Source organism: Sinorhizobium psoraleae, assembly GCF_013283645.1.
Classification (GTDB): Bacteria; Pseudomonadota; Alphaproteobacteria; order Rhizobiales; family Rhizobiaceae; genus Sinorhizobium; species Sinorhizobium psoraleae.
The window spans coordinates 1-43,743 of record NZ_JABEKV010000015.1 but is presented as its reverse complement, the minus strand read 5'-3'; the positions used below and the strand labels follow the sequence as shown (position 1 = coordinate 43,743).

39 protein-coding genes and 1 pseudogene are annotated in these 43,743 nt (G+C 59.8%); 23 read left to right on the top strand and 17 right to left on the bottom strand.

The window, feature by feature from the left end:
• The first annotated feature begins 126 nt into the window (after positions 1–126).
• The 5 genes and pseudogenes from ILFOPFJJ_RS32800 (at position 127) to ILFOPFJJ_RS32780 (ending at position 5,375) form a co-directional block, all read left to right on the top strand.
• Complete coding sequence (locus ILFOPFJJ_RS32800) at positions 127–1,155, top strand: IS110 family RNA-guided transposase (protein ID WP_173514614.1); 1,029 nt, start codon at positions 127–129, stop codon at positions 1,153–1,155.
• Between the two features lie 404 nt (positions 1,156–1,559).
• Complete coding sequence (locus tag ILFOPFJJ_RS32795) at positions 1,560–1,772, top strand: cold-shock protein (protein ID WP_173514613.1); 213 nt, start codon at positions 1,560–1,562, stop codon at positions 1,770–1,772.
• Between the two features lie 320 nt (positions 1,773–2,092).
• Positions 2,093–2,833, top strand: coding sequence for an SDR family NAD(P)-dependent oxidoreductase (locus ILFOPFJJ_RS32790; RefSeq protein WP_173514612.1), 741 nt, complete (start codon positions 2,093–2,095; stop codon positions 2,831–2,833).
• A 119-nt stretch (positions 2,834–2,952) separates the two neighbouring features.
• A pseudogene (locus ILFOPFJJ_RS36680) lies at positions 2,953–3,625 on the top strand (site-specific integrase).
• 604 nt (positions 3,626–4,229) lie between these two features.
• Entirely contained in the window at positions 4,230–5,375 is a 1,146-nt protein-coding gene (locus ILFOPFJJ_RS32780) for an RHE_PE00001 family protein (protein WP_173514611.1), read from the top strand.
• A 105-nt stretch (positions 5,376–5,480) separates the two neighbouring features.
• Here the strand turns inward: ILFOPFJJ_RS32780 and ILFOPFJJ_RS32775 are convergent, their stop codons facing one another.
• Both ILFOPFJJ_RS32775 and ILFOPFJJ_RS32770 read right to left on the bottom strand, forming a co-directional pair.
• On the bottom strand, positions 5,481–6,362 hold the full coding sequence (locus tag ILFOPFJJ_RS32775) for an ImmA/IrrE family metallo-endopeptidase (protein WP_173514610.1): 882 nt from the start codon (positions 6,360–6,362) through the stop codon (positions 5,481–5,483).
• A complete protein-coding gene (locus tag ILFOPFJJ_RS32770; RefSeq protein ID WP_173514609.1) occupies positions 6,359–6,718 on the bottom strand; it encodes a helix-turn-helix domain-containing protein in 360 nt (119 codons plus the stop codon). The genes ILFOPFJJ_RS32775 and ILFOPFJJ_RS32770 overlap by 4 nt, the downstream gene beginning before the upstream one ends.
• A gap of 100 nt (positions 6,719–6,818) precedes the next feature.
• Here ILFOPFJJ_RS32770 and ILFOPFJJ_RS32765 point away from each other — a divergent pair, with 100 nt between their 5' ends.
• The 7 genes from ILFOPFJJ_RS32765 to ILFOPFJJ_RS32735 all read left to right on the top strand — a co-directional run bounded on the left by ILFOPFJJ_RS32765 (position 6,819) and on the right by ILFOPFJJ_RS32735 (position 16,994).
• On the top strand, positions 6,819–7,991 hold the full coding sequence (locus ILFOPFJJ_RS32765; protein WP_173514608.1) for a patatin-like phospholipase family protein: 1,173 nt from the start codon (positions 6,819–6,821) through the stop codon (positions 7,989–7,991).
• A gap of 3 nt (positions 7,992–7,994) precedes the next feature.
• Complete coding sequence (locus ILFOPFJJ_RS32760; RefSeq protein WP_173514607.1) at positions 7,995–9,041, top strand: cyclic GMP-AMP synthase DncV-like nucleotidyltransferase; 1,047 nt, start codon at positions 7,995–7,997, stop codon at positions 9,039–9,041.
• Positions 9,034–10,887 carry a ThiF family adenylyltransferase gene (locus ILFOPFJJ_RS32755; RefSeq protein ID WP_173514606.1) on the top strand — a complete coding sequence of 618 codons (1,854 nt, stop codon included), beginning with the start codon at positions 9,034–9,036 and terminating at the stop codon, positions 10,885–10,887. Before ILFOPFJJ_RS32760 ends, ILFOPFJJ_RS32755 begins: the two co-directional genes overlap by 8 nt.
• Before the next feature lie 123 nt (positions 10,888–11,010).
• The gene (locus tag ILFOPFJJ_RS32750) at positions 11,011–11,856 is read left to right on the top strand and encodes a hypothetical protein (RefSeq protein WP_173514605.1); all 846 of its coding nucleotides are present in this window, start codon (positions 11,011–11,013) and stop codon (positions 11,854–11,856) included.
• 9 nt (positions 11,857–11,865) lie between these two features.
• A complete protein-coding gene (locus ILFOPFJJ_RS32745) occupies positions 11,866–14,085 on the top strand; it encodes a UvrD-helicase domain-containing protein (RefSeq protein ID WP_173514604.1) in 2,220 nt (739 codons plus the stop codon).
• A 34-nt stretch (positions 14,086–14,119) separates the two neighbouring features.
• Positions 14,120–15,187 carry an AlbA family DNA-binding domain-containing protein gene (locus tag ILFOPFJJ_RS32740; RefSeq protein WP_173514603.1) on the top strand — a complete coding sequence of 356 codons (1,068 nt, stop codon included), beginning with the start codon at positions 14,120–14,122 and terminating at the stop codon, positions 15,185–15,187.
• Between the two features lie 64 nt (positions 15,188–15,251).
• Positions 15,252–16,994 (top strand): hypothetical protein, encoded by a 1,743-nt coding sequence (locus ILFOPFJJ_RS32735; protein ID WP_173514602.1) that lies wholly within the window; start codon positions 15,252–15,254, stop codon positions 16,992–16,994.
• 218 nt (positions 16,995–17,212) lie between these two features.
• Here the strand turns inward: ILFOPFJJ_RS32735 and ILFOPFJJ_RS36105 are convergent, their stop codons facing one another.
• Complete coding sequence (locus tag ILFOPFJJ_RS36105) at positions 17,213–17,347, bottom strand: hypothetical protein (RefSeq protein ID WP_282438719.1); 135 nt, start codon at positions 17,345–17,347, stop codon at positions 17,213–17,215.
• 66 nt (positions 17,348–17,413) lie between these two features.
• Here ILFOPFJJ_RS36105 and ILFOPFJJ_RS32730 point away from each other — a divergent pair, with 66 nt between their 5' ends.
• The 3 genes from ILFOPFJJ_RS32730 to ILFOPFJJ_RS32720 are packed head-to-tail and all read left to right on the top strand — an operon-like array spanning position 17,414 to position 19,236.
• Positions 17,414–18,142, top strand: coding sequence for an RNA-dependent RNA polymerase family protein (locus tag ILFOPFJJ_RS32730; RefSeq protein ID WP_173514601.1), 729 nt, complete (start codon positions 17,414–17,416; stop codon positions 18,140–18,142).
• Positions 18,139–18,777 (top strand): reverse transcriptase domain-containing protein, encoded by a 639-nt coding sequence (locus ILFOPFJJ_RS32725; protein WP_173514600.1) that lies wholly within the window; start codon positions 18,139–18,141, stop codon positions 18,775–18,777. Before ILFOPFJJ_RS32730 ends, ILFOPFJJ_RS32725 begins: the two co-directional genes overlap by 4 nt.
• A 24-nt stretch (positions 18,778–18,801) precedes the next feature.
• A complete protein-coding gene (locus ILFOPFJJ_RS32720; protein WP_173514599.1) occupies positions 18,802–19,236 on the top strand; it encodes a competence protein CoiA in 435 nt (144 codons plus the stop codon).
• Between the two features lie 226 nt (positions 19,237–19,462).
• Here ILFOPFJJ_RS32720 and ILFOPFJJ_RS32715 read toward each other — a convergent pair whose 3' ends face one another.
• Together ILFOPFJJ_RS32715 and ILFOPFJJ_RS32710 are read right to left on the bottom strand one after the other, a co-directional pair.
• Positions 19,463–20,260 carry a hypothetical protein gene (locus ILFOPFJJ_RS32715; protein ID WP_173514598.1) on the bottom strand — a complete coding sequence of 266 codons (798 nt, stop codon included), beginning with the start codon at positions 20,258–20,260 and terminating at the stop codon, positions 19,463–19,465.
• 310 nt (positions 20,261–20,570) lie between these two features.
• Positions 20,571–21,341 carry a pyrroline-5-carboxylate reductase gene (locus ILFOPFJJ_RS32710; RefSeq protein ID WP_173514597.1) on the bottom strand — a complete coding sequence of 257 codons (771 nt, stop codon included), beginning with the start codon at positions 21,339–21,341 and terminating at the stop codon, positions 20,571–20,573.
• Positions 21,342–21,524: 183 nt separating this feature from the next.
• On the opposite strand from ILFOPFJJ_RS32710, the gene ILFOPFJJ_RS32705 reads away from it, so the two are divergent.
• Positions 21,525–21,992: a group III truncated hemoglobin gene (locus ILFOPFJJ_RS32705; RefSeq protein WP_173514596.1), complete on the top strand. Its 468-nt coding sequence runs from the start codon at positions 21,525–21,527 to the stop codon at positions 21,990–21,992.
• Between the two features lie 219 nt (positions 21,993–22,211).
• On the opposite strand, the gene ILFOPFJJ_RS32700 is transcribed toward ILFOPFJJ_RS32705, so the two are convergent.
• The 4 genes from ILFOPFJJ_RS32700 to ILFOPFJJ_RS32685 all read right to left on the bottom strand — a co-directional run bounded on the left by ILFOPFJJ_RS32700 (position 22,212) and on the right by ILFOPFJJ_RS32685 (position 27,945).
• Entirely contained in the window at positions 22,212–22,592 is a 381-nt protein-coding gene (locus ILFOPFJJ_RS32700) for a YybH family protein (protein WP_173514595.1), read from the bottom strand.
• Between the two features lie 21 nt (positions 22,593–22,613).
• Positions 22,614–25,961 (bottom strand): ATP-binding protein, encoded by a 3,348-nt coding sequence (locus ILFOPFJJ_RS32695; protein WP_173514594.1) that lies wholly within the window; start codon positions 25,959–25,961, stop codon positions 22,614–22,616.
• A 595-nt stretch (positions 25,962–26,556) separates the two neighbouring features.
• Positions 26,557–27,030 carry a methyltransferase family protein gene (locus ILFOPFJJ_RS32690; protein ID WP_173514593.1) on the bottom strand — a complete coding sequence of 158 codons (474 nt, stop codon included), beginning with the start codon at positions 27,028–27,030 and terminating at the stop codon, positions 26,557–26,559.
• A gap of 21 nt (positions 27,031–27,051) precedes the next feature.
• Positions 27,052–27,945 (bottom strand): NAD(P)/FAD-dependent oxidoreductase, encoded by an 894-nt coding sequence (locus tag ILFOPFJJ_RS32685; RefSeq protein ID WP_173514592.1) that lies wholly within the window; start codon positions 27,943–27,945, stop codon positions 27,052–27,054.
• Between the two features lie 200 nt (positions 27,946–28,145).
• Between ILFOPFJJ_RS32685 and ILFOPFJJ_RS32680 the strand changes: the two genes are divergently transcribed.
• The 5 genes from ILFOPFJJ_RS32680 (at position 28,146) to ILFOPFJJ_RS32660 (ending at position 32,003) form a co-directional block, all read left to right on the top strand.
• Positions 28,146–28,793 (top strand): TetR/AcrR family transcriptional regulator, encoded by a 648-nt coding sequence (locus ILFOPFJJ_RS32680; RefSeq protein WP_173514591.1) that lies wholly within the window; start codon positions 28,146–28,148, stop codon positions 28,791–28,793.
• 389 nt (positions 28,794–29,182) lie between these two features.
• On the top strand, positions 29,183–30,292 hold the full coding sequence (locus ILFOPFJJ_RS32675) for a sulfite oxidase (protein WP_210267693.1): 1,110 nt from the start codon (positions 29,183–29,185) through the stop codon (positions 30,290–30,292).
• 220 nt (positions 30,293–30,512) lie between these two features.
• Entirely contained in the window at positions 30,513–31,094 is a 582-nt protein-coding gene (locus ILFOPFJJ_RS32670) for a TetR/AcrR family transcriptional regulator (protein WP_173514589.1), read from the top strand.
• Positions 31,095–31,107: 13 nt separating this feature from the next.
• The gene (locus tag ILFOPFJJ_RS32665) at positions 31,108–31,401 is read left to right on the top strand and encodes a YciI family protein (RefSeq protein WP_173514588.1); all 294 of its coding nucleotides are present in this window, start codon (positions 31,108–31,110) and stop codon (positions 31,399–31,401) included.
• Complete coding sequence (locus ILFOPFJJ_RS32660; protein ID WP_173514587.1) at positions 31,398–32,003, top strand: DNA-3-methyladenine glycosylase I; 606 nt, start codon at positions 31,398–31,400, stop codon at positions 32,001–32,003. The genes ILFOPFJJ_RS32665 and ILFOPFJJ_RS32660 overlap by 4 nt, the downstream gene beginning before the upstream one ends.
• Positions 32,004–32,319: 316 nt before the next feature.
• Here ILFOPFJJ_RS32660 and ILFOPFJJ_RS32655 read toward each other — a convergent pair whose 3' ends face one another.
• The 4 genes from ILFOPFJJ_RS32655 to ILFOPFJJ_RS32640 all read right to left on the bottom strand — a co-directional run bounded on the left by ILFOPFJJ_RS32655 (position 32,320) and on the right by ILFOPFJJ_RS32640 (position 36,802).
• Complete coding sequence (locus ILFOPFJJ_RS32655) at positions 32,320–33,951, bottom strand: ankyrin repeat domain-containing protein (RefSeq protein WP_173514586.1); 1,632 nt, start codon at positions 33,949–33,951, stop codon at positions 32,320–32,322.
• A 613-nt stretch (positions 33,952–34,564) separates the two neighbouring features.
• Positions 34,565–35,656 carry a DUF4268 domain-containing protein gene (locus tag ILFOPFJJ_RS32650; RefSeq protein ID WP_246299982.1) on the bottom strand — a complete coding sequence of 364 codons (1,092 nt, stop codon included), beginning with the start codon at positions 35,654–35,656 and terminating at the stop codon, positions 34,565–34,567.
• A complete protein-coding gene (locus ILFOPFJJ_RS32645; protein WP_173514585.1) occupies positions 35,646–35,999 on the bottom strand; it encodes a hypothetical protein in 354 nt (117 codons plus the stop codon). The genes ILFOPFJJ_RS32650 and ILFOPFJJ_RS32645 overlap by 11 nt, the downstream gene beginning before the upstream one ends.
• A gap of 32 nt (positions 36,000–36,031) precedes the next feature.
• The gene (locus ILFOPFJJ_RS32640) at positions 36,032–36,802 is read right to left on the bottom strand and encodes a DUF1194 domain-containing protein (RefSeq protein ID WP_173514584.1); all 771 of its coding nucleotides are present in this window, start codon (positions 36,800–36,802) and stop codon (positions 36,032–36,034) included.
• A 158-nt stretch (positions 36,803–36,960) separates the two neighbouring features.
• On the opposite strand from ILFOPFJJ_RS32640, the gene ILFOPFJJ_RS32635 reads away from it, so the two are divergent.
• Positions 36,961–38,988 carry a BTAD domain-containing putative transcriptional regulator gene (locus ILFOPFJJ_RS32635; protein ID WP_173514583.1) on the top strand — a complete coding sequence of 676 codons (2,028 nt, stop codon included), beginning with the start codon at positions 36,961–36,963 and terminating at the stop codon, positions 38,986–38,988.
• A gap of 180 nt (positions 38,989–39,168) precedes the next feature.
• On the opposite strand, the gene ILFOPFJJ_RS32630 is transcribed toward ILFOPFJJ_RS32635, so the two are convergent.
• Genes ILFOPFJJ_RS32630 through ILFOPFJJ_RS32620 form a run of 3 tightly spaced genes read right to left on the bottom strand, consistent with a single transcriptional unit; the run spans position 39,169 to position 41,186 of the window.
• Complete coding sequence (locus ILFOPFJJ_RS32630; protein WP_173514582.1) at positions 39,169–40,164, bottom strand: MBL fold metallo-hydrolase; 996 nt, start codon at positions 40,162–40,164, stop codon at positions 39,169–39,171.
• A 42-nt stretch (positions 40,165–40,206) separates the two neighbouring features.
• Complete coding sequence (locus ILFOPFJJ_RS32625; protein ID WP_157019946.1) at positions 40,207–40,419, bottom strand: tautomerase family protein; 213 nt, start codon at positions 40,417–40,419, stop codon at positions 40,207–40,209.
• A 29-nt stretch (positions 40,420–40,448) separates the two neighbouring features.
• Entirely contained in the window at positions 40,449–41,186 is a 738-nt protein-coding gene (locus ILFOPFJJ_RS32620) for an SDR family oxidoreductase (protein ID WP_173514581.1), read from the bottom strand.
• 97 nt (positions 41,187–41,283) lie between these two features.
• Between ILFOPFJJ_RS32620 and ILFOPFJJ_RS32615 the strand changes: the two genes are divergently transcribed.
• Positions 41,284–42,177 carry a LysR family transcriptional regulator gene (locus ILFOPFJJ_RS32615; protein WP_173514580.1) on the top strand — a complete coding sequence of 298 codons (894 nt, stop codon included), beginning with the start codon at positions 41,284–41,286 and terminating at the stop codon, positions 42,175–42,177.
• Between the two features lie 492 nt (positions 42,178–42,669).
• Here ILFOPFJJ_RS32615 and ILFOPFJJ_RS34805 read toward each other — a convergent pair.
• Positions 42,670–43,743, bottom strand: a 1,074-nt coding sequence (locus ILFOPFJJ_RS34805; protein ID WP_210267692.1) for a hypothetical protein, incomplete at its 5' end; no start/stop codon positions are given.

Below are 43,743 nucleotides of genomic sequence, written 5' to 3'. Positions count from 1 at the left end.
TGTCGGGACTGCATCAGGGGCGACTCGCTCCCGCGATTACCCCATGTGGTTGCCGTCCTCCCCTAACGGCATCGCAATGTGCCAAAGTTGTGGTTTGTAAGAGCCACAGAGCGGAGAGGACGGCAGATGAAGACGACGATGATCGGGGTGGATCTGGCAAAGAATGTTTTCCAGCTACACGGGGCGTCGATGACAGGCGATGTGAAGTATCGCAAGAAACTGTCTCGCGGGCAGTTCTTCCGGTTCATGTCAGAGCAGCCACCGGCACTTGTTGTTATGGAAGCCTGCGGCAGCGCCCATTACTGGGCGCGCGAGTTGGTGAAGCTGGGCCATGCAGTCAAGCTGATCGCGCCGCAATATGTGCGCCCGTTCGTGAAGCGGCAGAAAAACGACGCGGCCGATGCCGAGGCAATCGTCATTGCGGCCCGTCAGCCTGAAATGCGCTTTGTCGAGCCGAAGACCGCTGATCAGCAAGCGCGGGCGGTTCTGTTTCGGGCGCGCGAGCGTATTGTTTATCAGCGAACGGAATTGGTGAACACTCTGCGCGCCGTTCTCTACGAATATGGGCAGGTCATTCCGCAGGGGATTGGTCACATCAAGCGCATTGAGGCGATTGTCGAGAAAGCTGAGATCGGCCTGCCCGAGCTTGTGCGGGAGGAATGCCGCGACCTTCTGGCTCAGATCGGCGAGAAGACGGCCCGGATCGCAGAAAAGGCCAAGAAGCTCGCGGAACTGTCTCGGCAGAGCGGAGTCGCGCGCCGGCTTCAGACCATGCCGGGTGTGGGGCCGCTGATCGCACTGGCCGTCGAAGCTTTCGCGCCAGCGATGCAGAGCTTCCGATGCGGTCGGGACTTTGCCGCTTGGCTCGGCCTGGTTCCACGACAGTTCTCTTCTGGCGGTAAGGAACGGCTCGGCCGGGTGTCGAAGGCCGGTCAGGCCGACATCAGAAGGCTCCTGATCATCGGGGCAATGACCCGCGTTAGGTGGGCGAGCCGCAAACCGCTTGTGCAAGGATCATGGCTTTCGCGGATGCTCGCTAAGAAGCCGCGCATGCTGGTGGCGATCGCACTGGCGAACAAGATGGCTCGGAAAATATGGGCCATGCTGACGAAGCAGGAAGATTATCGAGACCCGGCTCTGGCTGTGGCGGCGTGACAAGAAACCACCGCGGATAACCAGGACTGGCAAGGAGGTGTGAGAAGTCGATGACCTGAATGGGCGCATGATCGAACAGATCTGGACCGGGAAAACCAGGAATTAACTGAGGGCGTAGAGCTCGTTTGGCAGATTTGGACCCGATCCGCAGATCACCATACCGGCCAGCGGTCTCTCGAAAGTGCCGCAAATAAAGGCCTGACAGAAGACCGCACTCGATCACACGTCAAAAAAGGGTCAGACACTACTTGCGCAACGGACGGCAACCACAGAAGTTGTTTCAACGCTCGGGCGGATTTTTTCAGCTTTGTCCAGAGCGCAGAAGTGTCTATTTTTGCTCACGTTGAGGTGAGTGCCTCGTCCGCCCTAGGGCACGGCACGGGAAAGGATCAAAGGAAGACGTTATGGCGAGCGGTACGGTAAAGTGGTTCAACGCAACGAAGGGCTTCGGCTTCATCCAGCCAGACGACGGCAGCGCCGATGTTTTTGTTCACATTTCCGCGGTGGAGCGGGCAGGAATGCGTGGTCTGAACGATGGCCAGAAGATCACCTATGAACTGGTAAAGGATCGCAAGTCCGGCAAGATGTCGGCGGACAACCTCCAGGCTGGAGGCTGATTGCAATGCGTTCGGGGTGAGCCGGGTTTCACCCGGCTTTTTTTGCAGCTCGAGATATGCGATCCACCGCAGCCGCGCGGCTTGCTTTCGCTGCACCGCAACATTATCTCCCGAGTACCGAAGCGGTTCACCTCCTCCCGCGCCGGGCTTTTTGATGCGAAAGCCGAGTTGGAGAGTTTGAAAGAACAATTGGAGGCACGACAGGCAGCCGGCGCGGCGATCGGCGTTCTACGATCCCCGTCAGAACACCAAGCACGCCGCCGATAAAAGCGCCACCCCACCACAGATAACGATGTATCATGCACCAAGGGAGTGCTCGCATGACCGAAGAACGCCGGTACATGTTGCTGACGGGCGCGAGCCGCGGCATCGGCCATGCGACGGTGAAGCTCTTCCAATCGAAGGGCTGGCGTATCCTGACTGTCTCCCGTCAAGCCTTCTCGGAAGAATGCGCCTGGCCGTCTGCCCGCGAGAGCCATATCCAGGCCGATCTTGCCGACCTCTCGCAAATCGACCGCCTTGCCGCAACCGTGTGCGAGCGCCTACCGAACGGCAAGCTGCACGCGCTCGTCAACAACGCAGGAATTTCGCCTAAAGGGCCGGGCGAAAGCCGCCTGGGCGTCCAGGGCACGGATGCGGATGTCTGGACTCAGGTACTCAACGTCAATCTCGTCTCGACTGCTCTCATCGCCCGCTCGCTGATGCCGGAGCTCGTGGCGGCAAAGGGCTCGATCGTCAACGTGACCTCCATTGCCGGCTCGCGCGTGCACCCCTTTGCAGGTGTTGCCTATGCGGCCTCCAAGGCAGCGCTTGCCGCCTTGACCCGAGAGATGGCGCATGAATTCGGTCGGCGCGGTGTGCGCGCCAACGCCATTGCGCCTGGCGAAATAGAGACCTCGATCCTCTCGCCCGGTACCGATGAGTTGGTGGCGGCGGAAGTGCCCATGGGACGGCTTGGCGAACCGCGCGAAGTCGCGGAAACCATCCATTTCCTTTGCACGGAGCAATCCTCATACATCAATGGCGCGGAAATCCACATCAACGGAGGGCAGCACGTCTGACAAGTGTGATGTCAAGTTGTTGGTAGCTTAATGGGGGGCTATCCGACCGACCATCGCGGCGAGATCGAAAGCTTCATCAAACGCTGGCGACCGGAGACCGTCTGAGAAAGGACGCTGTCATGCCACCTTTATTCGGTGCGGGCGGTGGGCGTGTGCCGCTGCGCCCGGGCGAGCTCGACGAAGCGCTCCTAGATCGTGCTTCCGAAAGCAATCGTTTCGACAAACATAGAACGGCGGAATCGGACAGCCAAGCGGTCCACCGACGCGCCGAAGAGCTCGAGGCTTCTCGACGCCATCCTGCCGTCCGACCGGCGCGGCCAGCTCGCAGCGCTGCTGACCGACGACGAGCGCCTGCTGAAGGCGCAGGCCCGCACGCGCCGGGGACGGTGCGGCGAGGCTGACCACCTGGTCGATCCTCACCCGCTGGCGCGGCCTGACCGGGACTTTTGGCGCGCTGCCGCTGAAATCCACCTGCCGCTTGCGGTTCGCGCCAGTGTCCGGCCGCGGCAACGCAAGAGCAGGAAGGCAGTTACTGGCGACGTACTCGCGAACTTCTCGAAACATGCGCGACCGTCCGTCAACCTGATCCTGAAACGCCGCTGCCAGAAGGCGGGGCTCGATCCGGTGCTGTTCTCGGCGCTAAGATCCGGCTATCTGACCGAAGCGGCAAATCGCGGCATTCAGCTCACGGAACCGATGCAGCAGTCGCTGCACAAGTCGGGGACCCAGGCGGCGAGCTATTACAACAACGCTGAACGGAAGAATGGACGAGCGGCCCGGCTGATCGTCTAAGCGTCACTATGGCCCGCATCTGCTCGCTGCTCGAACGACTGCCATTCTTCCGGCTCTGCTTCCGCCTCCGAAATATCGTTCCGATCAGCGGCCAGCGCTGATCTGCCCCAGGCTTCGGCACGCTGCATCAGCGACATGTTCAGGTAAGGAATGCGTTATTCAGTTGCAAGCGTGTTTTAGATATCGAATAACGGCTCGCCAGACTCAAATCGCCACCGAAGACGAGCAACGGAGCGTCCGCATAGGGCAAATGCGCGCCAGCGGCTTCTGTGGCGGAGATGCTGGAAAAGCAGCGGTTATGGGAGCGGCAAAGCGCGTTGGGCTCGCCTGCGACGCTCGAGGGTTTCTCGGGCGAGGAGATAATCGCCCTGTCCCGTCGGCCCGCTACTGCATTCGGCTGCCGACGGTCCGGCGAACCTCGTCAAAATTGGCCGGGAAGCCGGGCTTTTCCGCTCATCCAGGACGACCGACGTAGGTGCTTCGCGCCACCGAATCCATCACTATCGATACTGGATACCTATCGATAGTGATAGACGCTCCCAGCGATCATGCCAAGTGAGGAACTCTAATTTTAAGATAGAGTTCGTTTAAGAAATCGTTTACCATGATTTCAATGCCTTACGATCTCGCAAAATTACCCATCCAGAGCCTGCTGCGGCCCATCTCGGACGCCGGCATCGCGCTCGCCCGTCTCGACGAGCGCATCAGCCGCTCGCCAGTTGGTGAGGGCTGGATCGAACGCTCGCATTTTGCCGATGCCTGCGCCTCGCTATGGATCGACGGCGAGCTCGTCCACCTCGAGGACCTGGTGCTGCATGACGCCGGCTACGACATTCGCACACCCACGCATGAACTGACCATCGCTCGCGACGTGCTGCGCAGCCGCCGGCGCCTCGCATCCCAGCCGCCCGGCTGGGCGCTCAGCCCCGACGGTCTCCGCAGCCTGCGCGGCCAGGCGTGGCCTGGAGCATTAGGTGGCGCCGACGGCGCCGGGGGGAATGTCGGGACCACGGCGGATCTTGCTGCCGTCGAAGCAGGGGAGGGGGCGGACGCATCCGAGCAAAAATCCAGTCCGTTTGACGACGAGCTCGCCGAGATCGATGCGGTGCTGGCGCGATCCGAGGCTGCCATCGAAGCAGCGAAGTCGCCTAGCCGTACCAGTGTGCGGGAAAAGGATCCGCTGGTCTATGATCTCGATTGGGACGAAGACGAGGGCCTCGAGGAGTGGGGCGGCGTGCTCCATCAGATCGGTCATCTGCCGCCGGTACTGCAGTCGATCGTTGCCCTCGACGCCTGGAACGAACTGGCAGTGCTGCAGCACGCGCCCTGGCTTGGTCGACTGCTGGCGGCGGCGATCCTGCGGGAAGCCGGCGTCACTACCGCGGCCCATCTCGCCGCTTTCAACCTAGGCCTGAGATCCATTCCCGTCGGCCGTCGCCGCCATCGCGATCGCGAGACCCGGATGCTGGCCATCGCCCACTGTTTGATCGCGACCGCAGAGCTCGGGCTGAAGGAACACGACCGGCTGGCCCTGGCGCGGCAGATGATGGAGCGCAAATTGGCCGGTCGGCGAACGTCGTCAAAGCTGCCGGAGCTGATCGAGCTGGTCATGGCAAGACCCCTTGTCTCGGCTGGCATGGTCACGAAGACGCTTGAGGTCACGCCGCAGGCGGCGCGGCGGATTGTCGGTGAACTCGGTCTGCGGGAGATGACGGGGAGGGGGAGGTTTCGAGCGTGGGGTGTAGTTTGACGGCCGTTCTCAATAAGAAAGCTCGAAAGCGCAGTCATCGGCAACAAGCATCTCGGCTTTACCGTGTGGACTTTGGATTGAGCGCCGCCTCTGCGTATGTGTTCTTTAGCGCTTGAAGCGTGGCGTCCAGCTCTCGATCAACTCCTGCTCCTCGTCCTCTTCGTCAGGCTCCAATTCCTGCCCAATCTTGGTAGAGGTTAGAATGGTCAGGACCCTTCCATAGGAACCAAGGCCAAGGGATTCTTCAATGACAGTCTCCCGTGTGGGGCCCGCCAGCCACTCTCGGACATCAATCTCATCCTTGACCCTTTCGCCGGCGGCGACCCGCCTCGGATTAGCAGCGAGCGTGGCAGTTACCGTACCTAAGGGCAACTTGATACCTTTGCGAAGCCAATCAAGTTTTGGGAGAGATTTCATGGCCTCGGACATGAAGCAGTAATCAATGACACCGCCGGTGCTCATGATGACGGCGGTAGCGGCATCGCCGACTTCTGCATACCGGATCGCGGCGGCTGTCATTGATACGACACAGAGATCGGCGACGGCTTCTATAGCTGGCAGGCCGGGCTCCCGGCGGTCGATTGCCTTGCGGAACGGCTGTTCCGGCATCAACAACCCAGCCGCGAAGTGATCGGCTTCAAGCTCGTAGGGATCATTCGTGACAAATCCGCCACGAGAAACGTGAATGCCGTTCTGAATGACCTGATCAACGTGACCCGGAAGAAAGTAATGGCCAAGCTCGTGGGCCACGCTGAATCGTTGAAAGCCTTCGCTGCGGATATGGGTCGCGTAGACAATGCCGAAATCATTACCGTGCCGCAGCAACATCCCTGATACACCATCAACTTTCTCTGACTTACCCTCCACCATGATGTCGCGGCTGGCGGCGATTGCGAAGGGATCGACCGGAAGGGACAGGAGTTCCTCCTCCTTGAGCAGAGCCTCAGCAGCTTGCCTTGCCATTTTGAGGCTGAATACCTTGCTCATTCTCGAGAGCCCTTTTTCTCCGCCGCGCGCCGCGCGAGCATCTGCAAAAAGTCTTTCGCAATTTCCCGGTCATTTCCAGTCAGCTTGCCCATGTCGCGGAACAGCGGATCGCCATCCTTTGCAAGCTCGGGTTCTTCGACTCGCCCCAGCAGGTAGTCAGTCGTAATCTCGAGTGCGTTTGCCAACCGACGCAGTGAGTCGAATGATGGCTTGCGCGTTCCCGTCTCAAAATGGGCGATCGAACTTGCCGGCATCCCCGCTTTTTTTGCGAGTTCGTCCTGATTGTAACCCCTTAGAATCCGGGCACTTTTCAACCGTTCCTGAAAAACTTGCGACGGGTTCTTTTCTTCCGACATGTCTACTCCGGCATGTAAATCTTGACGTTTTGTAAACCAAATCATATATGGTTAGACAGTTATCTCATGTCGAACACGACAAGCGCAAGAGAAAGAACCGATGGTGGCTGGTAGTCCAGATGATGTTGCAGGTACCGCGTCGCCGGACGTTCCGTCGCTTAAGCGCCCGTTTCGTGTGCTCAGCCTCGACGGCGGCGGGATGCGTGGGATTTACACCGCAGCGTTTCTCGCCAGGCTTACTGATCAGTTTGCCCGTATTCGCGGGACGAGCGCTCTGGATCTCGGCGCCGGCTTCGATCTCATCACTGGTACCAGCACCGGTTCGATCGTCGGATGCGCGCTCGCCGTCGGACGTCCGATGCAAGAGGTTGTCAGCCTCTATCGCGATCATGGGCCAAAAATCTTTCCCCATCGCATCTCCGGGAAGCGAAGCGCCCTCTTTCGTGCGGCACGCGGCAGCACCTACGTGCGCCAGGGTGATCAGGCGCTGCGCGACGCGCTGACGAGTGTCCTCGGCACCAGGACGATGCTCGATGTTTTCCAGATGCGCAATATTTCCCTATCCATCCCTGCGGTTTTGATGAGCACGCATCGGGCATGGGTTTTCAAGAAGACGCCGCGTAGCGGTGTGCGGGACGACCTTTATCCGCTCGTTGACGTCTGCATGGCGACAAGTGCCGCCCCAATCTACCGTTCGCTCGCTGCGATCGATGATCCCAATTCCGTTGGTGGGCCGAAGCAGGTTTTCGCAGACGGCGGCCTCTGGGCCAACAACCCGATCATGGTCGGTCTCGTTGATGCCTTGACTATCGCCGGGCCTGATCAGCCGATCGAAATCTACTCGCTCGGCACCTGCCCGCGTCCTGAGGGCGACCACCTCGACGAGGAAACAGCTCATCGTTCGATGTTGGATTGGTCGCTTGGTGCCGACGTCGCCCCGCTGAGCATTTCCGCTCAGGAATTTGCGTTCGACAACATGGCCCGCCTTCTCGCCAATGCGATGAGCGATTGTGGGCGTTCGATTCGGCGCGTCAGATTTCCGAACAAGGCGGTGCCCGCCAGCATGATGCCTTATCTCGCTCTGGACGATACCCGCCCCGAGGCGATGGATCGGCTCATTCATCAGGCTCACACGGATGCGGATTTGACGAAAAGTGCCTGCGACGATCGCAATAACTCCGATGGGGCAATGATCTCGCGTCTAATGAATAATCTGCCGGCCATGCCGGTATCGGGTGTGGTGTGGCCGACTGATGATGGCCAGAAAGGATAAGGCATGTTCGACTGTTCAAAAGATGTCCGGGCCTACCATGACCAGGATGTGACCCTGCCGCAGACCGAGCAGGACAAGATGCGCAACCGGCGTGATGCCAACCGGACGCGTTTGCGCAATGGCCTGCAGAAGGCAGGCAAGCCCGGCCCTCTGGAATTCGTCAAGCAGGGCAGTTACGCGATGAAGACGATGGTTCGTGACCCGGACAATGATTACGACATCGATGATGGCGTTTATTTCGCCAAGGAGGATCTTGTCGGAGAGCGTGGCGCCGAGATGACTTCTCTGCAAACTCGTTGGATGGTGCGTGATGCCGTTGACGACGGCAAATTTAACCGGGCTCCGGAAGTGCGCTCGAACTGCGTCCGCGTCTTCTATGAGGCGGGTTATCACGTCGATCTGCCCGTCTATCGTCGTGTGAAGACCCCTTCATTCTTTGGCGATGTCTACCACTACGAATTGGCTGCAAGCAGTGGCTGGAAGCGATCCGATGCTCGCGACGTTTCGGCCTGGTACAAAGACGAGCGTTCGAAATCCTCGGACGGCCGTCAGCTCCGTCGCATCAATCGCGACCTTAAAAAATTCGCGCGTAGCCGGTTCAGCTGGCGTTCATCAATCTTGAGTGGCTTCGGCATCACAGTGGTTTTGACCGAGCGCTACCAATATTCGACCCGGGAAGACAAAGCGCTCTACGATACGATGGTGTCGATCCGTAACAGGCTCGATTGGAACCTGCAGATCGGACATCCGGTGACGCCGGACAGCTACATTACCAACGGCAAAGATGACGCGCGCGCGCGTTTCTTCCGTGACAAGTTGACGGAAGCGATCGACAACCTCGCGCCGCTATTCGACTCCGACTGTACCCGTGAAAAGGCGCTCAAGTGCTGGGACAAGGTCTTTGCGACGACATTCTTCAGCGAGCGCCTGGAAGAGGAAAAGAGGGCCAGCGTCTTTGCGTCGGCCGTCGTCGGCTCCGCTGCTCTTCTCGGACAGGCAGGTTCTGTCGCCGCTGCGGTGAGCAGCGCAGGCGGCGGACGCCATGCTTGACTTTACCCCTTCTCTTCTCTGGCGGCAGGCAGCGCTTCGGCTCGAAGCACGTGTGCGGGAGCTGACTGGGCAAGCACCGGAGCGGCTGAACAGCCAAGAGATCTCGGCCTGCTATCCTAGGCGCAACTGGGCTGCCGTCTGGCGGATCAGGGTCGAATTCAGCGACCAGATGACGCGCCGGCTGGATATTGTCGCGACCGCGGATTTTCCGCGGATCCCGGTTCGAACTGCCCTGGTCGATCACCCGGTAGCGCTGACCTGGCCTCATGTCGAGGGCGACGGGATCTTATGCCTGTTGCCAAACATGTCAGAGGTTGATCCGGACGATCCGACGGCTGTTGCCGAAAATCTTTTGTTTCGATCAGTCCGATTGATCGAGGAGTTGCTGCAGGGGGACATCGTCGAGCGCGATTTCAAAGAAGAATTCCTGACTTACTGGGCTTACAAGACCCAGTTCGACGGTAGCCGCCTCCATAGCCTCGTTCGTCCAGGCCCGCCGTCGAGGACCATCTACGTCTGGAAGGGGCTGGGGACTACCGTGCTCGGTGAAAGTCGGGAAGAACTCCTGACTTGGGTCGCGCGCCGATATGGAAAGCTCGCTACGGCGACGACGGAGAAGGGAGCATTGCTATGGATGAGCGAGCCGCCGCTACCTGCGCAATACCCGGAAACGGCCGCAGACCTTTATTCCTTGGCGTCAAGGCTTGGTCCGGAAGCGCCGAAGGCGTTGGAAGAGGCCGCTAGCAGGACGCCTGACGAGATTATCGCCGTCATCGGTGCCCCAGGCCGTGGTGGCACTGGGATCGTTGCCGTTCGCGTATCGAACCCGAAACTAGTCCGTAACTGGCTTGTGCCTGTTGAAGAGCCTATCTCGATGGGGTTTCGTCCCAGCAGTACGCCCGCGAAACTAATTACTCAGCGCTTTTTTGGGAGGACACCAGTGGTCAGATCATCAGTCCAGCGCGCAGATGCTGCCTGGATTCATGGGCGGGGGCAGGACCCCCGCGCAGAACAGCTGCTTGCCTCCACCGTTGTTGTCATCGGTTGCGGTTCGGTCGGAGCGCCTGTCGCCTGCACACTGGCGCAAGCTGGTGTCGGTCGCCTCGTCCTCGTCGATCTTGAGGAGCTTAGCTGGCCGAACGTCGGGCGCCACCCCCTGGGAGCAACCGCCGTCGGCGAAAACAAGGCGACAGCGTTGGCTGAACGCCTGCAGAAGGACTATCCGCATCTGCAACTCGAGAGCCGTTCGTATGATATGGATGCCCTTCTTCGGGTGGATGGCTCCGTGCTCGCTGCGGCTGATCTTATCGTCTCGGCGACCGGCAGCTGGGCAGCCGAGCATGCGCTGAACAGCTGGCATGTCGATCAGGGAAGAAAGAAGCCCGTGCTTTATTGTTGGACCGAAGCACATGCATGCGCCGGCCATGCAGTTGCCGTTGCCAAGCATGGCGGATGTTTGCAATGCCACCTGGATCGCACAGGTACTCCGGATTTTAAGGTTGTCGACTGGCCGGACGGGCTTGATCAAAGCCGTGAAGAACCGGCCTGTGGCGCCCACTATCAACCCTATGGGCCGGTTGAACTCTCCTTTGTCACCGCGACCGCCAGCGATATGGCGCTGGACTGCCTGTTGGACGCGCCGGAAGTTTCCCTCCATCGAGTCTTTGCCGCTTCGCATTCGCGAATCCAGATGCTCGGGGGCCGCTATAGCACTCGATGGACATCGGAGTTCGGCTTGGAGGAGAGGGGTGCAAGGGTGGTCAACCGCCAGTGGGAAGATCACGGATGTGGGAAATGTCGCCGTCCGCCCGGTGACGATATGGCATCTGTCCCGAGCGTCCTATAGCGGCGATACACAGGCAAATCAACTCCTCATTTACTGCATGGTTTCTATTGTTTACAACGCAAACCTGTATTTGCAATTGAGAGAATGCTCCTCCATGTTCCTGCGCTAAGGGGGTAGCTATGAATGAGTGATCATTGTGTTTTCGTCGCCGACGACGCCGATATTCGACAAGGCGACGTCATTCGTCGCATTGAGACGGCGAATGTGGACTGGCAAACTTGGGGTTTTATCATCACAGCTGACTGCGACATCGCGCAGAGTAAAGCGGGCGACCGCTTTACATGGCTCGAAATCGTACGATCAGACCAATTCCTCGACGCCTACTGGGCGCCAGAGCAGCTACGCCGTTTGGTCGACAAACAGACAAGGCCGGCTTGTGACGGTCTCAACGGGTTGATTAAGCGCACTGGGCTGCAGCTTTCTGAAGTCGATGGGCCCGCTTTGCACGCCTGGCTTAGCGAGGCGACAGCTGATGAAATTGTCGGCGCGATCAAACCACCAAAGTCAGCGGACGCAAAGTTGCTCGCAACCTTATCAGCGTTGCGGTTGGCGCTTGGACATGACGGCGAGCGCGCCGGCATGACGTGCCTGCGCAAAGCGTGGACGTTGCTCGGCCGCGACGAGAAGGCACAACGAGCGGCTATCAGGGAAGCTTTCGATGCTGACCGCGGATTTCCGGATTTCGTATTGATCCCTGAGATCCCGGGCACCGAAGGATACGGTTTTGTCATCTTACTTCGAGCGATCTCCTCGGTATACGGCAAGGACCTGTTTAAAACTGAAGCCGACGCAAGAATAAACGGTCAACCTCACGCATTCCACCGGATCGGACGGTTCAGTGATGGGTTGCGTTTCTCCGTCGCTCAAAAACTAGCCTTCCTGTTTTCCCGCATCGGCATGTCGACTCAATTTGAGGACGCATGCGACGCGGCCACAGAACTGCTGGTCGATACAATCTACCAGAAGTAGGGGGATATAATGACATTGAGTGTACTCGTCATCGACGAAGACGCCGTCGGCATTCTGGATGCGGCCTTGATCGAGGACGCATGGTTTTCAGATTTCAACGTTCCCGCCAACGCCGTTGGCTTGCGAAGGGTAGAGATCGGCAGCGTCGTCTATCTACTATCGAAGAAGGCTGACCTCGAGAGCGGCTTGCTCGTCGTCCAAATTGGCGAGTCCGGCGTTTTCGCCAGCGTCACAAAACCTCGATCCGCGTTCGAGCGAATTGTTCGCGTTGCCCTGCGGCAGTTCAATCGAAGCATATCGTTGCCCATCCAGTGGCAACCGTATCATGAAGGGTCGCTTCTCTCAGTTTACGCAGAACCAATCAGCAGAAAAAATCAACATCGCATTTACTTCGATCAGGCGCCGGCAGGAAGTGGAAACGTATTCGCCTTCGGAGTGACCGACGGGCCGCAGGTTTTGCGGCAAGTTCCGATGGACATCGCCTCGTATGAAGCTGCGGTGGCAGGTCTGCTTGATGCGCTGACGATAGATCAGCCAACACAAGATCCGGTGGGAAATTTTGGGATTTTGCTGAGTGCGCCGCTGGGCGCCCAACTCTCCGGCTCCGGCTCGCTTGAGGAATGGTACGAACGAAAACTGAGTGAGGAGCAGCTAAAATTCGTCGATCAACCCAACGATCGACCGATACGCCTTCGAGGCGCTGCCGGTACCGGAAAAACGCAGGCCATGGCGATTAAGTGCCTGAAGGATCTTTACGCAGATGCCGATGCAGGCGGCGATAAGACTGTCGCTTTCCTAACGCATAGCTCTGCACTGGCACACGAGGTCGTGCGGGGGATGTTCTATGCTTTGGACCCGTCGGCGCGTTGGGCCCAACTGCAAACAGCAACCGGACGTCCGAAGCTGTGGATCGGTACACTTTATGAATTGGCTCAGGAGCAACTCAGCTATGAAAAGAAAGGCCTTCAGCCGCTCTCGCTCGATGGCCGAGACGGGAGAGAGTTGCAGCGGATGTTGATCCAGGACGCCGTTGAGGTGGTCAGGAAGTCGCCTCGCACGGCTCTCGGCATGTTGAGCGAATGCCAGGATATGGCCACACGTATCCAGGATGGGAATGCGCGGGCCAATCTGATCGAGGACCTGATGAACGAGTTTGCTTGTGTCCTTGATGCGGAAAATGTCCGCAAGGGGACCGCGGAAGCGGATCGATATGTCAGAGGCGCTCGCGAAGCGTGGCAGATGGCCTTACCGACGGAGCTACATCGAAAAATCGTTCTTGAAATTCACGATTCCTATCGCGATGCCCTGCGGAAAGAACGATTACTCAGCATGGATCAAATGATAGCTGATTTTGGCCGATATCTCTCCACACATGAGTGGAACCAACTGCGCGACAGAGACGGCTTCGACCTGATCTTCGTAGACGAGTACCATTATTTTACGCGTGTCGAAGCTATGACATTGCAGAACCTGTTTGCTTCTCGGGCGGAACATTCCGGCCGGTGGCCGCTTTTCATGGCTTATGACCTTAAGCAAAGCACGAATGATGCTGCGTTGGGAGGAAGACTGGAGAGGTTCCGCAACCCCGGTGTGGGTGAATCCGTTCCGGTCGAGCTAAAGCAAGTCTTCCGTTCGACGCCCCAAATAGCATCATTCCTCCGGGACCTTGATGCATCGTTTCCTGCGATGGACTTGGAAGGCGAATTTGACACCTATGCCGGTCAGTCAAGCAAAACAGACGGTGACGTTCCCTCACTCATCACCTTCGATACTGGCGTTGAGCTGATCGACGCAATCCTTGACCAAGCCGGCATTATTGCTCGCTCGATACCGGGCGGGGGCAGCCAAGTGGCCGTGTTGTGCATGAACGAAGAACTATTTGACCTTTATCGGTCCGCTGGTCGCACTCAAGGCAAATTCGTATCCGTGACCTCGCGTGAGGACTTGCGGGAACTTCGCTATGCCCGCTCTCGTTGCGTATTTAGCATGCCAGAGTATGTCGCTGGGCTGCAATTCGACACGGTGTTCCTCGTTCATGTGGATCAAACAGATCTTTCTGACGAGTATCTGAGCCAAGGCGCCCGGCGACGGTATGTTTCGAGAGCATATCTCGGAGCGAGCCGAGCAGCGCGGAAACTCGTGATAGCATGTTGTGTGGAGCGGGGTGGTCGAAGCGTTATCCTTGAATCGCCCTTGCGCAACGAAAGTCTCATAGAGACAACCGCTTGATTGTTCGATTTTTGAACTTACGGAGTACGTTCAGATGCCCGCTATGCCTGATTTGAACGCGCTCCTGAGCGGAGCGATTGGCGAAGGGCAGCGGCCGGATTTCAAGAGCGAAATCAACCTAGATGATAAGGAAAGCAAGGCCTCCATCGTCGATGATGTTGTCGCATTTCTGAATGCCGACGGAGGTCAAATCCTTGTCGGCGTACATGAAGATCGCAAAAGTGAAACGGTGCGGTTGAACCCTTTAACTGGCAATGTCGACAGCTTTTGCCTGCGATTGCAGGACACGCTCAAATCCAACATCGCACCTGGCCCAGCCCAGTTGACGGTGGATGCGCTGCCGGTCGACGGCGGCTTCATCCTTTGCATAGATCTCGGCGTCAATACCAATAAACCCTATTGCAACAAGATCACTGGCCGATACCTTCAGCGTCGCGGTCGCAAGAACGAGCCCCTGTTGCCCGGTGAACTACGGGCATTGCAGGAAACGAGATCTACGCTGTTGGATCGGCTTGGTGTTCTCTCCAAGGAACATCGTGAAAACCTTAAGACAGACGGCCTGCTGACCCTCGACTGCCCGGAGCTTCATATCTCGTTGCTGCCACTCGAGCACTTCAATCCGCAGTTTCCGGGATTTGAAAGCAGACAGGGACGATATGGGCGGAAAGGGTTTGTTGCTCCGCACGGACCCTTCAAGGCTTTCGAACGTGTTGCAGGCGGCCACGAAGTTTTCTCAGTCGATATGCATGGCAACCCTATCTCTCGCTTCTTCGTCGGCGACGATTGGCTAATTCACTCCGTGATCTGCCATCCGATCCCGTTCGAAAAAGGGGAGGGGAGAGTCAATTTCAAAAAGATGGAGGCTGAGATCGGTACACATCTGCTGAATGTGCGCGACTTCCTCAACAATGAAAGCCTTCATGGCCCATTTGCCGTCGAGGCAAGCGTCGTCAACCTACATAGCCGCGATCATTTTATGACGTTGTTTCCGCGGACGAAAACAATAACGATGGGACGTCCCACCTTCGCAGAGACGTTCGAGCCTGACCGTATGACGCAATCGCTTCTCGACCGTATTCTACAGTCGTCAACCTACGCCTGAAGGCGCCGCGCATGAAGCTTTTCCACGTGTTCCAACGGATGATTATCAATGCTAGCTTCGTGGGATGAAGCACCCGAGTCTTCTGGCGATCCCCGCTAACGCCGCGATCCTCCTGCTAAGGGCGGGCGGTGTCCATCTTTGCCGGCCGCTTCGTTCGGGCGAGTTCGTTAAATTCGCCAAAGAGCGTGGTATCACCATCGACGCGGCGCGACTTTTGCGATTAGAGAGGCTCGGGATATTTTCGCCTCTGTTTCGGGTGTACAATTCTAACGCTCGAACACCATTGCGATTGCCGCTGATAACCAACAACTGGTTTAGGAAAGGCTATGCCGTAGACACGTCAAACGGCCAGCCCCATGAAGTTCCGGAGAATTTTGGGGCCGAGAGCGAGGCATATTATTCAAAATTCCAGATCGCATCGCTGCTTTGGGCGCTTGCAGATTTTACCGTTCCGATCCACCTCGAAAACCTTCTGGATGGGAGTGAACTAAATGAAACGGCCTGGTTAGAGCGTGGTGCAGAGATGCGGCGTATTGCTGATATGCACGCTGAGCGCTACAGCACCGGCAACCAGTTTCGGCCGGCAATTGATCTGCTATGCCAGTTCATTTCGGACCGCTATTACCCATACACCCGCAGCAATCAACGCTCGCGCATCGTTTCCGAGGGTGGTTTCGCGTCCGACAAGTGGATGACTATCAACGGAACCCATTGGAAATGGGAGCCGTACGCCCGCTCGTGGGATCCGAAATACGTCGCGAAAGTGTTTAACCTTACTTCTGACAAGTTGAAACATGCGTTTGAGGCTCTCTCTACCCAGCAGTCATGGGATGATCCACTGGATCATTGGCATCAGCTAGTGCAGTTCGTTTCACCACGCGAGCGTGATCGCCTGAAGGGTAAAGCCTTAGCCGCAGAGACGATGCGCGGAGGCGCGCTAATGTTGGGAATGCTATACCGTGATCTATATGGCGCAGAGCCAGGGCATCCTAACGAGGTAAGGACGACGATAATCACTCACGTTCCGGAGCTAGCAGCCCGCGCTGACGTGCGTCGACATATGGAGTTTGTCGTCAATCGATTCGACTTGAACCCTGCGCCGAAGCTAACGCTATTCGTTGAGGGGGCCAGCGAAGAAGTGGCTGCGAAGATGGTCTTTGAGCGCTTTTTTGGCGCGCCCGCCGGCACACACCAGATTGAAATCATTGACCTAGGTGGGGTGGACAATGCCACCGGGGGCAAAAAGGCAGATCGGTTTCGCGCAATTTTGCGTCTCGTTGATTACCTCCATCATCATCAAACCTTCACGTTTCTAATCTTGGACAACGAGAACTATGCACAGAAACTGAAGGACGCGGCCAAAGACTTGGCGTCAACACTTCACTCAAACCGCCACGCGACGCGCCCCGAATACATCAAGGTGTGGCGGACTTCGTTCGAGTTTGACAATTTCTCAGCAACGGAGATCGCGAAAGCTATGACAGCGCTCGCGAATGGCGTGGTCTTCAAGTCGGCTGACGTAGCGGCGTGCAAGAAGGGAAATAATCCGGGAGCAGAGCTTTCTGCTCTATACCGTGCGCGAACGAATAGCGGTATCAACAAGGTCAATCTTGCCTCGAAGCTCGTTGAAATGATCTTCGATCCGTCCTCCCGCAAGGCCCTACACCCGGCCCCTTATCAAAACACTGGAGCGCGTCGTTCGGCTTGCCGCGCTCAATCCTTTTCCGACCATGGAAGAAAGCTGGGAACGCAATCAGCTCTCGAATTACTTCGGCAAAGTGCGTATAAAACCTGGGAAAAAGCCTAAGATTAAACCTCGCGGAACAAGTGAACGGTGATAAAGCCGAGCGCGTGGGCCGAAGTGTATAGCAAGGGGCATTTGGCTCCTTATCACGAGGCCGGCGGTTTGATTCCCATTAAGGCGAGTGGTTCGTTCGTCAGCTTTCGGCCCATTGCGGACCCCTTGGATTTTTGTCGCCTTGTGGAAATCGAGTGAAGTCCGGTTGTAGAATCAGGTGATCACACCTAACTTTGGCCTGCCCCTGGAATTTGCCAGCGGGTCGGACCGTTGAGACTGTCAAGTTCGAAGTTGCTTCCCGGCAAGACGAGATCGATGATCTTCTGCACCAGGCAAGGAATGATGAACGAGATATCGAGCATGGCTCGGACCTCATTGGTTAAACAATACCGCCTCGCGTTAACAGACCCGTGTCGGGATCGCATTCGATGCAATCGATTGAGGTGCAGACAGATGGCGGCGTGCGTTCGGGAAGTGTCCAGCTCTATGAGCTGGGATCCAGGGTCAGGATCAACTCCCCGAACTCTGCGGAGCCGAAACATTTGAGCGGTTTTCGCTGGTTCGCGCATCGAGGATACAGGCATTTCGATCGTCAGGTCGGCCTGTCGTTTGCGAAGAAAGTACTTAAATCGGACTTCGTCATGCGGCATTCGTTCTCGCCGCTCATCCACTACGTCAAGTCCGAGAAGCGCTACAAGCCCGAGGATCATAAGACCAAGGCCAAGGATCGCTCAATTATGTTCGCGTCCCACCGTGACGCCTGCATCCTCTCCTATTATTCTTGGCTGCTGAACAAGCGTCTCGAAGAAACCTACGCTTCACGAGATATCGGTGAAAACGTCATCGCCTACCGAGCTCTCGGCAAGGGCAATTACCATTTTGCTTCGGACGTCTATCGCTACGCGCATTCCAATGCGCCTGTTGCCATTCTGGCTTACGACGTAACCAAGTTCTTCGACACGCTCGATCACAGACTGCTCAAGGCCCGGCTTCGCGGCCTGCTCGGCGTTGAGGGCCTCTCGGAGGATTGGTTTAAGGTATTTCGTTTCATGACGAAGTTCCGCTTTGTCCGCCTCGATGACCTTCGCGCGACGCCGATTTTGTTCGAAGCCTACAGAGAAAAACGCGGGACCCAATCGCCACCATCGCCGAGGTGAAGGAGGCCGGCGTTCCCATTAACGAAAATCCGAACGCCTACGGGATACCGCAGGGGACGCCGATCAGCGCAGCGTTCTCCAATCTCTACATGTTGGATTTTGACATCGAGATGAGTGCGTATTGCAGCTCCATCGGAGCTCTCTATCGTCGTTACTCGGACGATATTCTTGTCGTCTGCAAGCTCGAACATGCGCGGGCTGTCGAGGTTAAAATTGAGACCCTCCTGACCGCTGACGTTTTGCAGATCAGCAGGGACAAAACCGAGGTGTCCGAATTCGACCCCTCCAATGCTGCGCTGGCTTCGAAGCGAGCGGCGCAATACCTCGGCTTCACCTTTCACGGAGACGGGGCCGCCATCCGCCCGAGTTCGCTGTCGCGGCAATGGCGCAAGATGCGCAGAGGGTTTCGGAGAACCCGCGATGTAGCCACAAAAGCGATTGCTCAAGGTAGGGCAAGCAAAGTCTATACTAAGAAGCTGCGCAAACGGTTCACTTCGGTCGCGGCCCGCAATTTCTCATCCTATGCTCGCCGTAGCGCCAAGCTCTTTGACAACGAAGACCTGATTTTGCGCCAACTGAGGCGGTTCGAACGGGAGGTCGAGCGCGAACTTCTTCGGTTGAAGGAGCTGTCATAGGAGCTCCAAAAGAGGACTAGCCCAATGCTTACAGCCAACTGCAACGGTTTGAGGGTCGACGCCGCGATCTCCGCCAAGGGCGCTGCCTATCACTGCCCGTCCTGCGGCCAGCCGGTTACGCTGCGCAAGGGACAGATCAAGATCGCTCACTTCGCGCACAAGCCTCCCACTGATTGCTCGTGGGCAAAAGGCGAAACGGCGGAACATCGTGAGGCCAAGATCGCGTTGCGAGATGCATTTCGAAAAATGGGCTACATCGCGGATTACGAAGTGGAAGTGCTCTCCATTCAGGGCGATCGCCGTGCGGACGTGGTAGTTACGTCGCCCGATGGGCAACGGCGGTGGGCACTGGAGGTTCAACACACTCCGATACTCTTTCCTGCCATTGAGGCGCGAACAAAGGCCTACATCGCCGCGCAAGTCCCAGTCTTGTGGATGGGCATACTTAGTCGGCGCTGAAAAACCTCCCAACGCCTGGAATTAGGGGATTCCCATCTGTTTTGAAGTATTGGAAACTGCCGGAAATCGTCCCCCTCGGCCTCGGCCACGTCGGTGCACGCTCGGACGAGTTTCTTCCCTGGGCCTGGGGGATCAATGGCTGCGCGTCGGTGCTGAGCGCAATCCTCGCCGCACTGCTTGCGATGCATGTCGGCTTCACCGGCGTCGTGACGATCGCCGCGATCCTCTATCTCGCCGCCCCGGCCCTGCTTGCCGGGTCGCAAGGCTTTGTTCCAGATCGGAAGCGCTCGCGAGCTAAACCAAGCGCCTGAAAGTCCCGAGCATTTTGATCACGGCTGAGGAAGGAGCCCGGAGGCGGGTGTGCGACCACCTTGCTTCCCCTTTCGCGCCGAAATGCGATAATCGCAAGGATCAATACGCCGCTGGCGCCGAACTCGAGGACCTCTTCCAGGATTCCTGCCTTGTATGATGGTACGAGATCGAGCGTTACGGCACTCGCGAGCATAGCGACAGCCAGCGCCAAGCGGCATTCAAACGCCCTCGCGAGAATTCGATGCAGCATCGCGTAGATCTTTTGTCGGAACATATGAAGAAGCACGGTCGCCAAGGTCAGGAGAAGCAATGCCCCGATTGCCGCCGCAAGGTAGCCGATGGGGCCGGAGTCTCTCACTAGGCGGAAGGCCACGATGACGATGTCGTGGCCGCCGTCGAACTCGCCCCCGCCGCGCATTTCCGGCATCTGCAGATTAAACATGCGGGCGCCGAAACTGATCTCGCTGAGGAACAGTATCGAACACAATCCGCTCGTGCCTGCAAGGATGCTCTTCTCAGTTGAGGACAAGCATGCGCGCCTTCGAATGGCCGTTCCTAATGCGAGCAGAGCTGCTGTGGCAAAACCCAAGGCGCCCAGACTTTCCACGAGGTGGTCCTCGACCAGCAAGTCAGGCCGGGAAAGACCGATGATGAAGAGCAAGGCTACGCCGGCGGCTACCGAACAGACAAACGCAACATTCTCGCGGCTCATCGCTTCTGCTCCCTGTCATGAAACTGTCATACAACCAGACGGGGAAGAATTTGACGAACGTGCGGCGGGAGAAGACAACGTGCTTCTTCGGAATCGAGGAAAGGTTGAAAGTGTGACCGTTCGGCACCACTCCACGACAAGGAGCGGTTAAGCCTCTTCCTACAGCGCCGCGCGTCTTATCAGACGCGCAAAGGACGCTGTAGCACTTCGAATTGCTGCATGTTTTTATCCTTAAATCGGCTACGATTTAAGGAAACATGCAGTAGAAGGCGTCCACCTTTCGCGTGAGTTAGGCGACTTCGCGCACCGCTCAAGATTTTGTAATGCGCCGATGCACGCCGTCCAGGCTTTGCGCGAAAGCATCGAATAGCTTGCGGTCCGTCAGTTCGCGCAGGACCTGTTCGTTGAGCCCGCCGCGCGTTGCATATTCTTCCGCCAGATGCATGAAGCCGGCCTCGGGCGCCGCTTCCGGTGCGTGCGCGAGAGCCTTGAACAGGGTGGCGATGTAGTCGCGCCCCCTCGTCTCCCCAACGCCGTGGTCTTTCAGCCAGCCATGGATCGTATCGAGGTATTTGAAATAGGTGGCATAGGTCGCGGTGACGACGCTCAGCGCGTCGAATTCGCTTTCATCCTCTACCTCGATCGCCTTTCCGAGCTTGCCGAACAATGTGGCCATGCTCGGATCTCGCGGGCATATGATTGTCGCGCCCTGCCCGTAAGCGATCATCGGCATCGGAAGCGCTTTCGTCACCTTTTCCGCGGGCGCGGTCAAAGCCGCGATTTCATCGCGCGACAGCGTGGCGATCAGGCTGACGACGTGATGGTCAGGCCGGAACCGCAATTTAGAAAGCACGTCATGCGCAACCTGCGGCCGAATGGCGAGCATGATCGTCTCGCAATTGTCGAGAACCGCCTGATTGTCGGTTGCCACGCGCACGTCCGGAAAGCGGGAAGCGAGACCTGCCGCGATTTCCGCATTCCGAGGCGACAGGAGAACGGATACGGAATTATCCGCAAGCGATTTTAGCCCGGCAACAATCGCGGATGTGAGCGCGCCGGTGCCGATAAAGCCGAGTTTCATTGGGTGTCCTTTACCATCTGGTCGTCGTCGGCCGACAAAGCAGCAAGACGACTGCATCTTCCTTAGATCCTACAGCGCCGCGCGTCCAATCGGACGCGCAAAGGGCGCTGCAGCACTTTGAATTTCGGCATGTGCTCCCTAAATCGAGTACGATTTACGGGAACGCATGCATCAGGTGATGGAATGAACGACGAACTGCAGGCTCGAGCTGCGCAACCCGCAGCGATCCGCGAAAGCGCGGAAGCGGAAATGAAAGCCCTCGGGATCGATGACGCGTTCATCGGTCGGTTGGTCGACACGTTTTATGGCCGGGTGCTCGCGCATCCGGAGCTCGGTCCCGTGTTCGACGCAAGGCTTTCGGGGCGCTGGCCGGAGCACATGGAGAAGATGAAAAGCTTCTGGTCCTCAGTCGCCTTCCGCAGTGGCGCTTACGGCGGAAAGCCGGTTCAGGCGCATCTCGGCATCCCAAACATGTCGCCGGAGCTTTTCCCGAAATGGCTGGCGCTCTTTGCCGCGACGCTTGACGACATTGCACCGAACAACGACGCGAAGGCCTGGTTCATGGCCACCGCAGAGCGCATCGCGCGAAGCCTGACGCTCTCGCTCTTCTACAATCCGGCGCTCGACGACCCCGCACTCAAGCGGTCGTGAATTGGCACTTTTGGCGGACGAACGCCGACTACCGCTCCTGGCCCAAGTGGACCTTGCACGTCAGGATGCTGAGGTCCGCATGGGGTGGAAGACCGTCTTTCGTCGTGCCCATCGGGAACGAGCAGGTTGCGCCATTGCCGACACTCACGGCGCTTCTCAAGGGCGGACTTTCGCGCGATGGCCTGTTAACCCAGAGGCGAGCGCCAGTTGCCTGGCCAATCAGTTCCAAGTGTGAAGGCACAATTTCCAGGACCCATCATTTTGTTTTCGCAAAATGGTGACGATTGTCCCTTCAAATTGGGCCGGCTTTCCATCTTCTCCGCTACCGGTCGCCCACCATTTGCCGCTGGAGTATGCGAGATCCCCCGCCGCTTGGGCGTCGAGCAACTCGATGCCGTGTTCCTTGATCCCTGCCGATATCAACCCGGCCCAGAAATCAGCGATCGCCGCCTGCCCTTTAACTACGGCATGCGTATGCGGCAGGACGGTTGCGTCCGGCGTGTAAAGCGCCGCGACCGCTGCAGCATCTCGCCGATTGAACGCTGCGTTCCAACGATCGTTCGCTTGGCTTACGATCGCACGGATATCCATCTCCGACATCACATCCTCCCTGGACGTTGACTACCCCAACGCTGCCACGAGCTTTTGAGCGGTTTGCAGATCCGGTAACTCTGCTCCTTCGGTGAAGCTCGAGAGAATCTCAGCAAGGTCTTCCCGTGCACCCGCTTCAGGGTCGGCGCGAGCCAGTCCTACCGCTGCACGAAGCTCCCAAAACCGTGCGCCCTGTGCACGCGCTGTTGCCAGCGCGTGCCGGAAGCGCTCGGTAGCCACCTTTCCCTTCTCGGATCCAACTAAAAGAATCGCCTCCCCTTGGAGACGGAACACTTCGGCCGCGAACCAACGCTCGTTGGTTCGCTCGATCATTTCCTCGGCTTCCTCGAGCGATCGGAGAGCCGCTTCTGGTTTTTCGGCTTTCATTTCGATCTGAGCACGAAGAGCCGCGAAGTATGGGCACATGTACCGCGCCCCGGTGGCCAGCCAGCCGCCGATGCCCCTCTCCAACTCCGTCCGGGCACGATCCACGTCGCCATCCTCGGCGGCCGCCCACGCCTGGAGGATTGTCGCGCCCGCCTGCCAAAACCGGAATCCTGCCTCTCCTGATATTTGGAATAGTTCGGCGGCACGGAGCTTCACAGTTTCCCGGTCGCCGATGATCTGGCGGATCACACCGCCGAAGAACAGCGGTAAGGCGAGACTGTTGCGGTGCCCCATGCTTCTTGCTTCGGCCACCGCCTCATCATTGGTGGCAAGCGCCTGATCGGGCGAGCCGAGTGCCAACAGCGTGCGCGCCAAATAATCCAGGCATACGACACGCGGGTCGAAGGCATACACGAATGCGGGCGACCGATGCTCCTGCGGGTCATAGAGTGCCAGCGCTTCCTTCAAGTGAGCACGGGCACGCACAAATTCGCCGGCTGGAACGGCGCTCACCCCGGCGGCCCTGTGCGCGAAGAAGGAAAGACCCCGGTCGTTACTGCTGCTAGCGAGCTCCAGCAGCCTGTCGGTGGCGCGACGGGCCTCAGTCAGTTCGGCGGCGTATAGATGGTACAAACAAAGGCCGTAGAGGACCGGAAACGCCTCCCGCACTTCACCCAACTCCTCGCACAGATCGTTTGCCCTTCCGTAGGTAGCCCCCGTTTCCGGCGCTGCAAACCCATGCGCCGCCACTTGTGCGCTGCCCAGGGCCAGTTGCAGGGAAAGCTCGCGGCGCGAGCGCTGCCGAGAAGGCGGAAGTGAAGCCAGTCCATTCAATGCATTCTCAAACCGCAGGAGGGCCTCCGACAAGGCCGAACGCGACAGTGCCCGCCGTCCGGCCTGCTCGTGGTACTCAACGGCCTTCTCGATGAGGGAAGCCTGACTGAAATGATAGGCGAGCAACTCCGGTTCAGCGGCGACCGTCTCCGGGAACCGGTCTTCCAGGATGTGGGCAATGCGGGCATGCAGCTGCTGCCGCCTGCTTAAGAGCAGGCTCCCGTAAGCCGCGTCCCGCACCAGAGCATGCTTAAATGCATACGTGACTTGGCCTTCGCCTCCACGGCGGAACACGAGGCCTGCATTGACAAGTTGTTCCGTCGCCCGCTCCAATTCGGCTTCCGCCATGCCGGCGGCCAATGCCAACAGCTCGTGACTGAATTCCCGCCCGATGACCGCGCCAACCTGGGCAACCTCCCTGACGGAGGCGAGCCGGTCGAGGCGTGCCATCAAGGAGTCGTGCAGTGTCGCCGGGACGGCAAGTGGGGGCAACGGCCCGGACAACACGTAATCCTGGCCGCTCTCCTTGAGCAGCCCGGATTCCACTACGACCTTCGTTAACTCCTCTATAAAAAGCGGCACGCCTTCTGTCTTGGAGAGGACCTGGTCAAGCATGGATATCGGCAGCTGCTTTCCTCCAGTCATCGCGGTGACGATTGCGGCCGCTTGGGAGCGGCTCAAGCGGTTCAATGTCAGCAGCGTGGCGTGGGGGAAACCATTCCAGCAAGGAGATCTTTCCGGACGTGACGTGGTGATCAGCATGACGGGCAGCTGTTGAATACGATCGACAATGATATCGAACAGTTCGGCCGAAACCGGATCAAGATAGTGGGCGTCCTCAAGCAGCATGAGAACCGGCTTGGTCCTCGCCAGTGCTTCAAGTTGTTCGATCAACACCTCGAAAGTGCGTCGTTTTTGCATCTGCGGCATCAGGTCAAGCTTCGGGTATCGGTCACCGGTGGGGATTGATAGCAAAGACGCAATCAAGGGGATTGCCTCCTGCGGGTCTCGCGTCGCCGCAAGCACCTCCTCCAGGAATGCCAGCTGCTTGTCCGGCGGGTCGGTTCGGTCGATGCGTGCGGCCCTGAGCAGCTGGTCGGCGACGGGATGAAGCGCGCTCTGCGCGTGGTAAGGCGAGCAGAAGTAGCGCAAATAGGTGACGGCTTCCTGTTTCAGCCGCTCGCGCAGCTCCTGAAGAATTCGCGACTTGCCTATTCCTGCCTCCCCGAACAGTTCGACGACTTGCCCTTCACCGGAAGCAGAAAGGGTCCATCGGTCAATCAGTAGTGCAATATCAAGATCGCGGCCCACCAACGGCGCTGTGCCGCCGGAGTGGAGAGCCTCGAAGCGGCCTTCAGCCCGGCCCTCCCCAAGGACGACGTACGAACTGGTGGGGGTCTCGAAACCCGGCAGCTTCTGAGGCCGGATTCGCTTCACCTCAAAAAGCTTCCCGATCAGCCGACACGTGAGCTCCGAAATCACCACCGTGTTCGGCTCGGCCAGTTTCTGCAGGCGGGCAGCGAGATTGGGTGTTTCGCCGACCACAGCGTTCTCCTGCGCGGCTCCCGCGCCGACCAGATCCCCGACGACTACCAGGCCAGTCGCTATACCGATGCGGACAGAAAGCTGTTGACCGTCCTTCTCAGACAGCGCCTTGATGGAATCGACGACTGCCAGCCCTGCTCGGACGGCGCGTTCGGCATCTTCCTCATGCGCCTGCGGCCAGCCGAAATATGCTAAGACGCCGTCTCCCATCAGTTTGGCGACATATCCGTCGAAACGCACCACTTCGCCGGCTATGGTGTTTTGGAACTGGCGCAGTAATGCACCCATTTCCTCCGGGTCGAGCTGGGTGGACAGACCTGTCGACCCGACGAGATCGGCGAACATTACCGTGAGTTGGCGTCTCTCGGCTTCGCGCGGGCGGGTCGGCGTCAGTCGGTGGGGAGGATTGATGACGGATGCAGTCGCCTGGCCACCGCTGAGTGCAGCGATTGCTTCGAGAATTTTCTTTCTGTGTGCGAGAGCGCTGACGCCGATTTCTTTAAGGTCTTCTGCCGTGAGCTTCGGCAGCATCTCGGCGTCGATGGCATTGCTGTCGAAGGCTGCGGCATACTGCCCAAAGCCCAAGCTCTCGAGCCATGACCCGACGTTCACCGTCGCCCCTCCCAGAACGACCCTCAAGGTAGTAATATACAGCATCGCTGCGGCCCGCGCAGCACAATACAAGAAGACGGCCGAATAAGCGTATCCCACCGGCCTCAAACGGCAGGAAGGAAGAGGACCCCCGTTCGGTCTGCTACAACGACGCCGCCACATCCCAGGCTCAAACCGCGGTCAAGGAGTTCCTCATAAGCGCTTCAGCCTGAAATAGCCAAAGATGCACAAATTGGCTGTGGCACCGTGCCTTGCGCATTTGATCCGGGCGAAGGTCCGCTTTCGGGCGACCAGAGGCGCTCGGGAACGGCCCGTTTGGGTCAGAGGTTTGCCTTAGCCTCAGGTTCGATGGAAGGTCTGAGAAGGGTCGAAACGCGTCGACCGCAGCTTCCGAGGTAAGGTCTGGAAGTGGCGCAAACCTGCAGCTCGGCGGCGTCTATGCATGTCCGCTTCTGGGATACCAACGTGCTCTGCTCAGTGTCTGACTTGGGGGCGCGTGGCGGTCTGTCCGCTCTTGGTTACCGCTTCTCGAAAGCAGACATCGGCGTGCGGTGCGTCGACGGCTCATTTGTGGCGGCAAGCGGTGACCAAATAGTCAGAGCCAGCGGCGAACCTCGGCCTTGTAGCGGCGGTAGTCGTCGCCGAACTTCGCTTCGAGATAGCGCTCCTCGCGGGCAATCACCTGCGTCTGGATCGCGATCAGCACCAACGGGAGCAAGGCGAAGGCGATCGGCCCGTCGAAGCCGATCGCAAGCCCGGCATAGATAAGCGCCATGCCGAGATACATGGGATTGCGGGTCCACCGAAAAGGACCGGTCGTTGCGATGAGGGTCGTTGGCTGCGACGGCGGAATGTTGGTGCCCAGCCGTCGGAACAGCCCCGCCGCCAAAAGCATCATCGTCGCGCCGGCAACGAACAGCAGCGCGCCCGTCGCGACCAGCAACCGCCAGTCGATGCCGAAAGAGCGCAGGGTGACGAACCGCTCCGCCGCCAGTCCCAACAGCAGCGCTCCCAGATAGACGAAGGGCGGAGGGAAGCGCACACCCGCGCTGTCCGGTTCGACGGCCATGCTCATCTCCAATCTGTGCTCTCAAACCAGCATCGACTGCTGGGAGAAGATACCCGCCATCGCGCCTTGCCATGATGCCGTGGTGACCGAGGCCATGAGGGGGTTGGCGAGGTCGCCGGCGGCGTAGATGCCGGGCATGCTGGTTTCGCGGCGCTCGTCGACCTTGAGGACGATGCCGAGGGGCGTATCGACCGTGGCGAGACCCAGTGATTCATGCAGGCTTGCGGACGGCTTGTTGCGCGGATGCGCGAACAGGATGTCGACGGCGACATCGGGGCCGACATTGAGCTTGAGGGTGGGGTTATGGCCCCCATGACGGGTGATTTCAGTGATCCGGCCGTCGACGATGGGTGTGTTGCGACGCTCCAGATCGGCCCGGGTATCGGGCGGAATGTCGTGACCATCGGCGAAGACCGTCAACCTGTCGGTCCAATCGTGGAACAGCCTGACCTGGTTGTGTGACTGCGGGCCGGACCAGACGAGGCCCCAATGTTGGCCTGCGACTTCAAAGCCATCGCAATAGGGACAGGGCACGATGGACGTGCCCCAGCTTTCGGCAAAGCCCGGCACATCGGGCATCTGGTCGGTGATGCCATAGCTCAGGATCAGGCGGCGCGCCGCAAGGCGTTCGCCACCGCCAGTGACGACAGAGAAATCGTCGAGAGCGCCGGAAACGCTGTCGGCCCGGGCATTGACCAAATGGATCGCAGGATAACGCGCCAACTGCCGCCGCGCCTCGGCCAGGATATCCGGCGGTGGCTTATGGTCGTGGCCGAGCAGGCCATGCGAGTGGCCGGCGAAGCGGTTGCGCGGCAGGCCTGTATCGAGAACGGTGACCTTCCGACGGGCACGGCCGAGCTGCAGGGCGGCGGCGAGACCGGCAAAGCTGCCGCCGACGATGATGACGTCATCCATGGTGATGGGCTCCGTATTGCGGATGGAGGGACTTAGGCTGTGCCTGGCGCGCAATATCGTCCAGCGATGCGCATTGGATATCGCCTTGCGGCCAAGGCAAACCTGATCTGGAGGACACGATAAAATCACCTCTTGGAATTTCCGAGACTACGTAGTATCGTAATTCACGAATAACGATACTGTCAAGGACTGTAATTATCGTGAGCGAAAATAGTCGAGGCAGGAGAGGCCGGCCCGCCAATGAGGCGCTCGGCCAAACCATAGTCGACGCCGCGGGCGAACTCTTTGCGGAATTGGGCTTTCAAGCGACGACATTGGACAAGGTCGCCCAGCGAGCGAAGATATCCAAGCTCAGCATCTACAGGCACTTCGAGAACAAGGAGGCGCTGTTTGGAGCGGCCTTTGCGGCCCGCTGCCAGCAGTTAATACCACAGGCCCTTTTTGAAGGCGTCGACGGCTCGGCCGAAGATCAGCTCATGGCGGTGGGATCATCGCTGCTTCGCACGCTGTTGCGCCCGGACGTCCGCAACGTCGAAGCCATGGTCATGGCCGACACGCCGAACCAAAAGTCGTTGAGCAAGGTCCATTACGAAGCCGGCCCCGCCCATATCACCGCCCAAATCGAGGCCCTGTTGCGTCAGTTGGACGCGAAGGCGGCTTTGAACGTGCCCGATCCTCTCCGGTCCGCCCGCTTGTTTGCCGCACTTTTCAAAGGCTCCGATCTCCTGATTGTCGCACGCTTCGATGAGGCGAGAGCAGAGGACGATGACGAGATCGAATCCTATTGCCGGTCGGCCGTCGCCATGTTCATCGCCGCGCACGGTGGCAGCGACCACGCGGGCGGATAGCCTAGACGAGGCCGCGAAGGAGTACTTGATATTTTGGATGGCCCGCATTGACATCAACGCCTTGGGCGGTGTTCCAGGACCTGTGACAGGCGGCGTAACCGCTACCACCCCATTCGAGGCGTTAGTGCCGGCTTAGCAGACCGTCAGCTTTCGGGAAGCTGCAACGGTGGTCTGAATGGCGGAAATTGGGGCGCAAAAGAGACGTGGGCATGTAGCAGCATTCGGGCCCTTTGCTGCCGTTCGAGGTCGATCCGAGAAACGTGCGGCATGTGCTAGAATGCAACCGAAGGGCGGAACGCGACAGACGCACTGCGAGGGGCGGTGTGATCGAACCGGAATTCGCGCGACCGAGTGCCAACGTTGTGCTCTTGGAAGGGGAGACGAGGACGATGCCGACACCAGAGCAACCCAGTCTAATAGTTCGACAGAAATCCCCACAGAACACCGAGTTTCCGTTTGCGTCGCTCTCCGATTGGCTGATCCCAACCGAGCTGTTCTTCGTGCGAAACCATTTCGCGTCGCCGGACCTCGATGCGCGAGACTGGAGATTGCACGTTGGCGGGGCGGTGGAGCGGCCAATCGAACTTGACCTCGACAGCATCAAGGCGATGCGGAGCACGACTTTCACCGCCGTCGTCGAGTGCGCAGGGAACGGGCGCGTCTACTATGTGCCGCCGAAGGAGGGGTTGCAGTGGCAGAACGGAGCCGTCGGCAATGCCGCGTGGACAGGTGTTCTTCTGCGCGAGATTTTGGAAATGGCGGGCGTTAAGCGAACCGCACGTGAGGTTCTGCTCGTAGGCGCAGACAGCGGCGTCGTCGACACGAACAAGAAAACGGCTTCTCCCGGCCCCATCGCTTTTGCGCGCAGTTTACCGCTTGAGAAGGCAATGGCTCACAGCACGATCCTTGCCTATTCGATGAACGAGGAGGCGTTGACGCGCGATCACGGCTACCCGCTACGCGCGGTCGTGGGTGGCTGGTTCGGCATGGCTTGGGTCAAGTGGATCACGCATATCACGGTTGTGGAGCAACCGTTCCTTGGCTACTGGCAGGCGCGCGACTATTTCCGTTGGGAGCGCAGCCTCGGGGAACCCAGGCTGGTCCCGCTTGCGGAGATGGAGGTCAAAGCACAGATCGCGCGTCCCGTGCAGGGGGCGCATCTCATCGCCGGCCAACCGTATCGGATTTTCGGAGCCGCCTGGAGCGGAGAGGCTGTTATCCGGCAGGTGCAGGTCTGCACCGGAGATGGCAGGGGCTGGCGCGAGGGAAGGCTCCTCGAAACAGAACGTCCCTTTGCATGGCGCTTGTGGGAGTACATGTGGACCCCTGAAGAAGTCGGGCGATATATACTGCGATGTCGCGCGATCGATGGGGCGGGGTGCGTGCAGCCCGAGCTCCCGCGTTCCGACTGCGAGAGCTACGCGGCCAATTGGATCGTTCCGGTGGAGGTTACGGTCGTTCCCGAGCCACAGACGTACGAGGAGGAATTCGTGATCTAATCACCCGCATGGGGCGGAATGGCGACTTGGCGCAACTGCGACCCGCGTTGTCACTGCGTCATGTCCGCTTTGCGGCGACAGCGACCGGTGGCTCGATGACCATTATGGGGGCGCACAGCGGTCGTTCGTAAGCGAACGAAGCTGACATTTATTGCCGCGGCGGTTGACCATCTAGGACAGTTGTCCTAGATGGTTGAGGCTCACAGGATTACAACCGCTCATGCCCGCATCATCAACCCGTGACCTCATAATCGAAAAGGCGGATGCTCTCTTCTACGAGGGCGGGTTCGAGGCCACCTCCTTTGCTGACATCGCCGCAGCCGTGGGCATCTCGCGCGGGAATTTCTATCACCACTTCAAAACCAAGGACGACATACTGGATGCCGTTATCTCGCTCCGGATGGAGCGAACCCGCGCGATGCTCGATGGCTGGGAGACCACGGGCGACGGTCCGCCCACGCGCATCCTGTCCTTCATCCACATGCTGATCGCAAATCGGACCAAGATCATGGCCTTCGGCTGTCCGGTCGGGACGCTCTGCTCGGAACTCGCCAAACTCGATCACGCAGCACAGGACCGCGCGACCGCAATTTTCAGCCTGTTCCGCGACTGGCTCGCCGGACAATTTCGGGCACTTGGCGCGGGCGACCGGGCTGACGGGCTGGCGCTGCATCTTCTCGCCTGGTCCCAGGGAGCGGCGGTCATGGCCACCGCTTTCCGGGACGAGGCATTCATTCGCAGCGAGGTGGCCGGGATTGAACACTGGCTGACCACCCTGCCGGAGCTTTCCAAACCCAACTGATCAAGGAGCGCCAATGTTCGTCACCATCCTGAGATTCGCGGAGAACCGGGCCGCTGCGCCGGAGTTCATGGCCGCGCACAATGACTGGATCGCCCAGGGCTTCGCGGCCGGCGCATTCCTCTGCGTCGGCTCACTCCAGCCTGCCGCCGGGGGCGCGATCCTCGCCCATGGCGAAAGCCGGGCGGCGCATGATGCACGCATCGCTGCCGATCCCTTCGTCGTGCAGGGTATCGTGACCGCCGAGACCTACGAGATCGACCCCAAGCGCACCGTCCCTGCCCTCGACTTCGTGAAGGCAGCGGCATGAACGCGACCGTTCCCGGTCGAGACGGCCGGCCACGCTGCCGCTGGTGCGCCGCCGCGCCCGAGTTCTTCGACTATCACGACCGCGAATGGGGCTTCCCGGTCGTGGACGACATCAGGCTTTTCGAGAAGCTCTGCCTCGAGAGCTTTCAGTCTGGCCTGAGCTGGCGCACCATCCTTGCCAAGCGCGAGAATTTCCGCGCCGCGTTCGCCGGGTTCGATTTTCGCAAGGTGGCGCGGTTCGATGAGAGAGACGTGACGCGACTGCTGGAGGATAGCGGCATCGTGCGTCATCGCGGCAAGATCGAGGCGGTCATCAACAATGCCCGCCGCGCCTGCGAGCTGGCCGATGACGAAGGCTCGCTTGCGGCATTCCTCTGGCGCTTCGAGCCGACCGACGATGGCGCCCGCCCGCAAAGCCGCTCGACGTCCCCCGCTTCCGAGGCCCTGTCGAAGGAACTGCGCAAGCGCGGCTGGAAATTCGTCGGGCCGACCACCGTCTATGCCTTCATGCAGGCGATGGGCCTGGTCAACGACCACGCGGAGGAATGTGTCATGCGGAATGAAGTCGAGAGAGCCCGCGCGGCGTTGTCCCTCCCTACGTGACGGCATGTCCGAAATGGGCTCAATCGAGCCATTCGTTGCACAGGACACCAACGGCGGCAACGGGGTAGAGAGTGGCCATCGATCAGCCAGCCGCAAACTTCCGCCATTGGCGCTTCTTTCGCGTTCCTCACCAGGCAAGGCAAGGCAACGCAAAAAAGCCCCCCTCTTGCACCCACCGGGGAACGTGAAAGATCGGCCCGGCCCGCATCAGGTGGGAAGCGGAATGGCGGCTTTCGGCAGCCAGTTGGCGAAAGCCGACGTTCCGTCCAAAAGTCGATGTCCCGATTGAGCCCTTGGCGGGCATGTCTTAATGCAGCTAGCTCGAGGGCTCCGAGCCTCTCTCCAGAAGGCAGGCTGCCACATCCTCGGAGAACCGCCTGCGCTTGGCGGCGACGACGACGCATTCCGGATACTCGGGATCCCGCTGAGCGCCCGGCATACCGTGCTCGACAAGCGCCTCGGCGCAAGCCACCCAATCGCCGTCCTCGACAGGCCGGTTCCACGAGGCCCAGCCCAACGTACCGCACACATTGTCGCCGTGGCCGTGTTCCTCGGTCCAAGACGCGCCGCGCGCGAGCAGGTGACGCGCCAGCCCGGCGTCGCCGCGGAACACGGCGTGATTCAGGGCGCTCGCGCTCCAATCGCCGCCGCGAACCGAGATTGGCCAACCAAGGTCGGCCATCAGGCGGACAGGCCCGGAACAGCCGGCTGCGGCGAGTTCCGGAAGCATCCGCAGCCGGGCTTCGCCGAGAGCAGCCGGAAGATCGGGCCTCCGGGCCTTGATGCGCCCGGCCGCCTCGGCATCGTCGCCGGCGCAGGCGGCCACGAAAAGGTCCTCGTCGTCAATGTCGGCGGCGACGCCTGCCCTTTCAAGCACGGCGGCCACCTCCGGCAGGCCGTATCGCAGCGCCTGGGTGTAGGCACCAACGCCGTCCCGCGTTCTGACCATGGGATCGGCGCCCGCTTCGAGCAGCGCCTCGATATGGGCGGGCGAGCGACGACGCCGGATCGCCCAGAGAACCAGCTGGCCATCCTTCAGATCGTCGGCGCCGGCGGCATGCGACAGAAGCAGCCTGAGCGTGTCGAGATCGTCGAAGTCGAGGCATCGATAGAGCGCGTTCGTGCCGCTGACGACGGCTCCGGCTTCGAGCAGGATAGGTGTGCAGACCGGCTTATCCAGAGAGTGATAGAGGGACTCCCCATCGTTCGGATCGGCGCCCGCCGCCAGAAGCCGTCGCGTGAGGTCGGGATCGTGGTTCACGCCGGCCGCGCCGTGGAGCGCCGAGGCCTGCCACTCCCGAGGCGACGCGCCGGCCGAAGACCCCCAGCGCCTGCTCACGGACCGGTTCGGATCGGCGCCGGCCTCGAGCAGCAGATCGACCACCTTGTGCAGATGGTCCGTATACTCAGGGGCGCGGAGCAGGCTCGAATGGGTCGCGGCGACAAGCGGGGTGAGATCGAGCGGGCCGCCGATCCGGTCGAGCCAGGACGGGTCCGCCCCGATCTGGCGGCGGACCGTCTCCACGTCTCCGGCGGCGCAGGCAACCCAGGCATCCCGCTTGGGCAAGTCCGGATGGTCTGCCAGAAGCCGTGCCGCAGCGCCTGGCCTGGCGCCATTGGTGCCGCCGGCCATGTCCCCCGCATAAACCAAACCACAAAATGCCGCCGCCAAAGCGGCAAGATCGCTATCATTCGCCCGGCTGGCATCGACATAGGATCTGAGATCGGCCCACGATTCAAAGCCGTATTCGCGGGCGATGCAGGACTGCGCATCGTGCAGGCGCAACTTCAATCCGCCTATCGCGGCGGGATCGCGGCCCATTGCAAGGGGCAAGGCGTTGCGGAAGCGTGCGACGGCCCCCGGCGCGGCGCGCCTGAAGTCTGCCAGCAGGTCTTTCGCCTGACGCTTCAGGTGATCGATGTCGGGTCGGCTGGGGAGCGATTTCATGAAAACCTCCGTGCATCTGAAGCCGACGACTCGCAACTCGGCAGCACAAAGGCTGGAGAGGTATCAAGTTTTCAATGCAAGTGGGCTATGCCCTTCCCGCGAGTCCGGATGCAGCTTGCCCGCGCCGGGAAACCTATTTCAGAGCGCGATCCAGGTCAAACAGTCGGAGGCGCACGCAGAAGACAACGTTCGAGTTTTGGATCAGGATGAGCTATTCGGCACGCATGCCGCGGGTGCCGCCAGTTCGCACTCGTGACTTTCCGACGACCGCGTCCGATGTCCGCTTCCAGAGAAGTTGAGGGATGGCCGCCACGACTGGGTCGGGTCGAGAGCGGCCATCGATCAGCCAGCCGCAAACTTCCGCAATTGGCGCTTCTTTCGTGTTTCTCACCAGGCAAGGCAAGGTAGAAAAGCACGCCTCTTGCGCCCACTGGGGAACGTGAAAGATCGGCCCAATGCTGCCATGCGTCGATTGCACAGGGAATTCCGGTGCTGGCCCGAAGCGGACCTGGCGCCTCAGGATGCTACGGTCCGCATCCGGGTGGGAAGCGGAATGGCGGCTTTTGGATGCGAATGCGAGGAATTGGCCCTGCAATACTCGCTATCGAGCGGCCTAAACGACAGGCCTTTGAGCTTCAGGCGCGTCTTCGGGCTCCCAAGCGCTCGCATCCAGTCCCCTAACCCGGTTCACGAATACACGGTAAAACTCGTTCAGTCGCGCGGCTAGCCAATCGTGTTGGCGAGGCCAATCCGCTCGATCCTCCGGATCGATCTCGTTGAGTGGGGTCGATATCCGCGTGTCCCTGCCCTCGGGCAGTTCGTCCCAATCAAGAGCATAGCCGAGTTCCGCCTCGATCTCCGATTTCTGTTCATGGAGCAGATGGAAAAATGCTTTAGCGTCGATATTGGAGATATAAAGCTCGGCACGCACCTGTCGTTTCGGTCGCACCATCGCAGCGTTGATCCCAAAACCGCGGCGTCCGATCGAATAGGACATCCAAGATTGCGGTTGCGGCTTACGCTCTCTCGCCAGTGGGCCACCCTTCGCCATCAGGACGCTGCCCAATGCACTCCAGTAAGCCAGTTGAAGCGCCTTGGTGCCGGTAAGCTCAGCCTCGTCGATCGCTCGTGCGGCCTGCGTGACGAGTTTGTTCCAGTTGTTGGGCTTGGACACGACGTTGAAGCGGGGAGCGGCCGGCGATTCGCCGATCCTCCAAAGCTCTACCTCCACCCCAAAGAATCGGAAGGTTTCGTCGGTGATGCGGTTCAGCCAATCGAGTGTGGAGCGGTGCTCTTCGGTGAATCGGGCAGCAATCCAAACTATCGTCACGGCCTCTAGGCCAGAGGCATAAGTCAACAATTGCCCAAGATGAGAATGGTCGGTGCGCTCAAGCTGATTCTCAATCAGCACCCAAGCATTGGTGCCGATGTCCTTACATAGTGTGTCGGCGCGAAACGGCCCTACGGCTCTCTCTTGCGCTTCTAGTTCAAGCTCAAGCCCAAGCGTTTCGCCAAGTGTAAGAAGGTTTTCTTCGCGCGCCAGCCACGGCGTGAAGTGAGATGATTCACTCATCCAGATATCACGAAGCTCGATCCTTACGAGCTTACCGAGATTATATGCACTCATGCTTCCCCCTTCGTAATCCATATCCAATACCCATTGGAATGTTAAGGGGTCGAATCTGTCCTCGATCTTATCGAGCATTGGGTCGGCCGACGGCGGACATCGACAGCACGATAGGAGGCTGGCGTACGGCACATAACCTCGACCCTGCGCGCGGTTTCGAGCCGATCGCCATTGTCATGCCGCGAGCGCCGCCTTCCGCGCTGGCATAGAGCCGCAGAAATGAGTTGGACCGACAGTGGAACGACATGTCCATTTGAGTTGCGTTGAAAATGACGTCCGGAAGGAAAATTACCCCACGCGAGTTGATCTTGTGGGGTAATAGCTTGCCCAAAACCAGTCCCGTGGGGAAAGCATGGGCCGCCTTCCGCTCCCAGTCGTCCGCGGCGCGGTTCTTGCCGCGCCGCGTCACGGCTTGGCGCATGCGCTACTCCCTGCTTCCCTACTCGCCTGGCTTCATTGAACTCCTGTCGCCCTCGGCCCTTTCGCAGCCGATCGCGCTTCCGGCGGATATGGCGAATGAACGTTCAAGCTCACTTCGGTTACCAGTTTGCGGCGGAGCGCAGCGGCGTAGTCGCCTGGATCGGTCGGCGTCATCACGAAGGCCTCGGGCCCGCCAATGACGTCGTCGGAAAAATAGGATGCCAGCCGGTAGACAGGAACCTCATCCTTTGCTGTGATAACGATCGCGTTGATCGTATATCCCTTGGCAATTGCCTCCAGTCTGATCGGCTGTACGGGAAGCCCGTCATTGTTCTCGCCGTTGCCGGAGATGTCGATGATCTTCTTGGTGGCATTCCCTGGGAACTGGTCAAGAAGCAGGCTTCCGACGCCGATGGCCGAAGAAACGGATGTCCCGCCTCTGCCCCGGCGGCCATAGCCGGTATCGCCTTTCTCCCTGATGATCCGAGCGGCCGCTTCGGCGTCTTCGGGGCCGCAGATCCTCGTCCAGGGCAGCACCAGCCTTGTGCCCCCGGAACTGGCCCATTCGAAATAGGCCACGCCGATGCATCCGACATAGTTGCGGGCGATCGCCGCAGCAACCTCGGGAGACGTGAGTGCCGCAGCATGTCCTTCGCGCTGCAGGTCGGCGGTGTCAGGATCGATCGAGGACGAGAAATCGACCGCGAATACGACGGCGGCATCGACGTCGGCGGCCTGCGCCTGAAGCCCCCACAACACCAAAGCGGCCAGCGCCGCTGGCAATCCCAAGAATAGTCTTCCCATTTATTGATCCCCCCTGGTCCGTCGTGCACGACCATTCCTCCGCTTACCTGATCAGCCGTGATGACAGCGCTTGCATGCTTGGGTGGCCCAGCTTGCGCCGCGGTATTTCTGCGTTACAATCGCGTCATGAAGGGGCCCAGTACGCACCGGTGCCAATGATGACCACTGGTGACGGCGTTGCCAGCGTCAGAATTTCCTTGCTCGGCGCCTTGCTGGTCAAGAACGAGCGACACGATCACATCCAGCTGACCGGCAAGAGGGGTCCGGCCCTCCTCGCCTACCTCGCCCGCTGCGCGGGGATGGCGGCGCCAAGGGAGAGACTGGCCGACCTGCTCTGGAGCGACAGCGACGAGGACCACGCGCGCAACAGCCTCAGGCAGACGATCAGCATCCTGCGCCGGGACCTTCTGAAAGCGGGCGTGGACGTCATCCAGTCGCGGCAGGACCTGATCGGCCTCAAGGCGAGCGCCGTCGAAGTCGATGTCGAGGACTTCGAGGCCGGGTTGGCTGCCCGCTCGCCCGAAGATCTGGGAACGGCCCTGGCTCTCTATCGCGGCCCTTTCCTCGATGGTCTCCACCTGGGCAGCGACCCGTTCGAACACTGGGCGGCCGGCGAGCGCGGCCGGCTTCTGGACCGCGCGCTCGAATCCACCGAAAGGCTGGCGCGCCTCGTCGACGGGGAAGCGGGATTGGTCCTGGCCGACCGGCTGCTGACAATGGAGCCGACGCGGGAAGCGTCCTATCGGCTGAAGATGGAACTGCTGGCGGCGAGCGGCCAGCGCGACAAGGCGATCCGTACGTTTGAGACGTGCAGGAGCATGCTGAAGACGGAATTCGGCGTCCAGATCGGCCCGGAGATGCGCGCGCTGTGGCAATCCCTGGTGTCGCCCGCCAATGGGGCGTCGCATCCCGTCTCACAGACGTCGGCAAATGTCGTCCGGGCCGGTCAGCGCCTGGGGCGGCCCTCCATCAGCGTCGCCGATTTCGTCAATCTGACAGCCGAGCGGCGTGACGGTTATTTCGCCAAGGGGCTTGTCCAGGACATCACCACGGCCCTCTCGGAGGTGGCGGACTATGTGGTCGTCTCCAATGTCGGCGCCGTGGAGAAGCCTGCTCCGGGCGACGACGCGCAGCGTCCGGAGCAGCTGAGCGCGCGCTACGTGCTCGGCGGCAGCATCCAGAGATCTGGCCGCGATCTGCGGGTTAACGTCCATCTCGCCGACGCCGCCGGCGGCCACAATGTCTGGGCCCAGCGATTCGACGGCCGCTCCGAGAACGCGCTCGAATTTCAGGACCGGATCGCGCAATCCATCGTGCTGGCCGTCACCCTCGAACTGCAACTGACGCTCTGGAAGGTTCGCGACAAGAGCCCGCCCGGCCCGCCGGAAGTGCGCAGGCTCGTCAACGAATCTCTCGTGAACTATTTTGCGATGACGCGCGACTCCCTGCCGCGTGCGATCGAACTTGCCGAGCGGGCGCTGGCGATCGCGCCCGACAATGCCCGCGCCAAGCGGACGCTTTCCATCACCATGACGGTGGCGCTGGCCTGGGGCGCGCTCCCATCGCACCCTGACCATGTCGAGCGCGCTTTGGCCCTTGCGGAAGCCTCTGTACGGGCGGTTCCGGACGACGAGATCGCGCGCGTCATCCTGTCCTTCGCGCTCGAAACCGCAGGCCGGATCGACGAAGCCATCGTCGAATGCCGGCACGCAATCAGCCTCAACCCGAGCTATCCCAGCGCCCGCGGCGACATCGCCGAACTCTACGCCCTGCGCGGCCAGGTCAGCGAGGCGCTGCACGAGGCCAGCGAGGCGATCCGGCTCGGAACGCCCGACGTCATCGACTTCTGGCGCCACAACAGCATGGTCGTGGCGCTGTTTGCCGACGGCAACGATCGGCGGGCTCTCGAAGCGGCCCGCAGGGTCGTCAGGACGAAGCCCGACTTCGTCCGCGGCGCACTCTACTGGGCTGCAGCCGCGGCCGCCACGGGCAACAATGAGGAAGCTTCCCGGGCCGTTCATCATTGCCTGTCACAGCTTCCGCATCTCAACCTGGGCAATGTCTGCCCCGGTTTCGTGCCGCGCTACGTGAAGGATATGCATCATTCACGCTTCCTCGAAATGCTGGAGCGTGCCGGCCTTCCGCGTGGGGACACGACCATTTTAACGACCGACAGCGGCCGATGAATGGCAGCTCATTAGCGCTATAGCCGGCGTTTACGTTCGACCAATCAAAGGACCACCCTGGTCGGTCGGAGGCTTCGGTCCCCACCTGGTTGACGGTCGGCTATCGCTGTTTGGGCACCAGAAGCTGCCAGACCGCTACCGGCCCGAACTGCCAATATTCCCTGTTACAGCAGTTGCTGATTAGCCTCTCTGCTGAAAGTATCGGAGTGCTGGCGAAATGAACTCGGGATTCTCCCAGGTTGCATAACGCGCGCGAAGGAGCAACGGCAGATTGGCGGTCTGGGGATCAGTCTCGGCGAGCATTCTACGCACTGTTTGGAAATAGCCAAGCACTGCCTCAGGAATCTCGGCGCCGCCGAGATTTCCATGACCCGGCACAATGAGGCGCGGCTGCAACCGTATCATATCGTTGAGAGCGATTTCCCAATTTGCAACGTCAATGTCGCCGACACCGATCATAGGCGGGAAGAACGGGACGATCGGAAACATCCGCTCTTCGAGGAGGTCTCCCGCGAACAGGATGCGCTCCTGAGGCAGGAAGAGGATCTGATCCCCCGGAGAATGGGCGGTGCCCCAGGTCCGAAACCGGACCTCACGGCCGCCGAGATTGATCACGGTCTCCGCGGTGTCGTATGACTCATGCGGTGGCGTCAGTGTGATCCCGTCCAGCAGATGCTTCTGCCCTTCCGGTAGAATGCCGGCTCTGAAGCCGTCCAGCAAGGTCTGACCCGAGCGCTGAAAATAGTCCCGTTGCGCGCTATTGTAGTAGATGCGCGCGTCGCTCCTGAACACTTGGGCACCGAAGCCGTGTTCCGGATGGGCGTGGGTTACCGTCAGGATGATCCGGCGTCCCGGTGCGAGTTCTCGCGCCAGGCGCAGGACGTTCTCGGCGCTCTCGATACCAAGACCGCAATCAACCACCAGCACGCTTTCCGTGCCGACGATGATCCCGATATTCGGAACGAGCGGGATGCGCTTGTCGGGCACAAGAAAGACACCTGGCGCCATCTCCGCCGGAAAACGTGTATCCACGGTCGGTAGGGGCCGCGCGGGCGGCTGCAAGATGTCCTGCCCTTGAGCGCTTGCTGGGATCGAAACCATTCCCGCCAGTCCAGCCAAGACCGTCAGCTTCAGCAAATCGCGTCTGTTTGTGTATGCTGCCTTTTCAGTCTCCATCACATGTCTCCCTGTGTTCAGCAGCCCTCTATCGAAACGGCGTCAGTCCTTGGCCCGGTACTCTTCCGGCATGACGAAGACCTCGTCCGCACGTCCGTATCCGCCATCGGGCACTTCCTCGATCAGGACCATCGTGGTCGGACGCACAATTTCCCCGAAATAGCCGACCATGAGTTCGGTCGTCTTGTGGATCAGGTCTTCCTTCTGTGCCGTCGAAAGCGAGGCCTGGGGCAGTTTGTAGTTCGCGAAAGGCATGGTGTGTTCCTTGGGCTTGAGGGTTGCCGTTAGACCGCGCCGCCATTGGCGCGGATTGTTTGACCGTTGATCCAGCCGCTTTCCGGCCCGGCCAGGAAAGCGACGGCGTCGGCGATGTCATCGGGACGACCGAGGCGGCCGAGCGGGATCATCCGCGTGATGCTGGCGACCAGTTCCTCTGACTTGCCGCGCATGAAAAAATCGGTCTCGACCGGGCCTGGCGCGATCGCGTTCACGGTGATCCTGCGCGGGCCCAACTCCTTGGCAAGCACATGCGTCAGCGCCTCGATCCCGGCTTTCGTCGCGGCATACAATCCGTAACCGGGCTGGTAGAAGCCCACCACACTTGAGGACACGCTGATGATCCGCCCGCCATCGCGCAGCCGCTTGACGCCTTCGCGCATGCCGCGGAACGTGCCGCCAAGATTGATGGCGCAGTGATCTTCGATGTCCGCGTCCGTAGCGTCCGCTACGGGTGACAGCCGCATCATGCCTGCATTATTGACCAGTAGATCGACCGGGCCGAACGCGGCTTCAGCCGCATCGAACAGCGCGGGCATGCCGGTCGGATCGCCGACGTCAGCCTGCACCGCGACCGCCTTGCCGCCCGCCTGCTCGATGTCCTGCACGACCTGACGGGCAGTGGCCTCATCGCGCGCATAGTTCACCGTGACGGCACAGCCCTCTTGGGCCAACCGTCGCGCGATTGCCGCGCCGATGCCCTTGCCGGCGCCAGTCACGATCGCGGTTTTGTCTTTCAGTCTCATTTCTTGACCTCCGTTGCTCGGCAAGGATGGTAGGGAGAGTTGAAGACGGGATAATCACCCTTTTCCGGGCAACAAAATTCGGCTATCCCGAATAATCATGGATCGTCTCGATGCAATGCGTCTTTTCGTGCGTGTCATCGACCGTCGCAGCTTCACGGCCGCGGCGGCCGATCTGGTTATCCCGCGTTCGACGGCCACCGAGGCGATCAGGCGACTCGAGCGCGATCTCGGCAGCCGGCTGTTGGAACGAACCACCCGGCATGTGGCGCCCACGTCGGATGGCGAAGCCTATTACCGGCGGTGCCTGTCGATCCTCGCCGATATCGACGAAGCGGAGCGCGCCTTGCGGGGCGGTGAACCCTCGGGGGTGCTTCGCATCGACGCGCACGGCGCGCTGACGCGGGCTTTCCTGCTGCCGCGCCTGCCGGACTTCCTGGAAGCGTACCCACAGATCACGTTGCAGATAGGCCAGGGCGACAGGCTGGTCGATCTGGTACGCGAGGGGGTGGATTGCGTCATCCGGGCGGGCGAACCGGATGACAGCGGCCTGATCATGCGCAGGCTCCCCGATATCCCGGAGCAGACCTGCGCCAGTCCCCAATATCTCGAGCGCCACGGGATGCCGGCTTCGATCGATGATCTCGACCGACACCAGATGATCGGCTTTGTGTCGTCGCGTACTGGTCGTGTGATGCCGCTAGAGTTTCAGACCGCCGGGGGGGTCAGGGAGGTGACACTTCCCTGCCACGTGACCGCCAACGAGGCGGAGACGGCGCATCATCTCGCACGGATGGGTTACGGGCTGATTCAGGCGCCCCGCTATCGCTTCCGGGAGGATTTGGCGCGAGGCGCCCTTGTCGAGGTCCTGCCGGATCAGCCGCCGCCGCCTCTGCCGCTCGCCGCCTACTATCCGCAGAACCGCCAACTGTCGCCGCGTGTGCGGGTTTTCCTCGATTGGGTGGTGGCGGTCTTTGATGCGGCAGATCTATAGTTTGATGTACTTGCCTGCACGCGAGGCTCAGGCGTGCGCGCCCGCTGCCGATCGTTATCATTTGCACCGCAGCCGCGCACCCCGAAAGTGCTTTCGGGGCCGAGTATAGACGGCTGCTCTCGGCCCCATTCCGGTCGTCAAACCTCACTCCGTCGAACGTCTCAGATGAGGTCGAGAGCGGCCATCGATCAGCCAGCCGCAAACTTCCGCTTTTGGCGCTTCTTTCGCGTTCCTCACCAGGCAAGGCAAGGCAGAAACGCACCCCTCTTGCGCCCACTGGGGAACTTGAAGGATCGGCCCAATGCTGACATGTGTCGATCGCACGGGGAATTCCGGTGCTGGCCCGAGGCGGACCTTGCACCTCAGGATGGTACGGGTTGCATTGGTGGTGAGCGGTCGCTTCCAAAGGCACCCCGTAGGGCTCTTTCGCTCCAAATGGTGGCCATTGCCTCACTGTGAGGAATGCAAGTCGCGCGTTCGTTGATCGTGCACTCAGCTATCCGAATGTTCTCGCTCATCGAGAAAAACCGAAATCGCTGGTCTTGGCGGCTTTCTCCGTTCCAGCCTAAGCCGTGCGCGCTCACGACCGAGCCATAATGAGCCGGCCGGGATTACGAGCTGCAGAAGTCCAAAGAAGAGCGAGCTGTACACAGGCAAAAAGACTGGGTTCTCAAAGGGATTGCCCCTGAAGCCACTGTCGTCTCCACCCACTGGCAGCGGCACCACAGCGCCCAGCAATATCGCAACCAAGGCAGGCATAAGAAAGAAGCGATATGGCTTCCAGAGCTGGGATTGAGTCAGCGTAAATGGGAAATTTAGCCCCGTGCGATAGCACTTAATGGCAGCGACAATGGAGACTGCGATCGTTACTGTATAGGAAATTAAACTTGCACAAAAATAGAAATTTATGTCCACCGCAAGATAATTTTCTTTGAAGTTTCTCGCTTCAACCCAGAACTTTGGAAGCCAGGTCATTATGTTTCTTGCGACAGGGAAATCAAAAAAATGACGCGGGAAGAGTAGCATTAGAAAGTATGGGAAATATACCATCAGCAATGATCCCCACCCGAAGAAAAATCCGTAGAAGCGCTGAAACGGTGGGTCTTCAATACCCTCTGCAAGCTTTAAAAGAGATGGAACTTCCTTTTTCATCACCGTGGCCCTTTCAGCTCGCCCTTTCAGCGACATGGCTGCCCAGCAGAATATGAGACGAGTTCTTTCCCTGAGACCATTCGGTATGCAGTCTAAATTCGACTCTCCAATAAATTGCAATGGACATTCAGTGTGGAAAACGATCTGGCCCTCCGTCCGCTTTGGGACGGCCCGGACATGCCGGTGCGATTTGCGAGCGTCAGCACCGGTCGAGAGCGGCCATCGATCAGCCAGCCGCAAACTTCCGCTTTTGGCGCTTCTTTCGCGTTTCTCACCAGGCAAGGCAAGGCAACGCAGAAAAGCACCCCTCTTGCGCCCACTGGGGAACGTGAAAGATCGGCCCAATGCTGCCATGCGTCGTAAGCGCTGTTTTGGTCCCACCTTCCGGATCACGGTTTGATTGACGATGTTGAG

What these genes read in the sequence shown, in the direction of transcription:
- ILFOPFJJ_RS32800 (WP_173514614.1), top strand. Translation starts at nt 127, where the DNA reads ATGAAGACGACGATGATCGGGGTGGATCTGGCAAAGAATGTTTTCCAG.
- ILFOPFJJ_RS32795 (WP_173514613.1), top strand. Translation starts at nt 1,560, where the DNA reads ATGGCGAGCGGTACGGTAAAGTGGTTCAACGCAACGAAGGGCTTCGGC.
- ILFOPFJJ_RS32790 (WP_173514612.1), top strand. Translation starts at nt 2,093, where the DNA reads ATGACCGAAGAACGCCGGTACATGTTGCTGACGGGCGCGAGCCGCGGC.
- ILFOPFJJ_RS32780 (WP_173514611.1), top strand. Translation starts at nt 4,230, where the DNA reads ATGATTTCAATGCCTTACGATCTCGCAAAATTACCCATCCAGAGCCTG.
- ILFOPFJJ_RS32775 (WP_173514610.1), bottom strand. Translation starts at nt 6,362, where the DNA reads ATGAGCAAGGTATTCAGCCTCAAAATGGCAAGGCAAGCTGCTGAGGCT.
- ILFOPFJJ_RS32770 (WP_173514609.1), bottom strand. Translation starts at nt 6,718, where the DNA reads ATGTCGGAAGAAAAGAACCCGTCGCAAGTTTTTCAGGAACGGTTGAAA.
- ILFOPFJJ_RS32765 (WP_173514608.1), top strand. Translation starts at nt 6,819, where the DNA reads ATGGTGGCTGGTAGTCCAGATGATGTTGCAGGTACCGCGTCGCCGGAC.
- ILFOPFJJ_RS32760 (WP_173514607.1), top strand. Translation starts at nt 7,995, where the DNA reads ATGTTCGACTGTTCAAAAGATGTCCGGGCCTACCATGACCAGGATGTG.
- ILFOPFJJ_RS32755 (WP_173514606.1), top strand. Translation starts at nt 9,034, where the DNA reads ATGCTTGACTTTACCCCTTCTCTTCTCTGGCGGCAGGCAGCGCTTCGG.
- ILFOPFJJ_RS32750 (WP_173514605.1), top strand. Translation starts at nt 11,011, where the DNA reads ATGAGTGATCATTGTGTTTTCGTCGCCGACGACGCCGATATTCGACAA.
- ILFOPFJJ_RS32745 (WP_173514604.1), top strand. Translation starts at nt 11,866, where the DNA reads ATGACATTGAGTGTACTCGTCATCGACGAAGACGCCGTCGGCATTCTG.
- ILFOPFJJ_RS32740 (WP_173514603.1), top strand. Translation starts at nt 14,120, where the DNA reads ATGCCCGCTATGCCTGATTTGAACGCGCTCCTGAGCGGAGCGATTGGC.
- ILFOPFJJ_RS32735 (WP_173514602.1), top strand. Translation starts at nt 15,252, where the DNA reads ATGAAGCACCCGAGTCTTCTGGCGATCCCCGCTAACGCCGCGATCCTC.
- ILFOPFJJ_RS36105 (WP_282438719.1), bottom strand. Translation starts at nt 17,347, where the DNA reads ATGCTCGATATCTCGTTCATCATTCCTTGCCTGGTGCAGAAGATCATC.
- ILFOPFJJ_RS32730 (WP_173514601.1), top strand. Translation starts at nt 17,414, where the DNA reads ATGCAATCGATTGAGGTGCAGACAGATGGCGGCGTGCGTTCGGGAAGT.
- ILFOPFJJ_RS32720 (WP_173514599.1), top strand. Translation starts at nt 18,802, where the DNA reads ATGCTTACAGCCAACTGCAACGGTTTGAGGGTCGACGCCGCGATCTCC.
- ILFOPFJJ_RS32715 (WP_173514598.1), bottom strand. Translation starts at nt 20,260, where the DNA reads ATGAGCCGCGAGAATGTTGCGTTTGTCTGTTCGGTAGCCGCCGGCGTA.
- ILFOPFJJ_RS32710 (WP_173514597.1), bottom strand. Translation starts at nt 21,341, where the DNA reads ATGAAACTCGGCTTTATCGGCACCGGCGCGCTCACATCCGCGATTGTT.
- ILFOPFJJ_RS32705 (WP_173514596.1), top strand. Translation starts at nt 21,525, where the DNA reads ATGAACGACGAACTGCAGGCTCGAGCTGCGCAACCCGCAGCGATCCGC.
- ILFOPFJJ_RS32700 (WP_173514595.1), bottom strand. Translation starts at nt 22,592, where the DNA reads ATGTCGGAGATGGATATCCGTGCGATCGTAAGCCAAGCGAACGATCGT.
- ILFOPFJJ_RS32690 (WP_173514593.1), bottom strand. Translation starts at nt 27,030, where the DNA reads ATGGCCGTCGAACCGGACAGCGCGGGTGTGCGCTTCCCTCCGCCCTTC.
- ILFOPFJJ_RS32685 (WP_173514592.1), bottom strand. Translation starts at nt 27,945, where the DNA reads ATGGATGACGTCATCATCGTCGGCGGCAGCTTTGCCGGTCTCGCCGCC.
- ILFOPFJJ_RS32675 (WP_210267693.1), top strand. Translation starts at nt 29,183, where the DNA reads ATGCCGACACCAGAGCAACCCAGTCTAATAGTTCGACAGAAATCCCCA.
- ILFOPFJJ_RS32670 (WP_173514589.1), top strand. Translation starts at nt 30,513, where the DNA reads ATGCCCGCATCATCAACCCGTGACCTCATAATCGAAAAGGCGGATGCT.
- ILFOPFJJ_RS32665 (WP_173514588.1), top strand. Translation starts at nt 31,108, where the DNA reads ATGTTCGTCACCATCCTGAGATTCGCGGAGAACCGGGCCGCTGCGCCG.
- ILFOPFJJ_RS32660 (WP_173514587.1), top strand. Translation starts at nt 31,398, where the DNA reads ATGAACGCGACCGTTCCCGGTCGAGACGGCCGGCCACGCTGCCGCTGG.
- ILFOPFJJ_RS32655 (WP_173514586.1), bottom strand. Translation starts at nt 33,951, where the DNA reads ATGAAATCGCTCCCCAGCCGACCCGACATCGATCACCTGAAGCGTCAG.
- ILFOPFJJ_RS32650 (WP_246299982.1), bottom strand. Translation starts at nt 35,656, where the DNA reads ATGCTCGATAAGATCGAGGACAGATTCGACCCCTTAACATTCCAATGG.
- ILFOPFJJ_RS32645 (WP_173514585.1), bottom strand. Translation starts at nt 35,999, where the DNA reads ATGCGCCAAGCCGTGACGCGGCGCGGCAAGAACCGCGCCGCGGACGAC.
- ILFOPFJJ_RS32640 (WP_173514584.1), bottom strand. Translation starts at nt 36,802, where the DNA reads ATGGGAAGACTATTCTTGGGATTGCCAGCGGCGCTGGCCGCTTTGGTG.
- ILFOPFJJ_RS32635 (WP_173514583.1), top strand. Translation starts at nt 36,961, where the DNA reads ATGACCACTGGTGACGGCGTTGCCAGCGTCAGAATTTCCTTGCTCGGC.
- ILFOPFJJ_RS32630 (WP_173514582.1), bottom strand. Translation starts at nt 40,164, where the DNA reads ATGGAGACTGAAAAGGCAGCATACACAAACAGACGCGATTTGCTGAAG.
- ILFOPFJJ_RS32625 (WP_157019946.1), bottom strand. Translation starts at nt 40,419, where the DNA reads ATGCCTTTCGCGAACTACAAACTGCCCCAGGCCTCGCTTTCGACGGCA.
- ILFOPFJJ_RS32620 (WP_173514581.1), bottom strand. Translation starts at nt 41,186, where the DNA reads ATGAGACTGAAAGACAAAACCGCGATCGTGACTGGCGCCGGCAAGGGC.
- ILFOPFJJ_RS32615 (WP_173514580.1), top strand. Translation starts at nt 41,284, where the DNA reads ATGGATCGTCTCGATGCAATGCGTCTTTTCGTGCGTGTCATCGACCGT.